Origin of the sequence: Cobetia sp. 10Alg 146, from assembly GCF_029846385.1 — a bacterium.
Lineage (GTDB): Bacteria > Pseudomonadota > Gammaproteobacteria > Pseudomonadales > Halomonadaceae > Cobetia > Cobetia marina.
In genome coordinates, this window is the sequence record NZ_JARWKT010000002.1 from 575,925 (window position 1) to 633,595 (window position 57,671).

Here is a 57,671-nt window from a genome sequence, read left to right on the forward strand (position 1 = left end):
AGAGGAAGAATGACGCCGCCGCACCCCGTCTGACATCCCCCGCCCGCCGGCTTTCTGCCACTTTTTCCGCGCTGATTGCCCTATCGATAAGAAACAGTGTTTTCTTTTGTCGACGCGCCCCCCTGCGCCAATGGTAGAATCAACGCTGTCCTTCATGTCGACAGGGGAAGCCGACAGATGAGCAAGACGTCACGCAAACTCAAGCCAAGACTTGATCGCCTGTCACAGGCACTGGAAAGTGGCGAGCTGGATCAGGCAAGGCGCATGCTGAATCGCGGCCTGGCACCGGTGGACGTGGCCCACTTGCTGGAATCCTCCCCCCCCAAGGAGCGCAACCTGCTCTGGGAGCTGGTCGACGCCGAACTTCAGGGCGATGTGCTCCAATACCTTGGCGAGGATATCCAGAGCGACTTCCTCAAGGACATGGATGCCGAGGACGTCCTGGCCGCCACCGAGAATCTGGAACCGGATGATGTCGCCGACATCCTCCAGCGGCTTCCGAATGCCGTGATTCTCGAAGTCCTCGACTCCATGGAGGCGCAGGAACGCCAGCGGGTCGAGACGGTGCTGTCCTATCCCGAGGACACTGCCGGCGGCTTGATGAACACGGACACCATCACCATCCGTCCGGACATCACCCTGGATGTCGTGTTGCGTTACATCCGCCGTCACGAGCGACTTCCCGATTCCACCGACACCCTGCTGGTCGTCTCGCGCCGCGATGAATTCATCGGCGCCCTGCCCATCAACCGCCTGCTGGTCTCTGACCCCGGTGTCACGGTGCGCGAGGTGATGGATACCGACAGCGTGGTGATTCCGGCATTGATGCCGGAGAGCGAGGTCGCCTCGCTGTTCGAGAAGCATGACCTGATCTCGGCGCCTGTCGTCGGCGGTGATGGCAATCTGCTCGGGCGCATCACCATCGATGACGTGGTCGACGTCATCCGCGGCGATGCCGAGCACCAGGTCATGTCGATGGCGGGGATGGACGAGGATGAAGATACCTTCTCCCCGGTGATGCGCACCTCCTGGCGTCGCGCCATCTGGCTTGGCATCAACCTGCTGACCGCCTTCATGGCGTCCGCCGTGATCGGGATGTTCGAGGGCACCATCCAGAAGATCACCGCGCTGGCGGTCCTGATGCCCATCGTCGCCAGCATGGGCGGCATTGCCGGCTCACAGGCACTGACGGTACTGATTCGCGGCATCGCACTGGGACACGTCAAGAGTGGCAACGTGCGCTGGCTTCTCAAGCGCGAAATCATCGTCGCGGGGCTCAATGGCCTGCTGTGGGCGGTGGTGGTCGCCGGGATCGCCATCGTCTGGTTCGGTGATGTCCAGCTGGGGGCCATCATCGGTGCCGCCATCATGATCAATCTGTTGATCGCGGCCGTGACCGGGACATTGCTGCCGATACTGCTCAAGAAGCTCAATATCGACCCGGCCCTCTCCGGCAGCGTGATCCTGACCACCGTGACCGACGTGATCGGCTTCATGGCCTTCCTGGGCCTGGCGACCTGGCTCTATCTGTAATACGCCTGATGGATTCCAGTGACTGCTCCAGAAAACAACACGGCCGCTCCCAAGGGAGCGGCCGTGTTGTTTTCTGGACTCTCGCGCAGAGACAGAAGCGTCAGCGATCAGCCTTCCACCTCATCGTCTTCACCTTCGGACATGCCGGCAACGGTCATGCCATCGATCAGCCAGCTGCCAGAGTGGATGCTGCCCCGGGTATCGACATCATCACCGACCGCCAGCAGATTGGCGGCCATGTCACGCAGATTGCCGGCGATCGTGAACTCCTCGACCGCGTGCTGGATCTCGCCATTCTCGACCCAGAAGCCCGAAGCGCCACGCGAGTAGTCACCGGTCACGCCGTTGACGCCCTGACCCATCAGCTCGGTCACCAGCACGCCGGTGCCCATCTGCTTGAGCATCTCGTCACGTGAGGTCAGCGGCGCGGTGATGCGCACGTTGCGCGCACCGCCCGCGTTGCCGGTGGTCTGCATGCCCAGACGACGAGCACTGTAGGCGCTCAGCATGTAACTCTGCACCTTGCCGTCGGCAAAGTAGACATTGTCACGCGTGGCGACACCGTCGTTGTCGAAGGCGGCACTCGACATGCCACCCACCTCACGCGGCTTCTCGCCGAGGGTGAACCAGTCAGGGAACAGCGGCTGACCCAGGCTGTCGCACAGGAAGCTGGACTCACGATACAGCGAACCACCCGCGATGGCGGACAGATAGTGCCCTACCAGGCCTGCCGACATCTGCGGGTCGAACATGACCGGCATGCGCCCCGTCGCCACCTTGCGCGCGTTGAGGCGTGCCAGCGTGCGGCGTGCAGCCTCACGCCCCACATCCTCCGGGGAGCGCAGGTCGGCCGGGTTGCGCACGCTGGTGTAGTCATAATCACGCTGCATGCCCTGTTCATCCCTGGCGATCAACATGCAGGACATCGAGTGTCGGCTGCCGCACTGACTGGCCAGGAAACCGTGGCTGTTGCCGTAGACCTGCACACCTTCCCCACTGGAGAAGCTGGCACCTTCGGATTGCGCGATGCCTTCCACTTCCAGTCCGGCACGCTCACACGCCAGCGCCAGATCCGTCGCGTCATCGACGCTGATCGCCCAGGGGTGATGCGCCTGAAGGTCCGGGAAATCGGTGGCCATCAGTTCGGCCGGCGCCAATCCGGCAAAGCTGTCCTCGCCGGTGTAATGAGCGATGGAGACCGCTTTCTCGACCGCGGCACGAATCGAGTCGCTACCGGCGTCGGAAGAGGTCGCGCTGCCCTTGCGATTGCCCAGATACACGGTCACGCCGATCCCCTGGTCACGCGACAGCTCGACGGTTTCGACTTCTCCGTCACGCACCGAGATGCTGACGCCCTGATCGACGCTGGCGCCCACCTCACAGGCATCGGCTCCCAGACTGCGGGCCAGCTCGAGCGCTTCGCTGACGCGGCGCTCCAGCAGTTGTTGCTGAGCAACGGCATCAAAGGCCTGGCTCATGTTGTTCTCCTTCTGAGGAGACGGGGCGCTGGCAGTGCTATACTGCCGCAAATTTCCCCGACTCGTTGGAATTGGCATGCGTAAAGAAAGACCTGAGGAGCTCGTCGAGCGTCCCAGCAAATCCCAGATGAAGCGTGAAATGATCGAGCTTCAGGCCCTCGGCAAGAAGATCATCGACATGCCGGCCGGTCAGCGCGCCAAGTTCCCGCTCTCCGATGACATGCTGGCCGCCATCGATGAGTGCGGACGCATTCGCAGTCATGAAGGCCTGCGCCGTCACATGCAGTACGTCGGCAAGCTGATGCGCAAGGAAGACCTCGAGGCCATCAACGCCGTCTTCCAGAGCATGGAGCAGCAGAGCATCCGTCGGGATGCCTCCTTCCAGCGCCTGGAGCGCTGGCGCGATCGCCTGATCGAGGACGACGAAGCCTTCGTGATCTTCGTCGAGGACTACCCGGAGGTGGACCGCCAGGCACTGCGTCAGCTGATCCGCAATTCACGCGCCGAGCGTGATGCCGGCAAGCAGCCCAACAGCGCCAAGAAGCTCTTCAGGCTGCTGCGTGCCGAGCTCGATCTGTAATTCTGACACCTCACGCTTCATCGACGCCGCCGCGGCCCTGCCACGGCGGCGTCGTCATATCGCTTCTCTGCTGATCAAGCGCACCGGTTCATGACTGGGTGCCACCGACCGTCAGCTCATCGAGCTTCAGCGTCGGCTGGCCGACCCCGACCGGCACCGACTGACCGTCCTTGCCACAGACCCCGACCCCGGTATCCAGCTCGAGATCATTGCCGATCATCGAGACGCGACCCATGGCTTCCGGGCCGTTGCCGATCAAGGTCGCGCCCTTGACCGGTGTGGTCACTTTGCCGTCCTCGATCAGATAGGCTTCGCTTGCGGAGAACACGAAGCGCCCGGAGGTGATGTCCACCTGGCCACCGCCGAAGCTGACCGCATAGAGGCCGCGCTTGACGCTCTTGATGATCTCCTGCGGGTCACGATCGCCACCCAGCATGTAGGTGTTGGTCATGCGGGGCATCGGCAGGTGCGCAAAGGACTCGCGACGCGCATTGCCCGTCGGCGCCATGCCCATCAGGCGGGCATTCAGCTTGTCCTGCATGTAACCGGTGAGGATGCCATCCTCGATCAGCGGCGTGTACTGACCCGGCGTGCCTTCATCGTCCACCGACAGCGAGCCACGGCGGTCCGCCAGCGTCGCATCGTCGACCACGGTGACGCCGCGCGCCGCGACCTGTTCGCCCATGCGCCCCGCGAAGGCGGAGCTGCCCTTGCGGTTGAAATCCCCTTCCAGACCATGACCGACCGCTTCGTGCAGCAGCACGCCCGGCCAGCCATTGCCCAGCACCACCGGCATCTGCCCGGCGGGCGCATCGACGGCCTCGAGATTGACCAGTGCCTGACGCACGGCTTCCCGCGCGTAGCGCTCGGCGACGTTGTCGTCACGCAGACGGGTCAGCGGGAAGCGTCCGCCGCCACCGGCACTGCCACGCTCACGACGGCCATTGCGCACCGCGATCACGCTGATGTTGAAGCGCACCAGCGGACGCAGGTCCGCGGCCAGGGTGCCATCACTGGCACGCACCATCACCACCTCGTAAAGCGCCGACAGCGAGGCCGAGACCTGACTGATGGAAGGGTCAAGGCCGCGGGCGATGCGGTCCGCTTCCTTGAGCAACGCGACCTTGTCCTCGGCACTCAGGCCATTGAGCGGGTCGATGCCGGAATAGAAGGACGGTGCCTCGGTGATGATCGAACGGGCGACCGTGCCATTGCTGCCACTGCGTGAGATGCCGGCGGCAGTGCGACCGGTGTCGGCAAGCGCGGCGGCATCGATCTGATTGGAATAGGCGAAGCCTGTCTTCTCTCCCGCCAGTGAGCGCACGCCGACGCCACCATCGATGTTATAGCTGGCGTCCTTGACGACACCATCTTCCAGCACCCAGCTCTCCTGCCAGATACGCTGGAAGTAGAGGTCGGCATAGTCGGTACCCGGACCCATGGCATGTGCCAGGCCGGCATCCAGATCATCCAGGCTGAGTCCGCCCGGGGTCAGCAACAGGGCCGCGGCATCGTCGAGCACGCGACCGGAACTCGCATTTTGCGTCATTCGGCACTTTCCAGAGTAATGTTCGGGTCGCCCCAGGGGCCTGATACCCGATAGTGAATTTGCGTCACCTTGTCGATGAAGCGACCGAAGATCTTGTCGGCCACGAACAGCGCACCGCCCACGGCGGGGGCGCCTGCCAGCACGGCGGCCAACGGCAGGTTCTGACTGACCGGCACCGTGATGGCCATGTGTTGATCAAGGGTACCGCGAAGCAGGTCAACCTGCCCGTTGAGCGTCACGGTGGTGGACGGCGCCTCGATACGCAAGGGGCCATCGCTTTCCAGACGCCCCGCAAAGAGAGTCGCGGCACCCCGCACCTTGTCGAAGGCCGTGCCCTTGTCGGTCACATCCGAGAAATCCAGCGACAGACGACGCAGCAGATTGTCGACGTTGACCAACCCCAATAGCCGCGCGGACGCCGAGCCGAGATTCAGGAAACGTCCGTCGTCCAGCTTGACCTCGAGCCGCCCGTTGGAGCGCGACAGCGCAAAGTCCTGCGGCGCCCCTGGCCAGGCCAGCTTGGCCTCGGCGCGTGCGCGCTCGGCCTCGATGCCGCGTGGCTGGGACAACCGCTCCAGCAGCCCGCCCAGATCGCTGCCATCCGCGGAAAGACGAGCGCGCGTCAGACTGTTGGCACCGGCATCTTCCCAGGTGATGTTGCCCTGGGCCGTCATGTCGCCCACGGTAATGGCGAGGGGGGACACCACCAGCCGCTGTTGATCCGACTGCCACTCTGCACTGATGGGCCCCAGCTGCTGCTCGCGCCAGATGAGACGTGCCAGGCGCAGGCTGCCTGCCGGCAGCTCGGCCAGCGCCGCTGGGTAGGGAGTCGGCTCGACCCCGGTGGCCACGGCCTCGGTGAAGTTGCTTGGCGCAGGCTCGGGGGTTTCCCGGGTCTGTGGCGGCCACAGCGCGTCGAGATCAAGATGATCGAGATCCAGAATCAACGGCCGCGCGGCTCCGGACTGCCAGACGAGCTCCCCACTGGCGAGCCTGCCCTCCAGAGTGGCCGCCAGCCCCAGCGCTTGCTGTTGAGAGCTCTGACGAGGCGCTGCCTCAAGCGTCATCGGGCCGGTACACCGATCCTGGATCATCAGACAATCGGTGGCAACGCGCAGCCGCGACAGCTTGCTGAGTGCATCGCCACCGCTGCCACTGGCTCCATCATCGCCACTCGCGCCGGATAGCGCCCCGCCCCATGATGACCAGAGCTCAGGTGCCAGCGTCGGCGTCCGCCAGGCGATATCCCACCCCGTACGGGACGGCCATTGCGGGTCGCTCGGCCAACGTTCCAGCCACAGCTGGCCGGTCATCGGCACCTTGCTGCCATCATCACGCGTATTGCCGCCTTGCCAGCGAGCGCGGGCACGATTGGCGAGCACGACATCGCCACCGCCCTCGGCGAGCCCGACCTCCACCGACAACGCCGCGGCTTCGTCACGCGCCTTGCCGAAGGGGGCCGGCAGATTGATGGCCGCGCCCTTGAGATCACTCGACAGCTGCAGGCTGGCTCCCTCCTCGGGCAGCATCAGACGCGCCTGATAATCGAACGTGCCGCCCAGCGCACGCGGGCTATCTCCCTGATTCAGTGCGGCACGGCTATCCTGCGCCGCATCACCGAGCAGCGTCTCGGGAGTCCCCAGCCAGCTCAGCACCGGTGCCAGCGGCGCCTGGCCACTGAAGGTCACCGCCCCCTTGCTGGCCGAATCCGCCTGACCGATATTGAGTGCCGCCTTGACCGCGCCACCGAACAGCTGCCCTGACAGGTCGCCGGTCAATTGCTCGCGCTGTCCTTCAGGACGCGTGGGGTCATGCACGAATGCCAGCGGGCCGCGAATGCCGGCGATCTCGATGCCCGGCCCGGGGAAGGCCAGGCTTGCCGCCTGCTTCTCACCGACCTTACCCGTCACCTCCACCCGCGCCTGCTCGGCATCTTCAAGCGGTACGCGAATCTTCATGGCCGCCGCCACGGAGCCCTTGCCCTGCCACTCGGCCAAAAGCTCCGCGGTGTCCTCGAGCGGTGCATGCGAGAGCAGATCGAACAGCGCCTCGACACTGCCCGTGACATCCCCCTGGATATCCAGGGTGTCATCGTGCATGTCGACCTTGGCCTGATCCACCGACAGACGCTGCGCGCTACCCAGCGCGACCGGCCGTGAGTACGCCGACTCGACGCTGGCCGTGAGATCATTGTCATGCAGCTCGAGATTGCCCTTCACGCCGTCAAGCGCGGGCCAGCCCTCGACATAGCCGAGCCGCCCGTTCTCGATGGCAAGCTCGAGATCCATCGCGTCCCCGGGGCCGTAGCCATTCTCGCCATTGTCCTCATCCCAGACCTGCTCCAGATGCAGAGAACCCTCTGGCACGACACCTGCCACATCACGCGTCAGCCATTCACGCAGGGAGGGGTCCAGTACCTTGAGCGGCAACCAGTCCGCCAGCGGGATGCTGCGAGCATCCACATCCTGCATGTCCAGATCCAGCTGGAAGCGGTCCGCATCATCCGTGGGAATCTGCAACCCGAAGCGTCCCGTCACCCTGGCGCCATGACGCGAGATATCCAGATCACGCCCGCTGATCTGGCTGCCGGCATCATCCACCTGCCAGTCCACCACCCCCTGCGCGGACTCCAGTGACCAGCTGTCACCGAAGACTTCCGGGAAATGGAATCGCATGCCGGGGGCTCCCTGGAAGGTGACACTGCCCTGCATGCCCCCTTCATCACGACTCCGCGCCGTGACCCACGCCGCCAGCGGCCCGAGCCCCGGAGCGCCCTCCCAGGGTTCCACCTCGGTATCCGTCAGGCCAAGCGCCAGCGTCATGCTCAGCGGGGCTTCAAGGCCGATATTGGCCAGTGACAGGGACAGTCCGGTGGCGGTGCCACGCGGATCGAGTGACTCAAGTATCTCGCCCAGCTCGCCCAGCTCCAGCACATTGCGCCAGCGCGCCACCCGCGCCAGATCGAAGCGACCGGTCACAAGCGAGACACTGCCATCGGCGAGATCCCCCGACAGGGAGATACGCTCAGGGAGGCTGGCAAGCGCGGCCTGCAATCGAGCAGGCGGCTCCTGTGAAGCGGAATCTGAATCCGATGGAGCATCCGAGCGCTGGGCCGCCTGTGCCTCACCGTCACTCACGACGGCGTCATCGAGCTGCGAAGCCCCCACCGAGAGCTGATTGAGCCACGCCTGCCAGCGATCCCCGCCCGACAGATCCCGCAGCCACTGCCCCCGCGCATGGATGTCCTTGAGGGCCAGCATGGCGCCATCGTGATCCAGCGTCAGACGATTGAGATCGAGACGCAGGCGAGCATCTTCCAGCCGTGCCTCTCGCCAGCGCGCCCACAGCGTGGCGTTGCCATCAGCGTCACGCAGCATCAGGCTGTCGCGCTCACCGATCAGGCGCCCGACACTGGCCAGTGCACCGGCATCCAGCTCCACCTGCAGCTGCGCGGAATAATCGGCGAGCCCCGCGTCGCCGGGCAGTACTTCCAGCACGGCACTCACGCCGGCCTGGGGCGACTCCCCTACGCGCAGCTGCCCCTCCAGATGAGCGCGTTCACCATCACCGGCCAGCAACAATTCGGCCGCGTTCAGATTGAGCGTATCGTTGCGTCCATGCAGCACGAGACGCACATCCTCGAGCCTCACGCGCTGACGCGCCAGCAGTGCCAGGCCCTGCTCGAGCTGTTCCAGGCTCATCTGCCCCTTGGGCTCGAGGGCTTCAGGCGGGCGCGGCGGCCCCGGCCAGCCCCAGCTGCCATCGTCATGCTGATAGAGGTGAACGATGACGCCAGTGGCGGTCGCACGGTCAAACACGGGCGCCAGATGGCGCAGGGAGGACAGCACATCAAGCCGCGATTCGAGATGCTCCACGCTCAACAGCGGGGCCGCCTCCATCTCGTCGGGCCGAAAGAGGTTCAGACCGGAGAGCTTGATGGCCGGGTCGAGATAGTCCATTCGCCCGTCAAGCGATGACATCCCGACATTGGAATGGGTCTGGGTAGCGATGAAGTCGCTGATCGCGTCACGGCGAGATTCCAGCGTCGTCAGCCACCAGCGCAGGCCACCGATCACGATCGCCAGCACCGCCAGCAGCACCGCCAGCGCCATCAAGAGCCTTCGACCCCAGCGCCGCCGCCGTGAAGGCGAAGGGACGGGAGACGAGGCTTGATGAGAGGACGGAGCATCACCGGCCGTGGCGGCCGACTCCGTCGGTCCATCCCCCGCTGTCAGCCTGTCTGACTCAGCGGGCGGCACTTGCGGCTCATCCGAGGAAGAGGTCACACGCGGATCTCCGAGCAAACATGATGACACGCTACCTCACGCCTATGCAGGAGGGAGGCACCCGACCTCGAGGGCCATGCATCGCCCTGCTGTGTCAGCAGGGGGAACGAGTGTATCAATGCACCGATGGCGAGACTCCACCGGCGGGAACACAGATGGCGGGCACCTTACATGAGAACGATGTCATATTGCTCCTGAGTATAATGCGCCTCGACCTGGAAACGGATGGTCTTGCCGATGAAACTCTCGAGGTCCGCCACCGAGGCCGACTCTTCATCCAGCAGACGGTCCACCACATTCTGGGAGGCCAGCACCATGTAGGTATCCGGACTGTAGGCACGCTCTTCGCGCATGATCTCACGGAAGATCTCGTAGCAGACCGTCTCCGGCGTCTTGAGGGTGCCGCGCCCCTGGCAGGTCGGACAGGCTTCGCACAGCACCTGCTCCAGACTCTCGCGGGTGCGCTTGCGGGTCAGCTGCACCAGCCCCAGTTCGGTCACGCCGGTCATCTTGTTCTTGGCGTGGTCCCGCTCCAGCGACTTCTCGAGCACTCTGAGCACCTGACGCTGATGCTCGGCCTCTTCCATGTCGATGAAGTCGATGATGATGATGCCACCCAGATTGCGCAGACGCAGCTGGCGGGCTATCGCCGTGGCCGCCTCGAGATTGGTCTTGAAGATGGTCTCTTCAAGATTGCGATGCCCGACGAAGCCACCGGTATTGACGTCGATGGTGGTCATCGCCTCGGTCTGGTCGATCACCAGATAGCCGCCGCTCTTGAGCTGGACCTTGCGCCCCATCGCCTTGTGAAGCTCATCCTCGACGCTGAACAGATCGAAGATCGGCCGCTCGCCGGGGTAATATTCGATGCGCCCTTCCATGTCCGGCATGAATTCGCTGGAGAACTCCTTCAAGCGCAGATAGTTCTCGCGGGAATCGATGCGCACACGCTCGATCTCGTCTCGCATCACGTCACGCAGGGTACGCATGAACAGTGGCAGATCGTCATAGATCACGCTGGGCACGGCGGCAGTCAGACGCCGCTCGCTGACCTTGCGCCACAGCCGCAGCAGGAAATGCATGTCCTGCTTGAGCTCGGCCTCGCTGATGCCCTCGGCGGCCGTGCGCAGGATGAAGCCCCCCGGAGCGTCCGGATCAAGCTCGGTCAGGCAGCGCTCGGTCATCTCCTTGAGCCGCTCACGCTCGACATCGCTCTCGATACGCTGCGACACCCCGGTGTGGGGGGAGTCGGGCATGTAAACCAGATAGCGGGACGGTACCGACAGATGTGTGGTCAGACGCGCGCCCTTGGTGCCGATGGGGTCCTTGGTGACCTGCACCACCAGCGGCTGACCTTCGCTGAGCAGCTCGCGGATCGACAGCTGCTCATCATGCGGGGTATGCGCGGGCATCACCTCCTGCGCATGGATGAAGGCGGCACGTTCGAGACCGATGTCCACGAATGCCGCTTGCATGCCGGGCAACACGCGCACCACCTTGCCGCGATAGATATTGCCGACGATACCGCGCCGACCGCTGCGTTCGATGAACGCTTCCTGCAGAACACCGTTCTCGACGACCGCAACGCGGGTCTCCATCGGTGTCAGGTTGATCAATACCTCGCCACTCATAGCGCAAGTCCTTGTAAAGTCGTTGCTTGCGATTATGACATAGCAAGGCAGCCCCCGGCTGTGGTCTATCGACTAACGATGTCACCGGCGGCTGATTTTCCACAATCCCCTCGGCGGCCCCCTACCCGCCCGCCCACCGTCACGACTGCCAGCAGGCAATGCCCCTGGCCATGAGCAAGCGGGACGTCTCGTGCAATGGCAGCCCGACCACCGCGCTGTAACTGCCTTCAAGATGGCTGACGAAGATGGCGCCCAGCCCCTGGATCGCGTAGCCGCCGGCCTTGTCCGCGGGTTCTCCCGTGGCCCAGTACCGCGCGGCCTCCTCACGATGGATGGCGCGAAATGTCACGCGGCTCTCGACCAGCTCGCTCTCGCAGCACAGGGATGGTGACGGCTCGTTCGAGGCGGACGCCTGCTGACGATGGCAGAGCGTCACCGCGCTCAGGACCTGATGACGACGACCGGAAAGCGCCATCAGCATCTCGCGGGCATCCGCTTCATCGCGAGGCTTGCCCAGAATCCGGCCATCCAGCGCCAGGGCGGTATCGGCTCCGAGCACCACCGCCTCAGCCTCCCCCTTGTCCAATCGCCTGAATCCGGCCTGTGCCTTCTCACGCGCCATGCGCATGACGTAGTGCTCCGGCGACTCATCGGGACGAGGTGTTTCATCGATGTCGACCGGGGCCACCTCACACTTGACACCGATACTGGCCAGCAGCTCACGCCGACGCGGCGAGCCGGACGCCAGGACGAGACGTGGCGAACGTCCGGGAATCTCGGGCGCTGCGGGGGTTGCGACAATGGACGACGACGCTGACATGTCTCCCTCCTGGGCGGGTTTCTTGATCATGAGACAGCAGAAAGCCGCCCGAAGGGGCGGCTCTCAAGCGTACGACATGCCACAGGCTCACGCCGTCAGTCGACGACGCAGCATCTGCAGCAGGGTGTAGAGCCAGGGCCACAGTGCACCACCGATCACCGCCGACAGCAGGAAGGACAGACTCACTGGCCCGGCACCGAAGATGCTGCGCAACCACTGGTCCACCAGCTGCGCGATGCCCAGCACCACGATCACCAGCAAGGCCTGCTGCAGCAGTGAGTAGGCGCGGATGCGCTGGTAGAGCAACACGCCCATGAAGGCGGTCAGCGAGAGCACCAGCGCATTGTGCCCCAGCGGTGCCCCCTGCAGGACATCCAGCGCCAGGCCGAACAGGAAGCCATGGAAGACACCGACACTCTGCGGCGAGACGATGCACCAGTAGACCAGCATCAGGCCGAGCCACTGTGGACGCCAGATCAACCACACATCCGGCAATGGCATGACCTGAAGACACAGGGCCAGCAGCAACGAGAACCAGCACAGCAAGGTGGTCTGGGGACGAAAGGCCATCAGTTGTTCTCCCCTGGCGCATTGGCGCTCTGCTGCGCCTCGGCATCCGCCGCGTCCTCGTCACCCGCGTCCGAAGCGGGCGCGGCGAGGTTGTCCTTGGGCAGCTCGTCAAGACTGTCATCCACGTAGAGGCTCTCCACGTCGACGGCGGGTGGCATCTGGATCAGGAAGTTGCGCGAACGCTCAAGCTGGGCAATGGGTTCGGCACTGACGCGAGCGAAGGGCTTGCCGGGGTCATGATAAACCTCGGTGACACGTGCCACCGGCAGGCCACGCGGAAAGCGCAGTGCGAGCCCGGAGGTCACCAGCAGGTCCCCGACACGGATATCCGCGGTATCCGGCACGTGCAGCACATCCACCTGATCGATCTTGCCGCTGCCCTGGGCAATGAAGCGCAGGCCATTGCGATTGACCTCCACCGGCACGGCATGACTGGCATCACTGATCATCAGCACGCGACTGTTGTAGGCCGACGTGGAGATGACCTGACCGACCAGCCCGTAGGCATCCAGTACCGGCAGGCCGATGCGCACGCCGTCCTGCTCACCGCGATCCACCACCATGCGGTGGGAGAACGGATCAGCATCAAGCGTCAGCAACTGGGACGTGATGTAGGGGATATCGCTGCGCTGACCGGCATTGAGCAATTCGCGCAGACGGGAATTCTCGGCAGACAAACTCGCCATGCGTTGCACACGGCTGGACAGATTGAGCAGCTGCTCACGCAGTGCCCGGTTTTCATCGGCGAGCTTCTGCTGGTCGGCAAACACCAGTGCGCCCCAGCTGAGGCCCTCTGTAGGCAGACTGACCACCCATTGCACAGGGGAAACCAGTGTCGCCATGCTGGCACGCACGTCGACCATCCAGCTGAAGCGATCTTCGGCAAACATCAGCGCGAAGGACAGCACCGCACACAACAGCATGCGATAGCCGGGCACGGGGCCACGCGTGAACAGGGGTTTGATAGCACTTCCTCCGACAGGCCGGGACCAGCCGTACAGCACACAGCATGCCCGGCCCCGGACGAGGTCAATCGCTCGACAGCAGCTCGAAGGTGTGCTGATCGATCATTTCCAGCGCCTTGCCACCGCCACGCGCCACGCAGGTCAGCGGGTCTTCGGCGATGATCACCGGCAGGCCCGTCTCTTCCGCGATCAACTTGTCGATGTCACGCAGCAGCGCACCACCGCCGGTCAGCACCAGACCGCGCTCGGCGATGTCGGATGCCAGCTCCGGTGGAGACTGCTCGAGCGCGCTCTTGACCACCGAGACGATGGCCGCCAGCGGCTCCTGCAGCGCATCGAGAATCTCGTGGGAGTTGAGCGTGAAGGAGCGTGGAATGCCTTCGGCCAGATTGCGACCGCGCACGTCGATCTCGCGCAGCTCGCCGCCCGGGTAGGCACAGCCGATCTCTTCCTTGATGCGCTCGGCCGTCGCTTCGCCGATCAGGCTGCCGTAATGGCGACGCACGTAGGAGGTGATGGCTTCGTCGAAACGGTCGCCGCCGATGCGTACCGACTCGGAGTAGACCACGCCGTTGAGCGAGATGATGGCGATCTCGGTAGTACCACCACCGATGTCGACCACCATGGAGCCCATGGCTTCCTCGACGGGAAGACCAGCACCGATCGCGGCCGCCATGGGCTCCTCGATCAGGTAGACCTCACGCGCACCGGCCCCTTCGGCCGATTCCTTGATGGCGCGGCGTTCGACCTGGGTCGACATGCACGGCACGCACACCAGAACGCGAGGACTGGGCGTCAGGAAGGTGCTCTGATGCACCTTGCGGATGAAATGCTGGAGCATCTGTTCGGTGACGGTGAAGTCGGCGATGACGCCGTCCTTCATCGGGCGGATGGCCGTGATATTGCCGGGGGTACGCCCCAGCATGCGCTTGGCATCGGCACCGACAGCCGCGACGCTACGGGCATTCCCGGATTGGCGAATGGCAACGACGGAGGGCTCGTCGAGCACGATACCGCGACCGCGCACATAAATGAGCGTGTTGGCGGTACCCAGATCGATCGACAGATCGCTCGAGAACAGCCCACGTAAACGTTTAAACATGGAAGTTGATCACCTAGTCCAGACCGGAACCCTGTGCAGACGCGAACGGTACCATTGCCACCCCATGGCGGCAAGCTGACACGCCTGCCAGCGCGCCGCAGATGTGGTACATTTCACGCCGAATCACACTGTGACAGCGCAACGGGCGAGCAGTTGCCTCACCGCTGGCCAACGCCAGGTCACCGAGCAGACTGCACTCGCCGTTACCTCAAGCCTCACGAAGCCAAGACAGGGAAACTTCCATGGCCCTTGAACATTCAGATGTGCTGCGTGCCGCTCACCTCGCACGCCTGGGTCTTGCCTCGCAGGATGCCGAAGCCTATGTCGCGGATCTTGATCGGATTCTCGCCATGGTCGACCAGCTGCAACAGGTCGACACCGACGGCGTCGCTCCCCTGGCGCACCCGCTGGAAGCCACGCAACGCCTGCGTGCCGACGAAGTCACCGAGTCAAATCAGCGCGAGCGTTTTCAGCAGGTGGCTCCGGCCACAGAACAGGGGCTGTATCTGGTACCGCGCGTCGTCGAGTGATCACGCCTGGCCGATCCCTCACGTGAGGTGAGAGACCGCCAGACCTGATACCACGCCACGCGGCACGTCCCGTCCGCCCCCGGAATTTCCGCGTGCGATGCCCTTTGCATCGTGTGCACAGATGGAATCGAACATGTCATCGTCCATTGCACTACATGACAAGACGCTCAGTGAGCTGGCGCAAGGCCTCGAGGCCGGCGAGTACACCAGTCGCGAGCTGACGGAAGCCTTCCTGGCCCGTATCGAACGCCTCGACGGCGAGCTCAACAGCTACATCACCCTGTGCCGTGAAGAGGCGCTGCGCGAGGCCGATGCCGCGGACGCCAGGCGTGCCGCCGGCAATGCCGCACCGCTGACCGGCGTGCCGATGGCCATCAAGGACATCTTCTGCACAGAGGGTGTGCGCACCAGCTGCGGCTCGAAGATGCTCGACAACTTCATCTCCCCCTACGACGCCACCGTGATCGAGAAGCTCAAGGCGGAAGGCGTGGTGATGCTGGGCAAGACCAACCTCGATGAGTTCGCGATGGGCTCCTCGAACGAGAACAGTTACTACGGTCCGGTCAAGAACCCGTGGGACCTGTCCGCCGTCCCGGGTGGCAGCTCCGGCGGCAGCGCCGCTGCCGTCGCCGCAGGCCTCGCCCCGGCGGCACTGGGCACCGATACCGGTGGCTCCATCCGCCAGCCGGCTGCCTTCTGTGGCATCACCGGCCTCAAGCCGACCTACGGCCGCGTCTCCCGCTACGGCATGATCGCCTACGCCTCCAGTCTCGATCAGGGTGGCCCGATGGCACGCTCCGCCGAGGACTGCGCGCGCCTGATGAACGTGATCGCCGGCGCCGACCCGCGTGACTCCACCAGCGTGGTACGTGGCGTGCCGGACTACGTCGAAGGCCTGGACTATGACCTCAAGGGCCTGAAGATCGGCCTGCCGAAGGAATACTTCGGCGACGGCCTGTCAGCGGAGGTCGAAGCCTCCGTGCGTGCCGCGATCAAGGTCTTCGAGGATGCCGGTGCCAGCGTGCAGGAAATCTCCCTGCCGCATACCCACCTGGCCATCCCGACCTACTACGTGATCGCACCGGCCGAGGCCTCCTCCAACCTGTCGCGTTACGACGGCGTGCGTTTCGGCCACCGCTGCGCGGACCCGCAGGACCTGGAAGACCTCTACAAGCGCACTCGCGAGGAAGGCTTCGGCGACGAAGTGAAGCGCCGCATCCTGATCGGCACGCACACCCTGTCCGAAGGCTTCTTCGATGCCTACTACATCAAGGCCCAGAAGGTGCGTCGCCTGATCCGTCAGGACTTCCTCGATGCCTTCGACCAGGTCGATGTGCTGATGGGGCCGGCGGCACCGACCCCGGCGTTCGATCTCGGCGCGCACAAGGACCCGCTGTCCATGTACCTGCAGGATCTCTACACCATCGCCATCAACCTGGCGGGCATTCCGGGCATCAGCGTGCCGGCCGGTCTGGCTGGCAAGCGCCCGGTGGGTCTGCAGATTCTCGGCCCGCACTTCGGTGAGCAGACCCTGCTGGGCGTCGCGCACCAGTTCCAGCAAATCACCGACTGGCACCGCCAGCGCCCGGAATTCGGACAGGAGCAAGCCTGATGCAATGGGAAGTCGTAATCGGGCTTGAGGTTCACGCTCAGCTCGCCACCCAGTCAAAGATCTTCTCCGGCTCGTCCACCACCTACGGTGCCGAGCCCAACACCCAGGCCAGCGCCGTCGATCTCGGCCTGCCGGGCACCCTGCCGGTGCTCAACGAGCAGGCCGTGGCCATGGCCGTGCGCTTCGGCCTCGCCGTCAATGCCGCCGTGGCCGGCCGTTCGGTGTTCGAGCGCAAGAACTACTTCTACCCGGATCTGCCCAAGGGCTACCAGACCAGCCAGATGGATCAGCCCATCGTCGGGCCGGGTGAACTCGAGATCCTGCTCGAGGATGGCACGCGCAAGTCGATCCGCATCCACCATGCCCATCTCGAGGAAGACGCCGGCAAGTCACTGCACGAAGACTTCCAGGGCATGACCGGCATCGACCTGAACCGTGCCGGCACACCGCTGCTGGAAATCGTCTCCGAGCCGGACATGCGCTCCGCCAAGGAAGCGGTGGCCTACGTCAAGGCGATCCACGCCATCGTGACGTATCTCGGCATCTCCGATGGCAACATGGCCGAAGGTTCCCTGCGTTGCGACGTCAACGTCTCGGTGCGCCCCAAGGGGCAGGAAGCCTTCGGCACCCGCGCGGAGATCAAGAACGTCAACTCCTTCCGCTTCATCGAGCGCGCCATCCACTTCGAGGTGGAGCGTCAGATCGAGCTGATCGAGGACGGCGGCAAGGTCGTGCAGGAAACCCGCCTGTATGATCCGGATGCCGACGAGACGCGCAGCATGCGCACCAAGGAAGAAGCCAACGACTACCGCTACTTCCCGTGCCCGGACCTGCTGCCGGTGGAAGTCGACGACGCCTACATCGAACACCTGCGCCAGACTCTGCCGGAGCTGCCGGCCGAGAAGCGCGCACGCTTCGAAGGCGAACTGGGGCTGTCCGCCTATGATGCCAGCGTGCTGTCCGCCAGCCGTGAGATGGCCGACTTCTTCGAGGAAGTGAAGGATGTCTGCGGCGACGCCAAGCAAGCCGCCAACTGGGTGCAGGGCGAACTGGCCGGGCGTCTCAACAAGGAAAATCTCGACATCACCGTGAGCCCGGTCTCGGCAGCCCAGCTGGGGGGCCTGATCAAGCGTATCGTCGATGAGACCATCAACGGCAAGGCCGCCAAGCAGGTGTTCGCCGCGCTGTGGGATGGCGAAGGCGAGAGCGCCGACGAGATCATCGAGTCACGTGGCCTCAAGCAGGTCACGGACACCGGTGCCATCGAGGCAGTGGTCGACCAGGTGATCGCCGACAATCCGGCTCAGGTGACCCAGTATCAGGAAGCCGAACCGGACAAGCGTGGCAAGATGATCGGCTTCTTCGTCGGTCAGGTGATGAAGGCCTCACGCGGCACCGCCAACCCGCAACAGGTCAACAAGGTGCTCAAGGAAAAGCTGGACAGCCTCAGCTGATCCTGCGCCTCTGAGTCATCCTGTCGCTGCATGCAACGGCCAGTCACGGACATCCCGAGGCTGGCCGTTGTCGCTCCAGGACTCAAGGCATTTCCAGTCAATCGTCGCTTCGCGAAGGAAGTTCTGATGGCAGATGATGTCGGTGCGCGCCTGCGGGCGCTGCGTACGCTGCGGGGCATCTCGCAACGCGAGCTGGCCAAGCGCTGTGGGGTGACCCATTCCAGCCTGTCACTGATCGAACAGGGCAAGGTCAGCCCCTCGGTCAGCTCACTGTCCAAGATTCTCGCCGCCATTCCCATGAGCATCGGTGATTTCTTTACCATGGAACTCGAGAACACCGCCAAGGTGTTCTATGGCGAAGAGGAGCTGACGAACGTGGGCAGCGGGGAGGTGGTCTTCAAGCTGGTCGGGGCCAAGCGTCAGGATCGCAATCTGTCGTTCATGATCGAGACCTATCCGCCCGTCAGTGACACCGGCCGCGAGATGATCACCCATCAGGGAGAGGAAGCCGGTGTGGTCATCGAAGGCGAGATCGAGATCACCATCGGCAGCGACACTCGGGTATTGAAAGCCGGTGAAGCCTACTACTTCGATACCAATGTGCCGCATCGCTTTCGCAACATCGGCGAAGTCGAGTGCCGTCTGGTCAGCTGTGCGACGCCGGCGCGCATGTTCTAGACCTTGCGGCAAACACTTGCGGCAGATGACAACAGAAAAGAGGCCACGCGATCGCGTGGCCTCTTTTCGTGCTGCACGGTGTTTCCGCCAACGCGTGACAGCCCGGTTCGGCCCGGTTTCAGTTCAGCCCAGCCCAGTTCAGCCCAGCCCAGTTCAGCCCAGCCCAGCCCAGCCCAGTTCAGCCTAGCTCAGCCCAGCGCGATCCAGACACTCTTGAGCTGGGTATATTCCGCCAGCGAGTGATGCGACTTGTCGCGCCCGTTGCCGGACTGCTTCACGCCGCCGAAGGGCATGCTCTGATCGCCCCCCGCCCAGTTGTTGACGAAGACCTGGCCGGATTCGAGACGATGGGTCATGCGCATGATGCGGCCGATGTCCTGGCTCCAGAGCCCCGCCGCCAGTCCGAAATCACTGTCATTGGCCAGCGCCAGCGCCTCCTCTTCGGTCTCGAAACCGAAGACCGACAGCACCGGCCCGAAGATTTCCTCACGGCCGATCACCATCTCGGGCGTGACGCCATCGAAGACCACCGGACGGATGAACAGCCCCGGCCCGGCAACGTCTTCGCCGCCGGCACGCAGCACCGCCCCCTCCTCGATCCCCTTGCGGATGTAGCCCATCACGCGCTCATGCTGGGTGCTGTCGACCATCGCCCCCATGAAGCTTGTCGGGTCCAGTGGGTCGCCCGGCTGCATGCGCTCGGCAGCCGCCACCACCTTGGCGACGAAGGCGTCGCGGATCGAGTTTTCCACCAGCAGGCGAGAACCGGCGATGCAGACCTCGCCCTGGTTGTAGAAGATGGCGGCAGCGGCACTCTCCGCCACGCGATCCAGATCCGCGCAATCGGCGAACACGATGTTGGGGCTCTTGCCACCGCACTCCAGGAAGACACGCTTCAGGTTCGACTGTCCGGCATACTGCATCAGCTGCTTGCCGACGGTGGTGGAACCGGTGAAGGCCAGACACTCGACGTCCATCGACAGGGCCAGCGCACGCCCGACGGTATGCCCGAAGCCCGGCAACACCTGGAAGACGCCACTCGGGAGACCTGCCTCACGTGCGAGTGCCGCCAGACGCAGCGCTGACAGTGGTGACTTCTCCGACGGCTTGAGGATGACACTGTTGCCCGCGGCCAGCGCCGGCGCGACCTTCCAGGCCGTCATCATCAGCGGGAAGTTCCACGGCACGATGGAGGCCACCACCCCCAGCGGCTCGCGCAGCACCAGCCCCAGCACCTGCTCGCCGGTCGGCGCGACCTCGCCGTACAGCTTGTCGATGGACTCGGCCTGATGGCGGATCGAGCCGATCGCTCCCGCCACATCATCCAGCGCGCTGGTGATCGGCTTGCCCATGTCGAGGGTATCCAGCAGCGCCAGCTCATCCTGGTGTCTCTCCATCAGGTCCGCCAGCCTGAGCAGCACGCCCTTGCGCTCGACAGGCGCCATGCGCGACCAGCCCCCCCTCTTGAAGGCGGCGCGCGCATGCCGGACGGCGATCTCGGCATCGGCGCCGTCACAGCTGGCCACCTTCGCCAATCGTTCCCCAGTGGCCGGATTGAGGCACTCGAAGGTCTCGCCGCTGACCGCCGGCACGAAGTCATCATTGATGAAGGCATTGCCTTGCAGTTGCGGCGTCAGACGGGCGGCGAGCGCCTGCCAATCGGTCAATGTCCGGGGACGGCTCATGATCAGGATTCCGAAGTCAGGTAAGAGGGGGCAGGTCACACGAGAACGCAGGAGAGGCAGCCAGCGCCGTGTCATCCTGCAGCGTCTGCAGGCGCGCGGGACGCGGCTTCGTCGTCATCTTCACGACGGCTGACGAGGTGTCTCCTGAACGGATGATGCTTGCCTGGACCTGTCCCGACAGGCCGCGGCAAATCCTTCCAGAATCGCCTGATACAGCGGATGCTGACGTGGCTTCCATTCGGGATGCCATTGCACCGCCAGCGTGAAGGCTCCCGCTGCGATGATCGAGATCGCCTCCACCAGACCATCCGGAGCGACCGCTTCGACACGCAGCCCTTCGCCCAGCCGCGCGATCCCCTGCTGATGCACGGAATTGACCCGCGCCTCAGGCGCGGCGTACAACTCGGCCAGCCGTCCGCCCGGCAGGATGCTGATGCCGTGGGAGGGGGCGAACTGCACGTCGAGATCGCCCTCGGGCTCACGATGATCCCTCAAGCCGGGCACGTTCTGCACCGCCTGATGCAAACTGCCACCGAAGGCGACGTTCAGCTCCTGAAAGCCGCGACAGATACCCAGCAACGGCAGTTGCAACTCGAGCGCCAGCGGTACCCAGGCCATGGCTGACGCATCTCGTGCCGTGTCTTCATAGGTATTCTCCGGCGCGATGGCCTCGCCATACCGCGCCGGATGCACGTTGGAATAGCTGCCCGTCAGCAGCAACCCATCCAGTCGCGCCAGCAGTGCTCTGGCCGAGTCAGCCATGACGTCTTCCCATACCGGGATCACCAGTGGCTCCAGTCCGAATTCGCGCAGGGCACTGACGTACTTGTCAGTCACCATGTGCGCCGGATGGCCTTCAATCGTGCGACGGCAGGCGATCACACCCACCAGAGGGCGAGACGTCATGGGTTCTCCTTCAGGGGCCGCTCATGCACCCCGGTCATTTGGTATGTTTTATTCAACATCGATTGAACTGACATCCTTGCCAATCAGGCACGAAGGCAATCTCAAGCAAGGAGAAACCACGGGACAGAGATCGAAAGAAAGCGCCTCAGCTGATGATACTGCCTCGAGGGTGCAGCGGGTAAGCGCTGTGAATTATTTGACAACACGGGATGGCGTGGCGATATATGATGTGCCACCACCCGCTCACAGGACCCCCCATGAACAGCCTTCACGTCGATGAGGCCAGAGAGTTTCTGGACCGCCATCCGGAAATCGAGAGCATCGACCTGCTGATCAGTGATATCAGCGGCATCCAGCGCGGCAAGCGTATCCCGCGCGAGAATCTGGAAAAGGCCTACGAGCAGGGCATCAACCTGCCAGGCTCCGTCTTCGCGATCGATATCGCCGGCAACACCATCGAAGAGACCGGTCTGGGCCTGGAGACCGGGGATGGGGATCAGGTCTGCCGCCCGATCCCCGGCACCTTGATGCCAGCCCCCTGGCTGCGCGGCGGCAAGCAAGGCCAACTGTTGATGAACATGCGCGATGACAGGGACGGCCCCTTCTTCGCGGACCCCCGCAATCAGCTGCAGAAACAGGTCGATATTCTGGCCGGGATGGGGCTGACCGCCGTCGTCGCGCTGGAACTGGAGTTCTATCTCGTGGATCGTGAGCGCGATGACCTGGGCATGGTGCAGCCGCCCTGCTCTCCGCTCACGGGTGAGCGCGCCACGGAAAGCCAGCTCTACTCCATCGGAGAGCTGGATGAATATGCCGACTTTCTGGAAGAGATCCAGGATGCCGTACGCATCCAACAGCTGCCGCTGGATACCGCGCTCAAGGAGTGCGCCCCGGGTCAGTTCGAGATCAACCTGATTCATCTCGACGACGTCATGAAGGCCTGTGACAGCGCCGTCCTGCTCAAACGCCTGATCAAGGGTGTCGCCCTGCGTCATGGCTTCGACGCGACCTTCATGGCCAAGCCGTACGGTGATGAAGCCGGCAATGGCATGCATGCGCACCTGAGCCTGGTGGACCGCGATGGACACAATGTCTTCGCAGACCCCGGCGAAAATCCTCTGGGCACCGAGACCCTGCGTCACGCCATCGGCGGCCTGCTGGAACTCATGCCCGCCTCCATGGCGCTGTTTGCCCCCAACCTGAATTCCTACCGCCGTTTCCAGCAGGGCCTGTACGTACCGATGGCGCCCACCTGGGGATTCGACAACCGCTCGGTCGCCATCCGCATTCCCTCCGGCCCCAATGAGGCGCGTCGGCTGGAGCATCGGGTCGCCGGGGCTGACGTCAATCCCTACCTGCTGCTGGCGACGCTGCTGGCCTCCATCATCCATGGCATCACCCATCGGATCTCCCCGGGTGAGCCGGTGACCGGCAATGCCTATGATCAGTTCGAGCCCAGCCTGACCAACAGCTGGCCCGAGGCCCTGACGCTGCTGGAGGAAAGCGCTCCCCTCACGGCCGCTTTCAGCGAGCGCTTCCTGAATGTCTTCATTGCCGGTCGCCGGGCGGAGCGCGAGGCCGCGATGCAGATCATCAGCCGTCTGGAATACGACTGGTACCTGCGCAGCATCTGAGGCGCCTCACCCCGGACACGCTTGCGCAGTGGGAATTACGGCCGGAGCGCGCTTGCCGGCCCTGCCTTCCACTTCGAGTGCGTCAGAGGCCGAGCCTGTCGCGTGTCTGGTAGTACCAGGCTCCCACGGCAGACAGCGGCACTCGCAACAGTCGTCCCCCGGGGAACGGCAGATGCGGCAGGTTCGCGAAGGCATCGAAGCGACCCTCACGCCCCCTCATCACCTCGCTGATCAGTCGTCCGGCGAGGTGACTGCAGGTCACGCCATGCCCGGAATACCCCTGGGCGTAATAGACATTGTCATTGAGCACGCCGAACTGCGGCAGTCGATTGAGCGTCATCAGGAAGGTTCCGCTCCAGGCGTAGTCGATCCTGACACTGGCCAGCTGCGGGAAGACCTTGAGCAGCTTGGGCCGAATCAGGGACTCGATATCGGCGGGGTCTTCACCGCCGTAGTTGACACCGCCCCCGAAGAGAAGACGGTTGTCGCGAGTCAGGCGGTAGTAATCCAGCAGATAGTTGCAGTCCTCCACCGCCATGCCATTGGGCAGCAGCCCGCGCGCCACGTCATCCGCCAACGGCTCGGTGGCGATGATCTGCGTGCCGCAGGGCATCGACTTGCCCTCGAGCTCCGGCAGCACGCCGTGAAGATAGGCATTGCCCGCCATCACCACACGCTCGGCCCGGATGGCGCCAGCGGCCGTCCTGAGCACGACCGGACTGCCATGCTCGAGACTCACCAACGGGCTATGTTGGAAGATCACCCCGCCGAGGGACTCGAAGGCCGCGGCCTCGCCCAGCACCAGATTGAGCGGGTGGAGATGGCCGCCGGAGTGGTCGACCAGGGCGCCCGTATACCCTTCGGCGCTCACTTCACGCTGATAGGCATCCCCTTCCAGCAATTCGAGACTGGTATTGCCATAGCGCTCCCAGAGGGCCTTGTGCTCCTTGAGTCCCTTGAGCTGACGCGCGTTGCAGGCGGCAAAGAGGTTGCCGTCGCGCAGATCGCAGTCGATGGCATAGTCAGCGATGCGGTCCCGAATGATGCGATTGCCCTCAAAGGCCATGTCGCCCAATGCCTGCGCCGTCCGTGCGCCGAAGCGCGCCTCGATCACGTCCATGTCGCGACTGTAACTGTTGACGATCTGCCCGCCATTGCGACCCGAGGCCCCATACCCCACGCAGGCGGCCTCCAGCACCATCACCTTGAGCCCCTGCTCGGCCAGGTGCAGTGCCGCCGAGATTCCCGTGAAGCCAGCGCCGACCACGCAGACATCGCAGCTGACCTCACCGGACAACGGCGGGCGCTCGGGGGCGGCATTGGCGGAAGCGGCATACCAGGAGGCGGCAGGCTCCAGGGGGGTAGTGGCACTCATGACAGCATCCTTGTGGTAGACCAGATCAACCTGCGAACAAGACATCTTGCAGATACACACCATGAGCGCCGGACTGACGCGTCATGCCCCTCACTGACGACGACCCTTCTTCCGCCCGCCTCTTCCCCTGAACCTCGGGAGGCCACGACGGATGTCGTGGCCTCCCGGTATCCGTTGGCGTACCGCAGGGGGTCTAGACACGCAGCAGCAGGTGCTCACGCTCCCAGGAGCTGATGACCTGGAAGTATTCCCCATGCTCGGCACGCTTGACGGCCAGATAACTCTTCACGAAGCGCTCGCCGAGGATGTTGGCCAACGGCGTACAGGCATGCAGAGCATCGAGTGCCGGGCCGATATCGTCCGGCAGGGTATTGCCGCCCTCCCAGGCCGAGCCGACCACCGGAGGGCGCGGCTCGATCCGCTCCATCATTCCCAGATAACCACACGCCAGCGAAGCCGCCATCACCAGATAGGGATTGGCATCGGCGCCCGCCAGACGATTCTCGACCCGCGTACCTGCCGCGTCCGACACCGGCACCCGCAGGCCCACGGTGCGGTTGTCCAGGCCCCACTCGACATTGATGGGTGCGGAGCCGCTGGTGTCATTGCGCATCAGACGCCGATAGGAATTGACGTTGGGGGCGAAGAACGGCATCGCGGCGGGCAGATAGGTCTGCAGGCCCCCGATGAAGTGACGGAACAGCGTGCTCGGCTGACCCGACGCATCGGCAAACAGGTTATTGCCTGACTCGACATCCACCAGGCTCTGGTGAATATGCATCGAACTGCCCGGCTGATAGGCCATCGGCTTGGCCATGAAGGTCCCGTACATGCCATGTCGCAGCGCCGTCTCCCGCAGGGTGCGCTTGAACATCACCACCTGGTCGGCGAGAGAAAGAGCATCCCCATGCTCGAAATTGACCTCCATCTGCCCCGCTCCCTCTTCATGGATCAGGGTGTCGAGATCCAGCCCCATCGCCTCGCAGTAGTCATACATCTCCTCGAACAGCGGATCGAATTCATTGACCGCATCGATGGAGAAGGACTGACGGCTGCTCTCCTGCCGACCGCTGCGGCCGATGGGCGGTTCCAGCGGATAATCGGAGTCGGTGTTGGTCTTGACCAGATAGAACTCGGCCTCCGGCGCCACCACCGGCTGCCAGCCCTGTTCGGCATACAATGCCAGTATCCGTTTGAGCACATAGCGTGGCGACAGCTCAACCGGCTCACCATTCAGGTAATAGCAATCGTGGATGACCTGTGCGGTGGGATCTTCCGCCCACGGCACCAGATAGAGCGCGTTCACGTCCGGAATCAGCTGCATGTCCTGTTCGGCCGGATTCCAGAAGCGGCTGTCTTCATCATCCGGATAGCCTCCCGTGACGGTCTGGATGAACAGCGAATCCGGCAGGCGTGGCCGCCCGCCATTGAGGTACTTGCGCGCAGGCATGATCTTGCCCTTGAGAATGCCGGTCAGATCCGTGACCAGACATTCCACCTCGGTGATACCGTGAGCGGCGAACCATTCCTGCAGGATCGCGTCATCATCTTCATGACCCGGCTGCTCGTGACCCACGTGATTGACACTCATAACACCTTCCTTGAACACTGCAGGCAGCGCCTGCGGTCAATGACGAGATGCCCGCGATCGACGAGACGCCGACTCAACGGGCCTGCACTTCCGACCATAACTGCTGGAAGATCTGCAACTGCTCACCGGAGAGACTCGGCGAGAAATGCAGACGCGCCATGTCATCCTCAGAGGGCTGGATCGGTGGCTGGGTCAGCACCTCATCCAGATACGGCCTGGCGGCGGCATTGGGGCTGGCGTAGTAGTTGTAGTTGGACAACTGCGCACCGACCTTGGCGTCCAGAAGGAAGTTGATGAAGGCGTGTGCCAGCTCAGGGTGCGGCGCCTTGGCGGGAATCATCATCGAATCGACCCACTTCTCGGCACCTTCATCCGGAATCATGTACTTGATATCGGCGAAGGACTCCGGATTCTCGTCCAGATAGAACAGATAGTCGCCGTTGTAGGACAGCGCACCATGCGTGACCTTGCGTGCCAGCTGTTGCAGGGCCGGCGTGCCATCGGAGAAGCCGCTGAAGTTGTCGCGATGCTTGGTCTCGATCAGCAATCTGGCCGCCTCACGCCAGGCATCCATGCCGGTACAGTCATAGCCATGACCAAGATAGGCACAGGCCGCCCCCATGCTGACCTGGCCATCGCCCATCAGGCTGAACGGATATGAGGCATTGACGGCAGGATCAAACAGCAGTGACCAGCTCTTGGGGGCATCCTTGAACGTGCTGGCGTTGTAGACCAGCCCGGTGACTCCCCACTGATACGGGACGGTGTAATTGGCTCCCGGGTCAAAGCTCGGGTCCTTGAACTGCGCATCGACATTGGCCAGGTTGGGCACTTTCGCCTTGTCGATCTTCTGGACCAGGCCGGTGTTGATCAGGCGCGGCACGTAGTAATTGGACGGCACGATGATGTCGTATTGGGACACCCCGCCGGCATTCAGCTTGGCCAGCATTTCCGGCAGGGAGTTGTAATAATTCTCGACCACCTCGACATCGAAGGCCTCTTCAAAGGCGGTGATGATCTCCGGGTCCATGTACTGGGTCCAGTTGAAGAGATACAGCTTCTTGTCTTCAGCCTGGGCGGCGCCTGCCAGCAGCAGACTGCCGATGGCGACCGCGAGACGCAGCGTGTGAGTTGTCATTGTGATGCTCCGTTCAGTCGATGAGAGAGGTGGTGAATGCCCGCCCCCGATACTGGCATGTCTGCCTGGTCAGGGGCGGGGTACGACGAGTGACCCTCCAGCGAAATCATGAAGCGCTGCGCCGGCGTGCCAGCGCAAGACTCACGATCGCCGCCAGGGCGACCACCGCCATCATCAGGGTGGCGATGGCATTGATCTCCGGTGTCACGCCCTTGCGTATCGCGCTCCAGATGTAGATCGGCAAGGTGGCGCTCTCCGGACCTGACGTGAAGAAGCTGATCACGAAGTCATCCAGCGACAGCGTGAAGGACAGCAGGAAGCCCGAGATCAACGCCGGCTTCAGGGTCGGCAACATGAAGAACTGCACGCGCTGGCGCGGCGTGGCATAGAGGTCCTTGGCCGCCTCGAACAATGTCGGATCCAGACCGACGAAGCGTGAATAGACGATCAGCGCCACGAAGGGAATCTGGAAGGTGACATGCGCGATGATCATGGTGCCCAGCCCCGGTGACAGCAGCCCCGTCAGCGCGTGGAGCTTGACGAAGAAGGTCATTTCCGAGATCCCGAACACGATGTCCGGCAACACGATGGGCAGATAGATCAACACGATCAGCCACCCCAGCTTGCGGTGACGATGGCGATACATGCCATAGCCGATCAGCGTGCCGATCATCAGCGCCAGCAGTGACGAGACCACCGCCAGCCACAGCGAATTGCCCAGCGCCGAGAGGATCGCGTCATTGCCCAGCAGGCGCCGATACCAGCGCAGTGACACGCCGGTGAAGCTGGCGGCACTGTTGGAGGCATTGAAGGAGAACAGCATCACCACGATCAGCGGCAGATACAGAAAACCGAGCGTCAGCCACCAGAAGCCCCGCAATCCCTTGTGAAGTCCGCCGCGCGTCATATCACCACCTCTTCACCGCCACCCAGGCGCTTGCCGATGCGACGCATGGCATAGAGTCCGATGAAGGTCGCGATCAACATCAGGATCGCCCCCGCCGCCCCCAGTGGCCAGTTGGCACTGCCGGAGAACTGATTGGCGACCAGATTGCCCAGCATCATGCCCTTGCCACCGCCGAGCAGTTCCGGAATCACGTACATGCCGAACGCCGGGATCGCCACCAGCACCACCCCCGCCAGCAGCCCCGGCAACGTCTGGGGGAATACCGCATGCCAGAAAGCCTTGAGCGGCGAGGCGTAGAGATCCTGCGCCGCTTCCACCAGCGAGAGATTGAGCTTCTCGAAAGCGGCATACAGCGGCAGCACCATGAAGGGCAGGAAGTTGTAGACCAGCCCCAGCGTGACCGCGAAATTGGACGGATAGAGCCCCATGTTGGGCGCGATCATGCCCATGGCCTCGGCCAGCTCCGCCATCGGCGTGCCCGGCGCCAGCAGGTTCATCCAGCCAAAGGTGCGGATGACCTGATTGGTCCAGGACGGCACGACTACCGCCAGCAGCATGATCGGCCGCCAGCGCTGGTCTGCCTGCGATATGTGATAGGCGATCGGATACGCCACCAGCACCACCAGCACGGTGGAAAGCACGGTCTGCCACAGCGATCGCCCCAGCGTCATGAGGTTGCCCGGGCTCCAGCCGAGAAAGCCCTGACCCGCCAGCTGCGTAAACGAGGTCAGCGACAAGGGCATCTCCGGCAAGCCATAGGGGCCATTGCTCATGAAGGCCACGCTCATCAGATAGAGACTGGGCAGCACCAGGAAGATGATGATCCACAGCGCGCCGGGGGCGACCGTCAACAGCAGGTGGCGTGACTCGGCCACCACCGCGCGACTGCGTGCCGTGGGCAAGCTCCCGTGATAGGCCATCGTCATGCCTCCAGCGTGATCAGGTCTTGCGCGGCCACCACCACATCGACGTGGTCTCCCACGTCCGGCAACTGGCCGCCCCGATTGTTGACCACCACCTGCAAGGTGACACCCGCCACCTCCACGCGATATTCGGCATGGCTACCGCGGTACAGTCGCTCCTGTACTCGGCCCGGCAGATGATTTTCCAGCACGTCGTAGCGTTCGAATTCGCTGGCGGGACGCCGGCGCAGAACCAGCGTCTCGGGGCGCAGCAGCAGCAACCCGCCGCTGCCCGGTGCCTGCGCCGTCAGCATGCCCAGCGGCGTGGTCAGCCGGACGGCGTCATCGCGGCTGTCATCGCGAGCCGTGATCTCGAACAGATTGGCATGCCCCATGAAACGCGCCACGAAGGCATTGACCGGGCATTCATAGATCTCGCGCGGCGTCCCCACCTGCTGGATGCTGCCGCTGTCGAGCACCGCGATGCGGTCCGACATCACCATCGCTTCCTGCTGATCATGGGTGACGAACACGAAGGTCATGCCAAGGCGCTTCTGCAGACGCAGCAGCTCGATCTGGATCTGACTGCGCAGCCCGGCATCCAGCGCCGACAGCGGTTCATCCAGCAGCAGCACATCCGGCTCGCAGACCAGCGCCCGCGCCAGCGCCAGCGCGATACGTTGGCGCTGACCACCTGAGAGCTGGTCGACCCGGCGATCGACCAGACTCCCCAGCTTGATGAACTCGGCCATCTCGGCGACCTTTGCCTCGCGCTCGCCACTCGGCATGCCCTGCATGCGCAGACCGAAGGCGAGGTTGTCACGCACGCTGAGATGCGGGAACAACGCATAGGACTGGAAGACCGTATTGACGCTGCGCTGATGCGGCGGCACGTCGGTGACATCGCGCCCGCCGATCACCACCTGCCCCGCATCCAATGCCTCCAGCCCCGCCAGAATGCGCAGAAGCGTCGTCTTGCCACACCCGGAAGGCCCCAATAGCGTGAAGAACTCGCCGGGCTGAATGGCGAGATCCACACCATCAAGCGCCGCCACCTCGTTGCCGAAGCGCTTGTGCAGCCCCTTGAGCTGAATGGATGACGCGGCACGGCACTGGAACCGGGGCTGGCCAGCCTCCGACGACTCTCTCGTGTCTCGCTCAGGCGCCATACCCTCGTTGCTGTCCACTGCGCTCATCGCGCCTCCCTTGCGATTACTCACCAGTCGTGTCCCGCTCATGGGCTGTCGGGATGATCAACGATGTCAAATGTGCAGCACCTTCATCATGGCTTCGGCCTAGAGCCGATCACGCAGCGTGTAGAAGCTGGTCGCCAGGACCAGCAGAGGAGTTCGCAACCAGTGTCCACCCGGGAAGGCGCGGTGGGGCATGGCGGCAAAGACATCGAAACGTTCCGCCTGGCCGGCAATCGTCTCGGCGATCAATTTGCCCGCCAGCCCTGCAAGCGACATGCCATGTCCCGAGTACCCCTGGGCGTAATAGACATTCGGGACAAGACGCCCGAAGTCCGGTGCCCGATTCATGGTGATGGCCACGTCACCGCCCCAGCGGTAATCGATCCCCACCCCGTCAAGCGCCGGAAACAGACGGCGAATCTTGCCGTCCATGCGCGTCTTGAGGTGGCGCGGCTCTCGTCCGGTATAGCTCACCTCCCCCCCGTAGAGCAGGCGCCTGTCAGCAGAGAGACGGTAGTAATCGAGCACGAAGTTGGCATCGGAAAGGGCATCATTGCCCGGCAACACCTGCGCGACCTGTGCTTCGCTGAGCGGTTCGGTGGCCACGATATAATTGGCGACGCGCATGATGCGCTCATCCAGCCGCGGGACCAGGCCATCGAGATAGGCGTTGGTCGCCACCACCACGAACTCGGCACTCACGCTGCCCTGCGCGGTATGCACACGCGCACGCCCTGCCTGCCCACCGGAGCCATTGGCGACGATGCCACTGCCACTTCGGCCATGCTCGAGCTTGAGCACAGGACTCTGTTCACAGATCGTGACCCCTGCCCGCTGAGCAGCACGCGCAAGGCCGAGGGTGTAATTCAGCGGATGCAGATGGCCACCCTCTCCATCATGCAGCGCCCCGGGATAGGCATCGGTGACGACTCGCGCTCGCAGGGCATCCCCCTGCAACCACTGCAATGCATGGTAGTCATGATCGCGTGCCATGCGCGCCTGAAATTCCTGCAATTCGCGCACATGTCGCGGCTTGACGGCAGCATGCAGATAGCCGCGGGTATAATCACAGGGGATCCGGTGCTTCTCGATCAGTGCGGTGGTGAGACGAACCGACTCGCGACTCATCTCCCAGATGGCATGCGCCTGCTCACGGCCGAGAGCCTTCTCGACCGTGGCGATGTCGGTGCCAAGTCCCGGCAGGATCTGACCGCCACTGCGTCCCGAAGCCCCGAAGCCGATGCCGCGCGCCTCCAGCAGGATGACCGAATAGCCACGCTCAGCGAGATGCAGAGCCGCTGAGCAGCCGGTGATACCGCCGCCGATCACGCAGACATCAGCGCGCCGTTCCCCGGCCACCGGTGGACAGGGTGCAAGCGTCACACGCTGACTGGCCCGGTAGTAGGAGCGGATGTCATCACGCCCACGCTGCGCTTCCTGGCGGTCTCGCCGCGGCTCGTCTGTCGCGCCTGATCTGCAACCGACCATGCCCCTCCTTACCCGCCACTGTTGAGTTTATTCACCGACCCGGGGAATATTTGCGTTATTTACCACACGTCAACGGCAAATACTGCATATTGATTGCCCCGCGAGGTATAAATTTTCAACACGTACCGCCTTACCCCCCTTTGACGCCCCACAATGGCGCACGCCCCTGAGGTCATCAGCGTCAGGCTTTTGAGATCAGAAAAGCAAAAGCCCCGCAGCCTGAGAGGCTGCGGGGCTTGGTGACAGACCCTCCACGCATTGGCGAAAAGGGTGCTCGGGGAGTGCTCCACTCATGTCATGTCGAGCGACGACATACCGGACAGGCGGGGTCACGCTTGAGCCCCATGCGTCGCCACTCACCGGTCAGGCCATCGAAGGTGGCGAGCCCTCGATGCACATGCCCGGCACCACTGATCAGCTTGAGCGCTTCCAGCGCCTGGAAGGCCCCGATGATGCCGACCAACGGCGCGATGACCCCGCTCTCGGCACAGGTCAGCTCTTCATCGCCCTGCTCTTCCGGCGAATACAGGCAGCCGTAACACGGCGCATCTGCCTCACGGCGATCAAACACCGCCAGCTGACCGGAGAAACGAATCGCGGCACCTGACACCAGCGGCGTGCCTGCCGCCACGCAGGCGGCGTTGATCGGGAAGCGCGAACTGAAACGGTCAGTACAATCGAGCACCACGTCCGCGGCGGCGACCTGCTCGGCCAGCGCCTCGCCCTGAAGACGTTCGGACAGGGCGATCACCTCGGTGTCGGGATTGATCGCCGACACCGAGCTGGCGAGCGAGCGCGCCTTGGGCTGGTCGATGTCCGCCTCTCCGTGGGCGATCTGACGTTGCAGATTGGAGAGCTCGACATGGTCATCATCGGCCAGCACCAGCGTGCCGACACCGGCTGCCGCCAGATAGAGCGCCGCCGGGCACCCCAGGCCGCCAGCCCCGATCACCAGCACCCGCGCGGCCAGCAATCGTTGCTGACCCGCGATATCGACCTGAGGGAGCAATATCTGACGCGAATAGCGCAGCAGTTGCGAATCTTGCATGGAAGGTGAGCCGTCTGTCTGTGAATGAAGTGAGTGCTTTGGCCGGCCGCCGGGACTGAGCTCTAAACCCTGAGCCCTGCCGCTGGCATCAGGGGCTCGTCACTTGGCGTCGAGATCCTCGATGTCCGGCACATGCAGCGAGAACTGCTCCTTGACCTCTTCCATCACCACATAGCTCTTGGATTCCTTGACCCCGGGCAGCGTCAGCACCACATCCCCGAGCAACTGCCGATAGGCGGACATTTCCGGAATCCGGCACTTGAGGATGTAATCGAACTGCCCCGAGACCAGATGACACTCCTGGATCTGCGGCAGCTTGGAGACGGCACGGCGGAATTCATCGAAGACGGAGGGTGACTGGGTCTCGAGGCTGATCTCGACGAAGACCAGCAGGTTGGCCTTGAGCGCCTTGGGGTCCAGCACGGCCTTGTAGCCGCGGATGATGCCGGCACGCTCGAGGCGTTTGACTCGCTCCAGACAGGGAGTGGTGGAGAGTCCCACCTCGGAGGCGAGGTCGACATAGGAAATGCGCGCATTTTCTTGCAGGCAGCGCAGGATCTTGAGGTCAATGCGGTCCAGAGAACGTGATTTCGCTTTCATTATAATAGTTTTCCCAGCAGGGTGACTTGCAGCAGGATCATCCTTACTCCTGTCTTTCGTGCAGTCAGGCAACCCGAGAACGCGGGGGTAATCAGGCGACCTTTCCAGTCATGCATCGCTTATTACTACCATACCCGCCCGACAGGAGATACGCCCGCACAGGCAGGCCTGCGACGAGGATTCCACGCAGGCTCCACTGAAAGCAGGGGTTTCCTCTGGCAAGTCCGGGCCGGCCTGCATTCCCGCCCGCCGGGGAGGCGTCAGCCAATGCGCCCCAGCGTGATGCGCTCTCGCCCACCGAGGTCTTCCAGCGTTTCCACTTCCAGAAAACCACCGGCGCGCAGCGCCTCGCGCACTTCCTTGCCCTGGGCCAGGCCATGCTCGAGCATGAGATGACCGCCCGCGGCCAGATGGCGGGGCGCAGCCTCGATCAGATGCAGGAAGTCTGCCAGCCCCTGCTGGCGCGCCACCAGTGCCGAGCGCGGCTCGAAACGCACGTCACCCAGTGCCAGGTGCGGGTCATCATCGGCCAGGTAAGGCGGATTGGCGGTCACCAGCGCAAAGCCGGTCTCGGGAACGGCGGAGAACCAGTCACTGCGCCGGAATTCGACGTTGGGAATCGCGAGATGCTCGGCATTGTCACGCGCAAGCTGCACGGCCTCCTCGATGAGGTCCACCCCCAGCACCTGCCACTGCGGACGATGACGAGCGAAGGCCAGCGCGATGGCGCCGGTGCCGGTGCCGAGATCCAGCAGCGTGCCTTCGGGCGCCTCGGCCAGCTCCAGCGCGCACTCCACCATCACTTCGGTATCCGGGCGCGGAATCAAGGTGGCAGGAGAGCAGCGCAGCATCAGGCCATAGAACTCACGGCGGCCAAGCAGGTGGGCGACGGGGTGTCCTTCGGCTCGGCGTGCCAGCAGCGCCTCGAAGCGTGCCACGCCCTCGGCGCCTGCTTCCGTCTCGAGATCGCGATCCCCCCAGGTATAGAACCAGGTGCGATCGCGCCCCATCACCTCTCCCAGCAGCAGCTCGGCATCCAGACGCGGAGACTCGCTGCCCGACTCACTCAGACGGGCAGCCGCGGCTGCCAACGTGACATCGATTCTCACCTCATTGCTCCTGCAGTGCCGTCAGCTGGTCTGCCTGATATTCGACGACCAGCGGCTCGATCACCTCGTCCAGCTGACCGGCGATCACTTCATTGAGCTTGTAGAGCGTCAGATTGATGCGGTGATCGGTCAGACGCCCCTGGGGGAAGTTGTAGGTGCGGATGCGCTCGGAGCGATCACCGGAGCCCACCAGCTTGCGACGGGCATCGGAAGTCGCCTGTGCCTGGCTGTCCACCGCGGCCTGCTTGAGTCGCGCTGCCAGCAACGACATGGCGCGCGCACGGTTCTTGTGCTGACTGCGCTCGTCCTGGCACTCCACGACCACACCGGTGGGCAGGTGGGTGATGCGAATCGCCGAATCGGTGGTGTTGACGTGCTGCCCCCCGGCCCCGGAACTGCGGTAGGTATCCACTCGCAGGTCGGCCGGATTGATGTCGATGTCCCCGACCTCATCGGCCTCAGGCATCACCGCCACGGTACAGGCGGACGTATGGATGCGGCCCTGGGATTCCGTGGCAGGCACGCGCTGCACGCGGTGCGCACCGGATTCGAACTTGAGGCGCGAGTAGACCCCCTCGCCCTTGACGCGGGCGATGACTTCCTTGAAACCACCATGCTCACCGTGGCTTGCGCTGACGGTCTCGACCTTCCAGCCCTTGAGCTCGGCGTAGCGGGAATACATCTTGAACAGGTCCCCCGCGAACAGCGCCGCCTCGTCACCGCCGGTGCCGGCACGCACTTCGAGGAAGACGTTGGCCCCATCATCCGGGTCCCGCGGGATCAACAGCTGGGTAATCTCTGCCTCCAGCACGTCAAGCGCTGCATCGCTCTCGCGGACTTCCTCACGTGCCATCTCGCGCATCTCGGCGTCGCTGTCATCGCACATGCCGAGGGCGGCCTCGCGATCTTCCTTCAAGGCGCGATGGCGCTGCCATGCCTCGATCAATGGCTCAAGCTCGGCATACTCCCGCGACAGGTCACGGAAGCGGGCCTGATCCCCGATCACTTCAGGCTCCGACAGCAAGGCGGAGATCTCCTCGAAGCGGTCATGGAAGGTGTCGAGCTTGGTGATGAGGCTGTCTTTCATGAAGGGTCCTGTGATGAATCAACCGGCGCGAGCAGCAGCTCCTGCGCCGTCTGAAGAATATCCTGTCGATCGTCGCCTGACGCCTGACGCAGCGCCAGGGTCGGGTGATGCATGAAGCGGTTGGCCAACTGACGGGCCAGTTGCGCCACGACTTCCTGCGGGTCACGGCCCTGATCAAGCTCGGCCAGCGCCTGTGCCTCGCACTCTGCACGCAGTTGCTCGCCGTGGCTACGATAACGCTTGATGACTTCTCCGCCACTGCGCACACGCTTGCGGTGCTGCCAGGCACTGACACCCTGCCGGATCAGCTCTTCGGCCTGGGCAGCCGCCAGCTGGCGATGACGACGGTTCTCCTCGATGACTTCCTGCAGATCATCCACGGTATAAAGGAAGACATCATCGAGATCCCCGACCTGCGGCTCGATATCGCGCGGCACGGCGATATCGACCATGAAGACCGGCTTGTAACGGCGTTTCTTGAGCGCACGCTCCACCATGCCCTTGCCGAGGATCGGCAGCTGAGCGGCGGTGGAGGCTATCACGATATCGGCATTCTCGAGGGCATGCGGAATGCCTTCCAAGCCGATGGCGGTCCCGCCCAGCTCATCGGCCAGCGACTGGGCGCGCGACACGGTACGGTTGGCGATGCACAGGTTGGCGATGCCCGCTTCCTTGAGGTGGCGCGCCACCAGCTCGATGGTGTCTCCCGCCCCGATGAGCAGCGCATTGGCTCGCGAGAAGTCATCGAAGATATGACTCGCCATGCTGACCGCGGCATAGGCCACCGAGACGGGGTTCTCACCGATTCCCGTCTCGGTACGCACCTGCTTGGCGACCTGGAAGATATGCTGGAAGAGCTGCTCCAGTTCCCCCCCGAGACCGACGGTACCGCGGGCGAACTGATAGGCATCCTTGAGCTGACCGAGAATCTGCGGCTCGCCCAGCACCATGGAGTCCAGGCCGACCGCCACGCGAATCAGGTGGCGGACCGCCTCCTCACCGAGATGTTGATAGCTGCAGCGCTCAAGCTCTTCAGCCGGCAGGCCATGGTATCGGCTCAACCATGCGAGAACCGAGCGCGCACCGTCCTCGGTCACACAGTAGAGTTCCGTGCGATTGCAGGTCGAGAGCACCGCCGCCTCGGAAACTTCCGGCAGACGCTTCAGCTCGGCCAGCGCAGCCTCGAGCTGTGTCGGCGTGAAGGCAACGCGCTCGCGGACATCGACGGCGGCGGTGCGATGATTGATGCCAAGGGCAAGAAGGGTCATGGAGTCAGTCAGTCGTCAGGGTCTGGCCGGCAGGGCTCGCATCGAGGACAGGCGGCTGTCGCTTGGAAAACCTCCGCAATGAAGGGGCCGGCACCTGGCCACCTGCTTGCAGATCTCGTTTGTCAAAGCGGCTGAAATCGTAAAATTAGCGTGCTCATTCTATCACAGCGCCTACATCACGCGAGCCTGCAGGGCGCGGCCAGCGATGAGGAATTTCCATGGGCTTGGCAGTCTGATGCTATCACCTCCCGTCCGCCATGTTGATTCAGGAAAACGCCGAGCGGACAGGCGCTGCCCTTGCCTCCATGACAGGCACCGTCGATGCTATCCCCGTCCGCCTTCAGCCGTTATGCTGGAGCGATCAATATCCCCAGGGTGTGCTGCTGAGGCCGAGCGCAGGTCGGGCCGGAATTTCCAGCAGGCACACGCTGCCAGGCCACCTTTTACGGGTTTCATGACGGCGTGGGCGCGACTCCGGCCGGAACGTGCCGACTGGCCGAGATCCTTCCACCGCTGACTGCGAGGTTGCATGCACGTATCGACTGCCGCTGAACACTCCCCTCGCGGGGCAGCCCACGCGAGTCCTTCCGAGCGCCTGACGGGCACGGCACGGCTGGCCGACAGCCGCTGGACACGCTGCCTGCTGGCCAGTGTGCTGCTGGGTCTGGCCGGCTGCCAGTCGCCGGCCACGCAGGCTCCCTTCGCCTCTCAGCCGGACCCGCTGGATACCGCCCCACCCATCACCAGTGGCCTGGATGCCAACAGCCTCAATCAGCTGCTGGGCGCGGAGCTTGCCGGCCAGCGTGGCGACTACCCCAGCGCCGCCGATGGGTATCTGGCCGCCAGCCGCCGCTTCGATGATCCGGAACTGGCCCGGCGCGCCGTGCTGGCCGCTCGCTACGCCGACAATCCTGCCCTGCTGGAGCGTGCCGCCCAGCGCTGGCAACAACTGGATGATTCCGCGACCGAGCCGGGCATCATCCGCGCCCGCCTGGCCGTGGAGCGCGGCGACTGGATGACGGCGCTCGAGCAGCGTCTCGCGGTAGAGACCGCCGGCGGTACCGGCAACGTGACCACCTTGGCGGAGCAGTCCATCGATGCCGGCGCGGATCTGGAATCACTGCTGTCACGGCTGCTGGAGCATGTCGCGCAATATCCCGCGCAACCGGGCCCGCGAATTGCCGCCGCGCTCTATGAAGCGGCGCTTGGAAATGAGTCCGACGCTCGCAGGCGCCTGATGGCGATGGAAGGCGAGTTCCCCGAACTGGCCGAAGTGTGGCTGGCTCGCAGCGAGATAGAGCGCGACGCAGGCCGCCTGAGCGCCTCACGTCAGGCGGCCGAGCGTGGCCTGGCCATCGCCCCGAATGACAGTCGCTTGATCCTGAGCGCCGCCCAGACCGAACTTGCCGGTGGTGACATCGAGGCCGCGCGCCTGCGCATTGATGACCTTGTCAGCCGCCATGCCAACGCACCGCGCCTGCGTCTGGCACTGGCCAGCCTCTATCTGGACGCCGACTCTCCCGAGGACGCTCGTCGTCTGCTGCTGCCGTTGCTTGATGACACGCCGGTCCCGGATGCCGCCTATGCCCTGCTCGGGCTGGCGGCAGAGGCCAGCGGCGAGATCGACAACGCCATCCTCTATTACCGACAGGTACCGGATGGGGAGCGCTACGTCTCAAGTCGCGCGCGCGCCGCGCAGCTGCTGGTGGAGCATGATCGCAGCGAGGAGGCACGCCAGTTCCTTGCCGTCGAGCGCCTGCGTCATCCGCGTCACGCCATGACATTGCTCAGCTTCGAGATCGACCTGCTGGATGCCCAGGAACACTACGCCGCCGCCGACGAGCTGCTCGACGGCAGCATCAAGGCTCGCCAGAAGACACTCACCAGGGCACGCAGCGAAGGTGACGGCGAAAGCGCTGCCGTGACGGAGAACGAACTGGCCAGCCTGCTGTTCCTGCGCGGCATTCGTCGTCTCGATGACGGGCGTCTCGAGGAGATGGAGCAGGACCTGCGTCAGGTCATTGCACTGGAGCCCGAGAATGCCAGCGCCTACAACGCTCTGGGCTACACCCTGCTGGTAGAGGATGCGGACCGCCGCGCCGAAGCGCTCGAACTGGTTCAGCGCGCCCATGCGCTGAAGCCGAACGACCCTGCCATCCTCGACAGCCTCGGCTGGGGGTATTTCCTCACCGGGGATGCCGCCCAGGCATTGCCCCCGCTGGAAGCGGCCTGGGCCCAGCAACAGGATGCCGAGATAGGCGCACACCTCATCGAGGTGCTGTGGTCACTCGAGCAGCAGGATGAAGCACGCAGCCTGGCCATCGAGCTCAGTGAGCGTTTCGAGGAGGCCAGCGAGCTGGAAGCCCTGTTCCAGCGCATCCCGGCTCTGCGACCGGTCGTGGATGCGCCCTGACAGGACAGCCCGGCACTTTCTGTCCATCGGCGAGTCCATTATCCTGACTCGCCGATGGCGCCATCGGTTGCCCATCGACTCTCATTCCGCCATCCGGAAGGCTTTCGCGTCATGACCTCCTCTTCTTTCCCCCTATCATCATTCTCCTCTCCCCGGACACGCCACCTTTCCCTCGCCATGTTGCGCCGTCTGGTGGGGCCAGTCCTGCTGGCCATGACATTGGGCCTGAGCGGCTGTGCCAGTCAGATGGCCAGCGACAACGCCGGTGACCTGACCCGCAATGAAGGTGACTGGCAGCAGCAGAGCGACAGGATCGATTCGCTCACGCACTGGCAACTGGCAGGCAAGGTCGGCATTCGCACGCCGGAGGAAGGTCACAGCGCCAATCTTGACTGGCAGCAGGAGGGCGATGACTACCACATGCTGATCACCGGCCCACTGGGTGCTGGCCGCACGACCCTGGTGCGTGATGCCGAGGGCGTGCGCCTCTCCTCGTCCGACGGCGACTTCCAGGCACCGGACGCCGAAAGCCTGATGCTCTCGCAGCTGGGCTGGTCCTTGCCGCTGGGGGCCCTGGATGACTGGGTCCGCGGAGTGGCAGCCAAGGGCGAGCACGACCTGAAGAGTGACACCCTCGGCTTCCCCGATACCCTTTATCAGGATGGCTGGGAGGTGGACTATCAGGATTGGACCCGCGCCGAAGGACTGTGGCTGCCGCGCAAGATGAAACTCTACTACGGCGATCTGACCGCCACCCTGATCGTCAACCAGTGGCAGGCACTCTAAGCGTGCCCCCGACGCTCTCTTCTTTCTCCACGGCCAGCATTCCGGCCAGCTCATCCATGACGGACACGATGACCGCGACACTTTCTCTGCCGGCACCGGCCAAGCTCAACCGCATGCTGCATATCACCGGTCAGCGCGCCGATGGCTATCATGAACTGCAGACACTGTTCCAGTTTCTGGATCACGGTGACCGACTGGACTTCACGCTGCGTGATGACGCTGCCATTCACCTCGCCCCGGCCATCGAAGGCGTGCCCGCGGAGTCCAACCTGATCATGCGTGCCGCTCGCCTGCTGAGAGAAGCGGCCGTCGCACGCGGCCAGGTCGCGAGCTCGAATGACTTGCCCGGTGTCGATATCCGGCTGAAGAAGGTGCTGCCGATGGGCGGTGGCCTGGGCGGTGGCAGCAGTGATGCGGCCACCACGCTGCTGGCGCTGGACCACCTCTGGAAACTTGAGCTCGACCTGGACACCCTGGCCGAGCTCGGACTGGCTCTGGGGGCCGATGTACCGGTCTTCGTTCGCGGCTTTTCGGCCTGGGCCGAAGGCATCGGTGAGCGACTGGAACCTGCCCCGCTGGACACCCCGTGGTTCGTGGTGATCCACCCGGGCATCGAGGTCGCGACCCCCGCCGTGTTTGGCCACCCGCAATTGACACGTTCCAGTCCCGCGATTAGTATGGCGCGCGCACTGCAGGGGGGCCGCAACGACTGCGAAGTCGTGGTGCGCACTTTGTACCCGGCAGTCGCCGACGCCCTGGACTGGCTGGACCAGTTCGGCACCGCCAGACTGACGGGCACCGGCGCCTGTGTGTTCTGTGCGTTCGATGACGCACGACAGGCCAGCAAGGTGCTGGGCCGACTCGACTCCGAGCGCCCGACGTGGCACGCCTTCATGGCACGTGGTTGCAATCTCTCCCCTCTTCATGCCGCTCTGGCTTCGGCCTGAGCACAGCAACTGGTTGAAGTGAACGTTGCTGGGGTATCGCCAAGTGGTAAGGCACCGGTTTCTGGTACCGACATTCCCAGGTTCGAATCCTGGTACCCCAGCCAATCCTGGCCGTTCCCGGTCAACCCGGAATTCTCCACTCCCGAGATCCCACAAGACTCCAAAGGTGGCTGCGCGTGTCAAAACTGATGGTATTCGCGGGGAATGCCAATCCCGCTCTCGCCCGCAAGGTAGCTGAAGCCCTCGATACCCGCCTGGGCCACGCAACCGTCGGTCAGTTCAGCGATGGCGAGATTGCGGTAGAAATCAACGAAAACGTCCGCGGCAAGGACGTCTTCATCATGCAGTCCACCTGCGCACCGACCAACGACAACCTGATGGAGCTGATCCTGATGGTGGATGCGTTGCGTCGTGCGTCAGCGGCGCGCATCACGGCGGTCGTGCCGTACTTCGGCTACGCCCGTCAGGACCGCCGCGTGCGCTCTGCTCGCGTGCCGATCTCGGCGAAGGTGGTCGCGGACATGATGGTCAAGGCTGGCGTGAATCGCGTCATGACCATGGACCTGCATGCCGACCAGATCCAGGGCTTCTTCGATGTGCCGGTGGACAACGTCTACGGCTCACCGATCCTGCTCGATGACATCGAACGTCAGAACTATGACAACCTGATCGTCGTCTCCCCGGATGTGGGCGGCGTGGTACGTGCCCGTGCCATCGCCAAGCAGCTCAACTGCGAGCTGGCCATCATCGACAAGCGTCGTCCCCAGGCCAACCAGGCCCAGGTGATGAACATCATCGGTGATATCAAGGACCGCACCTGCGTGCTGGTCGATGACATGATCGACACCGCCGGCACCCTGTGCAAGGCGGGCGAGGCACTCAAGGATCATGGCGCCAACCGCGTCGTGGCCTATGCGTCCCACGCGATCCTGTCCGGCCCGGCGGTCGACAACATCACCAACTCCGTCCTCGACGAAGTGGTGGTGGCCGACACCATCCCGCTGTCCGACACCGCACGTCGTTCCGGCAAGATCCGCCAGCTGACAGTCGCTGGCCTGATCGCCGAGGCGATCCGTCGCGTCAGCAATGAAGAATCCGTCAGCGCCATGTTCCACTGAGTCCTGTCGGCGGGCCCTGCTCGCCGCTGCTCGGGGAAGAGGCACTGACACCGGCAGATGATCCGTCATCTGCCGACAAGCGGCCGGCCCGGAAATCTCCGGGCCGGCCTCATGGATCCGGTAGCGCTCTGGTCGCGGGGGCTGCCGGATTCTCATTAGACCCTTGAGGTATCTGCAAAATGAAACTGTTCAAACTGAATGCTGAAGTTCGTGAAGACCTGGGGAAAGGTGCGAGCCGCCGCCTGCGTCGTACGAACGACTTCGTGCCGGGAATCGTCTACGGCGCCGACAAGGCCCCGACTCCGGTCATGGTCGACAAGCCGAGCCTGTACAAGGCGGTTGACGATGAGGCGTTCTACTCCTCCATCATCACCCTGAATGTTGCTGGCAAGGCCGAGAAAGTCGTCATCCGTGACCTGCAGCGTCACCCGTTCAAGCCGCTGCTGACTCACATCGACTTCCTGCGCATCGACCCGACCCACAAACTGACCATGAACGTGCCGCTGCACATCACTGGTCAGGAAGCCTGTGTCGGCGTCAAGGATCAGGACGGCGTCCTGCACATCCTGGCAACTGACGTCGAAATCAGCTGCCTGCCGGAAGCCCTGCCGGAATACCTGGAGCTGGACGTGTCCAAGCTGGAAGTTGGCCACACCCTGCACCTGTCCGACATCGCTCTGCCGGAAGGCGCCGAGTCCGTTGCCCTGTCTCACGGTGCCGATCACGACACCGCTGTGGTCAACGTCACTCGTCCGAACATCTCTGCTGACGCAGAAGATACTGCTGAAGGCGAAGAAGCCGCTGCAGAATAACGCAGCCTTCTGATCAGGGAGCCAGACACGCATGTCACGAGTGAAAGCGATCATCGGCCTCGGTAATCCGGGGAGCGAATACGAAGACACCCGTCACAACGCCGGCGTCTGGCTCCTTGACGCTCTTGCGCGCCACGGTCACACCACGTTGCGTCCGGAACGCAAGTTCCATGGCCAGTACGCGAAGATCGTCTTCGCCGGTCAGGATCTGCATCTGCTGTTCCCATCGACGTTCATGAATCGCAGCGGTCAGGCCGTGGCCGCATTGTGCAACTTCTACAAGCTCGCCCCGGATGAACTGCTCGTCGCCCACGACGAACTGGACATCGACCCCGGCACCGCCCGCTACAAGCAGGGTGGCGGCCACGGGGGGCACAACGGGCTTCGCGACATCATCAGCGCACTGGGCAACGACAAGTCGTTCCATCGTGCCCGTATCGGCATCGGCCACCCCGGCAATGCCAAGCTGGTGACCAACTTCGTGCTCGGGCGTCCCGGCAAGGCTGAACGCCTGGCCATCGATGACGCCATCGACGAAGTGGTCATGACCCTCCCGGATGCCCTCAGCGGCGAATGGGCACGGGCCATGAATCGCCTGCACTCCTTCAAGCACTGAACCTCTGCATCACCCGGCATCACTCCTCTCCGAATTTCGGTGATTCGCTCAGCGCATCACCTCGCTTGTGCGCGCGCGTCTCGCCAAGCGATCAGCAGCAAAAGGCATCATTTGTCGCGCGACATGCGCCCAATGGATGACCTCGGCGGCATGAGGCCTTACACTTCCCGCCTGACTTCACACCGTGCCTGTCCCCTCGTCTCCTCGCATGGCCCGTGCCCTCGCACTCCGGGCCTGCCGGTCGAGACGGTCATCAGTGCCACGCCCCATTCGACACGTCACACCAGGATCTAGCGCCATGGGTTTCAATTGCGGCATCGTCGGCCTGCCGAACGTCGGCAAGTCCACTCTCTTCAATGCACTGACCAAGTCGGGCATTGACGCCGAGAACTTCCCCTTCTGCACCATCGAGCCGAACACCGGTATCGTGCCGATGCCTGACCCTCGCCTGAATGCGCTGGCCGAGATCGTCAAGCCGGAGAAGGTGATTCCGACCACCATGGAATTCGTCGACATCGCAGGTCTGGTCGCCGGCGCCTCCAAGGGCGAAGGCCTGGGCAACAAGTTCCTGGCCAACATCCGCGAGACCGATGCCATTGCCCACGTGGTGCGCTGCTTCGAGGATGACAACGTCATCCACGTCGCCAATCACGTTGACCCGGCCGCCGATATCGAGACCATCAACATCGAGCTGGCCCTGGCCGACCTCGACAGCGTCGAGCGCAGCATCCAGCGCCTGGCCCGTGTCGCCAAGGGCGGCGACAAGGAAGCCATCGCCACCAAGGCGGTGCTGGAGCGTATCCAGCCGCACCTGGCCGAAGGCCAGCCGCTGCGCAGCTTCGGTCTCAGCGATGACGACCTCAAGATCCTGCGTGGCTTCGGCTTCCTGACCCTCAAGCCGACCATGTACATCGCCAACGTCAGCGAGGAAGGCTTCGAGAACAACCCCTACCTCGACATCGTGCGTGGCATCGCCGCCAATGAAGGTGCCAGCGTGGTGCCGGTGTGCAACAAGATCGAAGCCGAGATCGCCGAGCTGGAGGAAGAGGAGCGCGAGATGTTCCTCGACGAGCTGGGCATGGAAGAGCCGGGCCTGGATCGCGTGATCCGCGCCGGTTATGAACTGCTGGGCCTGCAGACCTACTTCACCGCTGGCGTGAAGGAAGTGCGTGCCTGGACCGTCAAGATCGGCGCTACCGCTCCGGAAGGCGCTGGCGTCATCCACACCGACTTCCAGAAGGGCTTCATCCGCGCCGAAGTCATCTCCTATGACGACTTCATCGCCTACAAGGGCGAGCAAGGCGCCAAGGATGCCGGCAAGTGGCGCCTGGAAGGCAAGGACTACATCCTCAAGGATGGCGACGTGGTGCACTACCGCTTCAATGTCTGAGGCCTCGGGCGCAGTCAGTACCTGGTGAGCCAGCCTGAAAGCGCCTGATGCTGCAGGGAACGCCCCTGATCTCCCACGAGGTCAGGGGCGTTCTGCATCATGGGTCATGCCCCATCATCAAGAGCACAGCCCTGCAGCCATTGTGCCGCCAGCGTCGCCAACTGGTCCGCCAGTGACTGCGCCAGACGCCCCCTCCCCGCCTCTCGACGCCACACGGCACTCAGCATCAGCTCGCCGGCCTGGGGCAATGTCCGCGCGTCCAGGCCACGCTCCCGACAGGCGGTATGCGCCGTCAAGGCATCGACCACGGCCAGCCCCTCCCCTGCCTGCACCAGTGCCGCTGCCAGCGGATAGGTCTGTACGCGCGTCACGATGCGAGGAGATGACGGTGCTTTCGAGTTACCTGATTCAGACGGTGACGGCATCTCGCTCGCCAGCAGGCCATCGAGACGTCGCGCCAGCGGATCATGCGCCCCCAGCGCGATCAGACGCTGACCGGCAAGCTCCGCCACCGTCATCGGTGCCTGCTGACACTCCTGTGCCCAGTGCCCTGCGGGCGCCAATACCTTCAGGGGCATGCGGGCCAGTGCGCGAGTCATCAGTGCCGGATGCGTCGGCGCACTCAAGGTGAAGGCGATATCGACTTCATGCAGCAGCAGGGCATCGATGATCTCGCGGGTGTGCTGGGTGGCCAGCTCGCAATTGACTCGAGCATGTCGCCGGCGCCATTGCCCCAGCGCCTGCGGCAACAGCTGCTGGGCGATCGCCGGCGTCGCCACCACCTTGAGAGACTGCGCCTCACCTGAACGCAAGCCTTCTACCAGCCGCTTGACGTCATCCAGCTGCCCCAGCATCCCCTGGCTTGCCGCCTCCAGCTTGCGCGCCTCCTCCGTGGGCACCAGCTGTCCGGCGCTACGGGTGAACAGCGCGATCCCCCACTGCCGCTCCACCTGCTGCAACGCCTTGCTCGCGGCCGGCTGGGAAACATGCAACAGCCGAGCGGCGCCGGTCACGCTGCCGGCCTGCAACACCGCATGAAAGACCTCCAGATCCCTGAGCCGCATGCAAGATCTCCACATTCTGTCGTGTTGTCTCAACGTCCAGCCGACAGCCTACCCCATAACCGAGGGTTATGACGTAGCGAGGATCTTTCATTCGCCGCTCGGCCCCGGGACAGGCATGCTCATCTGCCTCCCCCATACCGTCAGGAGCCTGCCATGCAACGTCATGTGACCATCATCGGAGGCGGCGTGATCGGCCTGAGCAGCGCTCATGCACTGGTCCGAGCGGGACACTGCGTGACCCTGATCGATGCCCATGTCGAGGTCGCCCGCGAGACCAGCCACGCCAATGGCGGCCAGTTGAGCTACCGCTATGTGGCGCCACTGGCTGACAGCGGCGTGCCCCTCCAGGCCATCAAGTGGTTGCTGGCAGGCAATGAGGCACCGCTGCGGCTGCGCCCGCGGCTTGCCCCCTCGCAATGGCGCTGGATGACGCAGTTTCTGGCCGCCTGCAATCAGCGCACGCATCGAGCAAGCGCAGCGCAGATGCTCGCCCTGGCACTGCACAGCCAACAGATCATGACTCAGTGGCGAGTTCAGAATGCACTCGAGGAGTTCGCCTGGCAGCAACGCGGCAAGCTGGTGATCCATCGCGACTCCGCAGCGCTCGACAAGGCCGCCGCCGCACGCGTCGCGCCTCAGGACCAACAGGTGCTCGATGCACGTCAATGCATCGCACTGGAGCCCTCACTTATCCACCAGCAGCCTCATCTGTCGGGCGGAATCTTCAGCGCCTCGGACGAGACGGCGGATTGCCATGCCTTCTGTCAGGCGCTGGAGCGCAAGCTGCAGGCCTCTGATCGCTATACACGCCTCGCCAGCACCCGCGTCGCTCCACTGAGCGCGCATGACGGGCGCATCGCGCACCTCGAACTCACCCGCGCCGATGGCCGCCGCGAACGCCACGCCGTCGATACGCTGATCATCGCGGCCGGCAATCACGCCACCGAACTGGTCCGCCCGCTGGGCATCCGCCTGCCTCTGCAACCGCTCAAGGGCTACAGCCTCACGCTGCCACTGCCAGCTGACACCCCAAAGACAGCGGCCCCGCGCATCAGCGTGACGGATGCCGCGCGCAAGGTGGTCTACGCCGATCTGGATACACGCAAGTCCCGACAGCTGCGCGTCGCGGCCATGGTGGATATCGGCCACCGCGAATCTGACAGCTTCCATCCTGCGCTGGACGAGAAGCGCATTGCCGCCCTGCGTCAGCTGGCCAGTGAGACCTTCCCCGACGCCGGCGATTTCTCGCAAGCCACTCCGTGGGCCGGGCTGCGCCCCAGCACGCCGAAGGGCCCTCCGATCCTGGGCCGCCCCCAGCAAGCGGGCAGACCGGACAACCTGTGGCTGAACGTCGGACATGGCAGCCTGGGCTTCACGCTGGCCTGCGCCAGTGGCGACCTCATCGCACGCGCCATCTCGCAAGAGACCCGTCCCGGCACGCTCCTCGATACCCTCCCCGACCACCTCGCAGAGCAGCTCGGCTGCTAGCCTGATGAATTCCCTGCCACTTTTTCAGGCTGATGCGTTGACAACATCACGGATAATCCGTAATATTCGCCTCCGTTGGACGGCTACATAGCTCAGCTGGTTAGAGCACATCACTCATAATGATGGGGTCCCCTGTTCAAATCAGGGTGTAGCCACCAACCAAGATTCGAAAGGCCTGACTGCTTGCAGTCAGGCCTTTTTTGTTGCGTCGGATTCACATTCCCTCGCATCGCCTGCGCTCATGCTCGTGATTCCCGCCGACAATCGACACCGGAACCGGAACCGGAACCGAAACCGGAACCGGAACCGGAACCGAAAGAGGCAGCCCGCAGGCCGCCTCTTTCAATGTTTCAATTTTTCAATGTTTCACCGTGCTTGTCAGTTCAACTCTGCTCAGTCCAGACGCTCGCGATTGCAGAATGCCACCAGCACCTTGATCAGCATCGCCACATCGGCACTGCCGGACGTCTCACGAATCGAGTGCATGCCCCACTGCGGCAGCCCGACATCCAAGGTCGGCACCCCCACTTCACTGGCGGTGATCGGCCCGATGGTGCTGCCGCAACCCATGTCGGCACGGCTGACGAACGTCTGAACCGGCACCTCCTGCTCCCGGCACAGCTCACGGAACAGACCCGCCGTGGTGCTGTTGGTGGCATAACGCTGATTGGCGTTGACCTTGATCACCGGCCCCGCATTCAGTTTCGGGCCATGACCCGCATCATGCTTGTCCGGGAAGTTGGGGTGGACGGCATGCGCATTGTCACAGGAGATCATCAAGGAGCGCTGCACGAGGCACTGATAACCTTCTTCGTTGACCAAGCCCACATAGTGATTGATGCGCTTGAGCACATCCGCCAGGAAAGGCCCCTGGGCACCGCAGGCGCTGGCACTGCCGACTTCCTCGTGATCCGTGGCGACGAACAGCGCGCCCTGGCTGCCATCGGCCCCCAGCAACGCTTCCAGGCCGACGAAGCAGGACAGCAGATTGTCCAGGCGTGCACTGGCGACCAGCTCGCCCTTGAGCCCGGCCTGGGCCGCCGGCTGCAGATCATGCAGCCCGAGTTCGAAGTCGATGACCTCCGCGACACGCACGCCGTGCTGCTCTTCCAGCAGCTCGATCAACAGCGCATGGAAGGCCTCAGCCGGGGTGCCAGCCTCCTCGCCCAGCTGCATGACCACGGCGGACATCTGCGTCTGGGCATTGATGGCGCGCCCATTGTTGACGTCACGATCCAGGTGAATCGCCAGGCTCGGAACACAGGCCACCGGCCGCATCACCGTCAGCAGCAGACTCTCGCGACGGCCATCCTGGTGACGCACCTGAACACGGCCTGCAAGCCCGAGATCGCGATCGAACCAGGTATTCAGCAGCACGCCACCGTAGGTTTCGATCCCCAGGGTCAACCAGCCCTGACTGAGCTGGGCTGGATTGGGCTTCAGGCGCAGGCAAGGAGAATCCGTGTGCGCGCCGATCATCCGTATTGCCTCGAGCTGCGTATTACCCCGAGGAAGCTGAAAGGCGATCAGCGAGGAATCATTGCGCGTCACGAAAGCCCGTTCACCGGGCGACAACTTCCAGCTTTCGGTCTCCTCGAGTCGGCGATAGCCTTCGCGCTCCAGGCGAGCCGCCATGGTCGCCGTGGCATGCCAGGGAGTCGGAGAGACATTCAGGAATTCAAGCAGTGCTGGAACGCGGGAATCCGCAATCGCGTAAGTCATGATAGCGTCAAGTCCTCGAAGATGAATGCAAGGCACTGTATAAGAAGAAACATGATGGATAGAGCGAAACGACTCCTCCCTTGCGGTGGTGATCGACCCGCCAGCTCTCGTCAGCCGCGCAGGTCCCGCAGGACCGATCACGCCAGGCAGCGCTGACACGCCATACCGCAAGCCCCGCCGATCAACGACAGGCAACTGTCGCGGACGCGGGAGGCTGCTACAATGCCCGCTCGACCTCTCCGCGGAGAGGTCGCTCAGGGAGCAGAGTGTACATGAATCGGGAGTGCTTCATTGATGAGCCTGTTTGCAAACGTCCGGCGCACGGCATGCCTTGCCTTGTGTCTCGCCATGGCCGGCCCCGCCAGCGCCGCGGTCACCCCTACTGACGCCGATGCACAGGCTGCTCGCGAAGTTGCCGAATCATTGCGTTACGGGCATTACGAAGATGTCACGCTGGATGACCAATGGGCTACCCAGGCATTCACGCAATATCTCAAGACACTCGACCCCCAGAAAGCCTATCTGCTGGACTCGGATATCACCGAGTTCAGTGATCTTCGCCACGCCTTCGATGACGCCATGCTCGACGGTGATCTCGAGCGCCTCTATGCCCTGCATGCCCGCTACCAGCAGCGCCTCACCTCACGCCTCGAATGGCTGGTGAAGACGCTGGACGGCAAGCCGAGCTTCGATTTCACCCGCGATGATCGACTCGCACTCGATCGTGCGGAAAGCCCCTGGGCCGACAGCGAGCAGGAGCTTGATGAGCTGTGGCGCAAGCGACTCAAGAACGCCTGGCTGTCGATGTCGCTGTCCGACAAGAGCGACGAGGACATCGCCAAGACGCTCAGCGAGCGCTATGCCAACCAGCTCAAGCGCATCGAGCAGACCAACGACGAAGACATCCTGACCCTGATCATGCACGCCGTCACCGGCAGCATCGATCCGCACAGCGAATACTTCTCCCCACGCCAGGGCGAATCCTTCGACATCCAGATGAAGCTGTCACTCGATGGCATCGGTGCCCTGCTTCAATCCGAAGGCGAGTACGTCAAGGTCTCAAGCCTGGTACCGGGCGGCCCGGCCGAGAAGGACGGGGAGCTCAAGCCGGCGGACCGCATCGTGGCCGTTGGTCAGGGGGATGGCGAATGGACCAACGTGGTCGGCATGCGCCTTGACGATGTCGTGGACCTGATCCGCGGCCCCAAGGGCTCCGTCGTGCGCCTTGAAGTCATCCCGGCCCAGTCCCTGGATGTCACCAAGACACGGGAAGTGGACATCACCCGCGACACCGTCAAGCTGGAAGACCAGGCTGCCAACGCCAAGGTCGTCGACGTCAAGCGCAATGATGGCGTGCACAGGATCGGCGTGATTCACGTCCCTGCCTTCTATGTCGACTTCGATGCCTGGCAGGCCGGCGAAGATGACTATCGCAGCACCACACGTGACGTGGCGCGCCTCATCGATGAGCTGAAGGCCAAGCAGGTGGAAGGCATCATTCTGGATCTGCGCAACAATGGCGGCGGCGCCCTGCAGGAGGCCAATTCGATGATCGGCCTGTTCATCGACCGCGGCCCCACCGTGCAGGTACGTGATGCCCGCGGACGCATCAGCCTGTATGGCGATACCGATGCCGGCACCCACTACGATGGTCCGCTGGCCGTCCTGGTCAACCGCCTTTCGGCCTCGGCCTCCGAGATCTTTGCCGGCGCCATCCAGGATTATGGCCGCGGCCCGGTCATCGGCAGCCAGACCTTCGGCAAGGGCACCGTGCAGACGATCTCCTCGCTGACACAAGGTGAAATCAAGCTGACCCGCGCCAAGTTCTATCGCATCTCCGGTGACTCCACCCAGAACAAGGGCGTCAAGCCGGACATCGCCTTCCCCAGCATCATCGACCCGAAGGAAATCGGCGAATCGAGCCTCGACTACGCCCTGCCATGGGACCAGGTTCGCCCGGTGAAGTATCGTCGCTATGGGGAACCGGCTCGCTACCTGGCAGCCCTGCGTGCCCGCCACGAGAGCCGTGTCGAACAGGAGCCCAACTTCGTCTACCTGCAGAGCGAAGTCGCGCTGTCAAAGGCACTGCGCGCCCAGCAGACCAGCATCAGCCTCAATCGTGAGCAACGCAAGCGCGAGATGGATGCCCAGGAAGCCGAGCAACTGGCACTGGAAAACAAGCGCCGCCGAGCACTGGGCATGGAGCCGCTGTCGAGCTTCGCCGAACTTGATGCCGCCAGCGATCACATCGCATCGGCAGAAAGTGACCTGCAGCAGGAGATCGAGACGCAGGACAGCACCGACGAGCCAGCCGAGGATCCCATCGATCAGGCTCAGCTACAGGAAAGCGCCGAGATCCTGCTCGATTACGCCCATCTCAATGGCGATCGCTGAACTCTCTCGTCGTCGCTGACGCGCCGGCACATCGCGGTTGCAAGGCCCCTGCCCTCATGTCAGATCCGAGTGCAGGGGCTTTTTCATGCCTGATGCAGGCGTCATCGACACGCACGGGCGAGTCGACGCACCGGCGCTCGGCACGCGGGGGCAAGCTGAAACGAATAGCAGAAAGAGATCGACCAGCAAGGAAGCGGGCGGACACAGGAAAGCAGGCAGACACAGAAAAGCGGCAGCGAAGGCTGCAGGAGTAAGACACCATCAGCGCAGAATCACGTCATTCTGACGAGAGGCAGGTGGGATCTCGAACGATCGACTGGCAAGAGAGGGAGATACGGGATGTGATATTGGCTCCTCGAACAGGACTCGAACCTGTGACCCAATGATTAACAGTCATTTGCTCTACCAACTGAGCTATCGAGGAACAACGAAATATCGATCGATATCAGGGCGATATCGAAGCTGACGATGAGATGCTCATCTACCAGCGTCATTTCCGGCATTGGCAGGAAGCCTGGGATTGGCTCCTCGAACAGGACTCGAACCTGTGACCCAATGATTAACAGTCATTTGCTCTACCAACTGAGCTATCGAGGAACGACCGGAAATCCATCTGCCAGCGACATCATCATGGATGCTGTCAGACTGACATTTCAAGCATGCTGCGTGTGCTATTGGCTCCTCGAACAGGACTCGAACCTGTGACCCAATGATTAACAGTCATTTGCTCTACCAACTGAGCTATCGAGGAACAACCTTGAACACGCGACGAATTATACGGAAATACTCAATGGCGTCAACCACCTTCGGGCATTCAACCTACCGCAGAACTCGCTCGATTCCTTCTGCCGAATCCACCTCCGAAAGCGCACATGGCGACATCCAGATGTGACAAGGCCCGCACGGATGCAGGCCTTGGAATCACTGGTGGCTACACCCTGATTTGAACAGGGGACCCCATCATTATGAGTGATGTGCTCTAACCAGCTGAGCTATGTAGCCACACGACGAGGCGTATATTGCAGGTCAGGCTGCTGAATTGCAAGCACTTTTTTTGCAATTGCCCGTCAAAGTGAGTCAGCGGGATGCTCAGATGCCCAGCGAGGCCTTGACGGCAGGCAGGCCAGGTTCTCCCTGGGTGGTCTCGACACCTTCAAGCCATGCCTCCAGCACGCTGGGGTTCTGCTTGAGCCAGTCTGCTGCTGCCTCATCCGGATCGGCACCCTCATCCATGATCTCGCCCATGATCTGATTTTCCATCTCCAGGCTGAACTCGAGATTGGCCAGCAGCGCACCGACATTGGAACACGCCTCACTATATCCCGCGCGGGTATTGGTGTAGACCGTCGCTCCGCCCAGGTTCGGCCCGAAGTAGTCATCCGCGCCTTCCAGATATCCCATCTCGAAGCGAGTGTTCATGGGGTGCGGCTCCCAGCCGAGGAAGACGACCCACTCCTTGGCCGCGATCTTCGACTTCACTTCCGCCAGCATGCCGGCTTCGGAAGAATCGATCATCTCGAAGGCGCCCAGACCGAAGGCATCGTCATCGATCATGTCGGCGATGATCATGTTGCCATCATTGCCTGCCTCGATGCCGTAGATGCGCCCATCGAACTTCTCGAGGTTGTCGGCAAGATCCGCCACCGAGGTCACGCCGGCATCCAGCACGTACTGGGGCACCGCCAGGGTGTACTTGGCCCCTTGCAGATTCGCACGCGGTCGCTCTACCTGCCCCTTGTCGATATAGGGGTCACTGATGGAAGCCATCGACGGCATCCAGTTCCCCAGGAAGACATCGAAGTCATTGTTCTTCATGCCGGCATAGGCGATCGGCACGGAGATCGTATCGGAGGTCGTCTCGTACCCCAAACCTTCCAGGACACTGCGCGTCAGCGCCGTGGTGGCAGTGATGTCCGTCCATCCCACCTCAGCGAAGCGCACCGTACTGCACTCCTCTGATACCTCGGCGTGCGCCTGGGGTGCCAGCAGCATCCCCATGGCCAGTCCCAGCGGCAATGCGGCAAAACCTGATGATGATTTCATGCTTGTCCCTTCTCTTTGTTATATGAGCAGTACATGTCCGTCAGTCACACGTGTCATTGATCCCCACCCGGCCCGGCGACAAGTGACAGCCCGCGGGAGGCGCCACTCATGACACGCTCTCATCACGACAAGCTCCCATGCCGTCGTTGAGAAGCTGCCTGTCTCTGACGAGCTGCCGGGCCAGACGTACGAGGCACCTCGTGGGCACCTTCACAGCCCTTGCTAGGACGCCTTGTGCCCTCTGGCGTTCTCTATAGTTCTACCAAGCCTGGCTTTCAATAACCACGAATTATGCAACTTGACGCATCACCTTTCTGTCTCTACACTTTTTATTAATTGAACGTTCAATAAAACTCGAGTCACGACAAGATCGAGCCGAATCCCGATTGAACGCCGGATTCAGCAATGCGGTGACAACCGCGTATCCTTGGCGTCTACCAGTACCAAGATTACGCGAGTTTCACCGATACGCCACCTGACGGGAGAGCAAGCTGATGCCGAAAGTGGGAATGGAGCCCATTCGTCGCCGCCAATTGATTCTGGCCACCATGCAAGCCATCGATGAGGCAGGACTGGCCGACGCCACCGTTGCACGGATCGCACGGCATGCGGGCGTCTCCGCCGGCATCATCAGTCACTACTTCGGCGGCAAGGATGGCCTGATGGAGGCCACGATGCGCCAGATCCTCACCGACCTGCGCAGAGCCGTCAGTGAGCGACGCGCCGAGATCGCCTCGAACGACGTCCGCAGTCACCTGCACGCCGTGATCGATGGCAACTTCGATCGCAGCCAGGTCAGTCAGAGCGTCTCCAAGACCTGGTTGGCCTTCTGGGCCTCCAGCATGCACCGCACACCGCTGGAGCGCCTGCAGAAGGTCAATGACCGTCGTCTGGTCTCCAATCTGTCGGCCATCTTCCGTCGCGTGATGCCGCTGGTGGAGGCACGCGATGCGGCGGCAGGACTCGCCGCCTTGATCGACGGCCTGTGGTTGCGTGGCACGCTGGACCCCGAGGGACTGGACGTCGAGCGAGCCCGGCGTCTGGCCTATGAATATGTGGAATACCAGCTGGCGCAACACGCCGCTGACGTCTCCACGCCAGCAGCAGATGCACAAGCGTCTGACATGACGCACCCGGTGCCTGCCGAGCATGCCTGAGCGCAACAGCCTCCCCCGCTCGGACGCTTGAACCCACAGGTACTCTACGACTCTCCCCTTTTCTGATCCCTGACAGGAGCGCAAGCATGGCCAACAGCAACGCAAGCTTCCCGACCCAGACCCTGTACATCAATGGTCGTCGCGTTGACGCGACCTCTGGCGAAACCTTCGAGACCGTCAACCCGGCCACCGGCGACGTCATCGCCCAGGTACAGCAGGCCAGTGGCGCGGACGTGGATGCCGCCGTCGAAAGCGCCCTGCAGGGCCAGAAGGTGTGGGCCGCGATGAGCGGCATGGAGCGTTCGCGTATCCTGCGTCGCGCCGTCGACCTGCTGCGCGAGCGCAATGACGAGCTGGCACTGCTCGAGACATTGGACACCGGCAAGCCGCTATCCGAGACCGAAGTGGTCGACATCGTCACCGGTGCCGATGCACTGGAATACTATGCAGGCCTCGCGCCGGCCATCGAAGGCACCCAGGTGCCTCTGCGCCAGGAAGCCTTCGTCTATACCCGCAAGGAACCGCTGGGTGTCATCGGTGCCATCGGTGCCTGGAACTACCCGATCCAGATCGCCTGCTGGAAATCTGCCCCGGCACTCGCCGCCGGCAACGCCATGGTCTTCAAGCCCAGCGAAGTCACGCCGCTGAGCGCACTGAAGCTTGCCGAGATCTTCACCGAAGCCGGCCTGCCGGACGGCGTGTTCAACGTCGTGCAGGGCGATGCCCGCGTCGGCGTGATGCTCACCGAGCACCCGGATATCGCCAAGATCTCCTTCACCGGCGAAGCCGGCACCGGCAAGAAGGTCATGTCCGCGTCCGCCTCTTCCAGCCTCAAGGAAGTCACCATGGAGCTGGGCGGCAAGTCCCCGCTGCTGGTGTTCGCGGATTCCGACCTCGACCGTGCTGCCGACGGCGCCATGATGGCCAACTTCTACAGCTCCGGTCAGGTGTGCACCAACGGCACCCGCGTCTTCGTCGAAGCCAGCGTCAAGGACGCCTTCGAGGCCAAGATCGTCGAGCGCGTCGCACGCATCAAGGCCGGTGATCCGCAGGATCACGCCACCACCTTCGGTCCGCTGGTCAGCTTCGAGCACCTGGAAAAGGTCGTCTCCTACCTGGAGATCGCCAAGCAGGACGGCGCACGTCTGCTGGTTGGCGGCGAGCGCATGAGCGAAGGCGACTTCGCCAAGGGCGCCTGGGTCGCGCCGACCGTCTACACCGACTGCAGCGATGACATGCGCATCGTGCAGGAAGAGATCTTCGGTCCGGTGATGTCCATCCTGTCCTTCGACAGCGAAGAGGAAGTCATCCGCCGCGCCAACGACACCACCTATGGCCTGGCGGCTGGCCTGTTCACCGAGAACCTGAACCGCGCGCACCGCGTGATCCACCAGCTCGAAGCCGGTATCTGCTGGGTCAACACCTGGGGCGAGTCCCCGTCCGAGATGCCGGTCGGCGGCTACAAGCAGTCAGGCATCGGTCGCGAGAATGGTGTCGAGACGCTGTCCCACTACACTCAGACCAAGTCCGTGCTGATCGAGATGGGGCCGTTCGAGTCCGCCTTCTGAGCCACCAGAGGCCATGAGGCCTGAATCGACGACAGCAGCATCGTCTGGCGCAGGATGCGGGATCAGGACACTTGATCCACTGATCCGCTGCAGTGAGTTGATGCACGGAAGATAGCGCCAGATGCCCCACCCGCCGGCATGACGACCCCTCGTCGTGCCGGCCAGCACGCCACGCCACTCATGACTTCGGCGCTGGCAGTGCACGAATCCCGACGAGTCGCTGACAGTGATGGCATACCACTTGCCATGCGCTGCCCCGACGGCTCCTCACAGACACATCACCGTATCCATCCGCCCGGCAGTGGCCACCCCTCGTCGTCGACGGGGCGTCCTGCGCCCGCATGTGGCATCTGATACGAAAGGAGATTTCATGAGCCAATTCGAGCGTGAATACGACTACGTCATCATCGGTGCCGGCAGCGCCGGCAACGTGCTGGCCACTCGCCTCAGCGAAGACGCTGACGTCAGTGTCCTGCTGCTGGAAGCGGGCGGCCGTGACCACCGTTTCGATTTCCGTACCCAGATGCCTGCCGCACTGGCGTATCCCCTGCAGGGCCAGCGCTACAACTGGGACTTCAAGACCGACCCCGAGCCGCACATGAACAATCGCCGCATGGAATGTGGCCGCGGCAAGGGACTGGGAGGCTCCTCGTTGATCAATGGCATGTGCTACATCCGTGGCAATGCGCTGGATTACGACAACTGGGCCAAGGATCCCATCCTGGCTGACTGGAACTATCGTGAGTGCCTGCCCTACTTCCGCAAGTGCGAGACGCGCGATATCGGCCCCAACGACTACCACGGCGGCGATGGGCCGGTCTCGGTCACGACTCCCAAGGAAGGCAACAACGAGCTCTATCACGCCTTCATCGCGGCAGGCATCGAGGCGGGCTATCCGGCCACCGAAGACGTCAACGGCTATCAGCAGGAAGGCTTCGGCCCGATGGACCGCTTCGTGACCAAGGAAGGCCGTCGCGCCTCCACCGCCCGCGGCTATCTGGATACCGCCAAGAAGCGCGCCAACGTGACCATCGAGACGCGTGCCACCACCGATGTCATCCTGTTCGAGGGCAAGACAGCGGTCGGCGTGAAATATGAGCGCAAGGGGCAGGACCACCGCGTACGTGCACGCAAGGAAGTGCTGCTGTGTGCTGGCGCCATCGCCTCGCCGCAGATCCTTCAGCGCTCCGGCGTCGGCAATCGTGAGCACCTCGAGCCGCTGGGCGTGAAGATGGTGCACCACCTGCCGGGTGTGGGGGAGAACCTGCAGGATCACCTCGAGCTCTACATCCAGTACGAGTGCACCAAGCCGATCTCGCTCTACCCGTCCCTCAAGTGGTACAACCAGCCGCCCATCGGCCTGGAGTGGATGCTCAAGGGGACCGGTGTGGGTGCCAGCAACCAGTTCGAGGCTGCCGGCTTCATTCGCAGCGA

45 protein-coding genes and 6 tRNA genes (2 of these 51 cut by a window edge) are annotated in these 57,671 nt (G+C 63.3%); 22 read left to right on the forward strand and 29 right to left on the reverse strand.

Annotated elements, in window-relative coordinates:
• Positions 1-13 carry the 3' end of an HPr family phosphocarrier protein gene (locus QD172_RS05480; RefSeq protein ID WP_077371575.1) on the forward strand. 257 nt of this gene lie to the left of the window's left edge, so the window shows 13 of its 270 coding nt (coding positions 258-270); its start codon lies beyond the left edge, outside the window; the stop codon is at positions 11-13.
• A gap of 164 nt (positions 14-177) precedes the next feature.
• Positions 178-1,533, forward strand: a complete 1,356-nt coding sequence (gene mgtE, locus QD172_RS05485) for a magnesium transporter (RefSeq protein ID WP_077371573.1) — start codon at positions 178-180, stop codon at positions 1,531-1,533.
• A gap of 107 nt (positions 1,534-1,640) precedes the next feature.
• On the opposite strand, the gene pmbA is transcribed toward mgtE, so the two are convergent.
• Positions 1,641-3,011 carry a metalloprotease PmbA gene (pmbA, locus tag QD172_RS05490; protein WP_176492880.1) on the reverse strand — a complete coding sequence of 457 codons (1,371 nt, stop codon included), beginning with the start codon at positions 3,009-3,011 and terminating at the stop codon, positions 1,641-1,643.
• A 76-nt stretch (positions 3,012-3,087) separates the two neighbouring features.
• Between pmbA and yjgA the strand changes: the two genes are divergently transcribed.
• Positions 3,088-3,591 (forward strand): ribosome biogenesis factor YjgA, encoded by a 504-nt coding sequence (yjgA, locus tag QD172_RS05495; RefSeq protein ID WP_077371567.1) that lies wholly within the window; start codon positions 3,088-3,090, stop codon positions 3,589-3,591.
• An 88-nt stretch (positions 3,592-3,679) separates the two neighbouring features.
• Here the strand turns inward: yjgA and tldD are convergent, their stop codons facing one another.
• From tldD to QD172_RS05530, 7 genes are all read right to left on the reverse strand, one after another.
• Complete coding sequence (gene tldD / locus QD172_RS05500) at positions 3,680-5,140, reverse strand: metalloprotease TldD (protein WP_176502835.1); 1,461 nt, start codon at positions 5,138-5,140, stop codon at positions 3,680-3,682.
• A complete protein-coding gene (locus tag QD172_RS05505) occupies positions 5,137-9,252 on the reverse strand; it encodes an AsmA-like C-terminal region-containing protein (RefSeq protein ID WP_279855191.1) in 4,116 nt (1,371 codons plus the stop codon). Before QD172_RS05505 ends, tldD begins: the two co-directional genes overlap by 4 nt.
• Positions 9,253-9,593: 341 nt before the next feature.
• Positions 9,594-11,057 carry a ribonuclease G gene (gene rng / locus QD172_RS05510; RefSeq protein ID WP_077371558.1) on the reverse strand — a complete coding sequence of 488 codons (1,464 nt, stop codon included), beginning with the start codon at positions 11,055-11,057 and terminating at the stop codon, positions 9,594-9,596.
• Between the two features lie 139 nt (positions 11,058-11,196).
• Positions 11,197-11,877 (reverse strand): Maf family protein, encoded by a 681-nt coding sequence (locus QD172_RS05515; protein ID WP_176492876.1) that lies wholly within the window; start codon positions 11,875-11,877, stop codon positions 11,197-11,199.
• 87 nt (positions 11,878-11,964) lie between these two features.
• Positions 11,965-12,447, reverse strand: a complete 483-nt coding sequence (gene mreD / locus QD172_RS05520) for a rod shape-determining protein MreD (protein WP_077371553.1) — start codon at positions 12,445-12,447, stop codon at positions 11,965-11,967.
• Positions 12,447-13,412 carry a rod shape-determining protein MreC gene (mreC, locus tag QD172_RS05525; RefSeq protein ID WP_255304420.1) on the reverse strand — a complete coding sequence of 322 codons (966 nt, stop codon included), beginning with the start codon at positions 13,410-13,412 and terminating at the stop codon, positions 12,447-12,449. Before mreC ends, mreD begins: the two co-directional genes overlap by 1 nt.
• A 64-nt stretch (positions 13,413-13,476) precedes the next feature.
• Positions 13,477-14,514 carry a rod shape-determining protein gene (locus QD172_RS05530; RefSeq protein ID WP_043332576.1) on the reverse strand — a complete coding sequence of 346 codons (1,038 nt, stop codon included), beginning with the start codon at positions 14,512-14,514 and terminating at the stop codon, positions 13,477-13,479.
• Positions 14,515-14,756: 242 nt separating this feature from the next.
• Between QD172_RS05530 and gatC the strand changes: the two genes are divergently transcribed.
• The 4 genes from gatC (at position 14,757) to QD172_RS05550 (ending at position 18,788) form a co-directional block, all read left to right on the forward strand.
• The gene (gene gatC / locus QD172_RS05535; protein WP_077371550.1) at positions 14,757-15,044 is read left to right on the forward strand and encodes an Asp-tRNA(Asn)/Glu-tRNA(Gln) amidotransferase subunit GatC; all 288 of its coding nucleotides are present in this window, start codon (positions 14,757-14,759) and stop codon (positions 15,042-15,044) included.
• A 133-nt stretch (positions 15,045-15,177) separates the two neighbouring features.
• A complete protein-coding gene (gatA, locus tag QD172_RS05540) occupies positions 15,178-16,656 on the forward strand; it encodes an Asp-tRNA(Asn)/Glu-tRNA(Gln) amidotransferase subunit GatA (protein ID WP_077371547.1) in 1,479 nt (492 codons plus the stop codon).
• Complete coding sequence (gene gatB / locus QD172_RS05545; RefSeq protein ID WP_077371544.1) at positions 16,656-18,110, forward strand: Asp-tRNA(Asn)/Glu-tRNA(Gln) amidotransferase subunit GatB; 1,455 nt, start codon at positions 16,656-16,658, stop codon at positions 18,108-18,110. Before gatA ends, gatB begins: the two co-directional genes overlap by 1 nt.
• Positions 18,111-18,236: 126 nt before the next feature.
• Positions 18,237-18,788 (forward strand): cupin domain-containing protein, encoded by a 552-nt coding sequence (locus QD172_RS05550; RefSeq protein ID WP_084209232.1) that lies wholly within the window; start codon positions 18,237-18,239, stop codon positions 18,786-18,788.
• A gap of 188 nt (positions 18,789-18,976) precedes the next feature.
• Here the strand turns inward: QD172_RS05550 and QD172_RS05555 are convergent, their stop codons facing one another.
• Positions 18,977-20,473, reverse strand: coding sequence for an aldehyde dehydrogenase (locus tag QD172_RS05555; RefSeq protein WP_279855193.1), 1,497 nt, complete (start codon positions 20,471-20,473; stop codon positions 18,977-18,979).
• Positions 20,474-20,593: 120 nt separating this feature from the next.
• The gene (locus tag QD172_RS05560) at positions 20,594-21,379 is read right to left on the reverse strand and encodes a gamma-glutamyl-gamma-aminobutyrate hydrolase family protein (RefSeq protein WP_084209234.1); all 786 of its coding nucleotides are present in this window, start codon (positions 21,377-21,379) and stop codon (positions 20,594-20,596) included.
• A 257-nt stretch (positions 21,380-21,636) separates the two neighbouring features.
• Here QD172_RS05560 and QD172_RS05565 point away from each other — a divergent pair, with 257 nt between their 5' ends.
• Positions 21,637-23,013, forward strand: a complete 1,377-nt coding sequence (locus tag QD172_RS05565) for a glutamine synthetase family protein (RefSeq protein WP_279855194.1) — start codon at positions 21,637-21,639, stop codon at positions 23,011-23,013.
• Positions 23,014-23,095: 82 nt separating this feature from the next.
• Here QD172_RS05565 and QD172_RS05570 read toward each other — a convergent pair whose 3' ends face one another.
• The 12 genes from QD172_RS05570 to hemA all read right to left on the reverse strand — a co-directional run bounded on the left by QD172_RS05570 (position 23,096) and on the right by hemA (position 36,719).
• Positions 23,096-24,388, reverse strand: a complete 1,293-nt coding sequence (locus QD172_RS05570) for an FAD-binding oxidoreductase (RefSeq protein ID WP_279855195.1) — start codon at positions 24,386-24,388, stop codon at positions 23,096-23,098.
• Between the two features lie 193 nt (positions 24,389-24,581).
• On the reverse strand, positions 24,582-25,979 hold the full coding sequence (locus QD172_RS05575; RefSeq protein ID WP_077371526.1) for a glutamine synthetase family protein: 1,398 nt from the start codon (positions 25,977-25,979) through the stop codon (positions 24,582-24,584).
• Between the two features lie 73 nt (positions 25,980-26,052).
• Positions 26,053-27,117 (reverse strand): spermidine/putrescine ABC transporter substrate-binding protein, encoded by a 1,065-nt coding sequence (locus QD172_RS05580; protein WP_279855196.1) that lies wholly within the window; start codon positions 27,115-27,117, stop codon positions 26,053-26,055.
• A gap of 106 nt (positions 27,118-27,223) precedes the next feature.
• The gene (locus QD172_RS05585; protein ID WP_279855197.1) at positions 27,224-28,024 is read right to left on the reverse strand and encodes an ABC transporter permease; all 801 of its coding nucleotides are present in this window, start codon (positions 28,022-28,024) and stop codon (positions 27,224-27,226) included.
• A complete protein-coding gene (locus tag QD172_RS05590) occupies positions 28,021-28,944 on the reverse strand; it encodes an ABC transporter permease (RefSeq protein WP_279855198.1) in 924 nt (307 codons plus the stop codon). The genes QD172_RS05585 and QD172_RS05590 overlap by 4 nt, the downstream gene beginning before the upstream one ends.
• 2 nt (positions 28,945-28,946) lie before the next feature.
• Positions 28,947-30,122: an ABC transporter ATP-binding protein gene (locus tag QD172_RS05595; protein WP_279855199.1), complete on the reverse strand. Its 1,176-nt coding sequence runs from the start codon at positions 30,120-30,122 to the stop codon at positions 28,947-28,949.
• 99 nt (positions 30,123-30,221) lie between these two features.
• A complete protein-coding gene (locus QD172_RS05600; RefSeq protein WP_279855200.1) occupies positions 30,222-31,607 on the reverse strand; it encodes an FAD-binding oxidoreductase in 1,386 nt (461 codons plus the stop codon).
• A 295-nt stretch (positions 31,608-31,902) separates the two neighbouring features.
• The gene (moeB, locus tag QD172_RS05605; RefSeq protein WP_176492871.1) at positions 31,903-32,655 is read right to left on the reverse strand and encodes a molybdopterin-synthase adenylyltransferase MoeB; all 753 of its coding nucleotides are present in this window, start codon (positions 32,653-32,655) and stop codon (positions 31,903-31,905) included.
• Between the two features lie 99 nt (positions 32,656-32,754).
• Positions 32,755-33,255 carry an Lrp/AsnC ligand binding domain-containing protein gene (locus QD172_RS05610; RefSeq protein ID WP_077371505.1) on the reverse strand — a complete coding sequence of 167 codons (501 nt, stop codon included), beginning with the start codon at positions 33,253-33,255 and terminating at the stop codon, positions 32,755-32,757.
• Positions 33,256-33,515: 260 nt separating this feature from the next.
• Positions 33,516-34,364, reverse strand: coding sequence for a peptide chain release factor N(5)-glutamine methyltransferase (gene prmC, locus QD172_RS05615; RefSeq protein WP_084209243.1), 849 nt, complete (start codon positions 34,362-34,364; stop codon positions 33,516-33,518).
• 1 nt (position 34,365) lies between these two features.
• On the reverse strand, positions 34,366-35,451 hold the full coding sequence (prfA, locus tag QD172_RS05620; RefSeq protein ID WP_077371499.1) for a peptide chain release factor 1: 1,086 nt from the start codon (positions 35,449-35,451) through the stop codon (positions 34,366-34,368).
• Positions 35,448-36,719: a glutamyl-tRNA reductase gene (hemA, locus tag QD172_RS05625; protein WP_084209244.1), complete on the reverse strand. Its 1,272-nt coding sequence runs from the start codon at positions 36,717-36,719 to the stop codon at positions 35,448-35,450. The genes prfA and hemA overlap by 4 nt, the downstream gene beginning before the upstream one ends.
• 529 nt (positions 36,720-37,248) lie before the next feature.
• Here hemA and QD172_RS05630 point away from each other — a divergent pair.
• From QD172_RS05630 to ychF, 8 genes are all read left to right on the forward strand, one after another.
• Positions 37,249-39,132: a tetratricopeptide repeat protein gene (locus QD172_RS05630; RefSeq protein WP_077371493.1), complete on the forward strand. Its 1,884-nt coding sequence runs from the start codon at positions 37,249-37,251 to the stop codon at positions 39,130-39,132.
• A 111-nt stretch (positions 39,133-39,243) separates the two neighbouring features.
• Positions 39,244-39,918, forward strand: coding sequence for a lipoprotein insertase outer membrane protein LolB (gene lolB / locus QD172_RS05635; protein ID WP_279855201.1), 675 nt, complete (start codon positions 39,244-39,246; stop codon positions 39,916-39,918).
• A gap of 68 nt (positions 39,919-39,986) precedes the next feature.
• Positions 39,987-40,865 (forward strand): 4-(cytidine 5'-diphospho)-2-C-methyl-D-erythritol kinase, encoded by an 879-nt coding sequence (gene ispE, locus QD172_RS05640; protein ID WP_103751362.1) that lies wholly within the window; start codon positions 39,987-39,989, stop codon positions 40,863-40,865.
• A 29-nt stretch (positions 40,866-40,894) separates the two neighbouring features.
• A tRNA-Gln gene (locus QD172_RS05645) sits at positions 40,895-40,969 on the forward strand.
• 84 nt (positions 40,970-41,053) lie between these two features.
• Positions 41,054-41,983, forward strand: coding sequence for a ribose-phosphate pyrophosphokinase (locus QD172_RS05650; protein WP_077371487.1), 930 nt, complete (start codon positions 41,054-41,056; stop codon positions 41,981-41,983).
• Positions 41,984-42,162: 179 nt separating this feature from the next.
• Positions 42,163-42,795: a 50S ribosomal protein L25/general stress protein Ctc gene (locus QD172_RS05655; protein ID WP_077371484.1), complete on the forward strand. Its 633-nt coding sequence runs from the start codon at positions 42,163-42,165 to the stop codon at positions 42,793-42,795.
• A 31-nt stretch (positions 42,796-42,826) separates the two neighbouring features.
• Positions 42,827-43,411, forward strand: a complete 585-nt coding sequence (gene pth / locus QD172_RS05660; RefSeq protein WP_279855202.1) for an aminoacyl-tRNA hydrolase — start codon at positions 42,827-42,829, stop codon at positions 43,409-43,411.
• 298 nt (positions 43,412-43,709) lie between these two features.
• The gene (gene ychF, locus QD172_RS05665) at positions 43,710-44,801 is read left to right on the forward strand and encodes a redox-regulated ATPase YchF (RefSeq protein ID WP_077371478.1); all 1,092 of its coding nucleotides are present in this window, start codon (positions 43,710-43,712) and stop codon (positions 44,799-44,801) included.
• Positions 44,802-44,905: 104 nt separating this feature from the next.
• Here the strand turns inward: ychF and QD172_RS05670 are convergent, their stop codons facing one another.
• Positions 44,906-45,865 (reverse strand): LysR substrate-binding domain-containing protein, encoded by a 960-nt coding sequence (locus QD172_RS05670; RefSeq protein WP_279855203.1) that lies wholly within the window; start codon positions 45,863-45,865, stop codon positions 44,906-44,908.
• Between the two features lie 153 nt (positions 45,866-46,018).
• Between QD172_RS05670 and QD172_RS05675 the strand changes: the two genes are divergently transcribed.
• Positions 46,019-47,353 (forward strand): D-amino acid dehydrogenase, encoded by a 1,335-nt coding sequence (locus tag QD172_RS05675; protein WP_279855204.1) that lies wholly within the window; start codon positions 46,019-46,021, stop codon positions 47,351-47,353.
• An 81-nt stretch (positions 47,354-47,434) separates the two neighbouring features.
• Positions 47,435-47,511, forward strand: a tRNA-Met gene (locus QD172_RS05680).
• A 235-nt stretch (positions 47,512-47,746) separates the two neighbouring features.
• On the opposite strand, the gene QD172_RS05685 is transcribed toward QD172_RS05680, so the two are convergent.
• Positions 47,747-49,075 (reverse strand): M18 family aminopeptidase, encoded by a 1,329-nt coding sequence (locus QD172_RS05685; protein ID WP_279855205.1) that lies wholly within the window; start codon positions 49,073-49,075, stop codon positions 47,747-47,749.
• A gap of 294 nt (positions 49,076-49,369) precedes the next feature.
• Here QD172_RS05685 and QD172_RS05690 point away from each other — a divergent pair, with 294 nt between their 5' ends.
• Entirely contained in the window at positions 49,370-51,469 is a 2,100-nt protein-coding gene (locus QD172_RS05690) for a carboxy terminal-processing peptidase (protein ID WP_084209250.1), read from the forward strand.
• Positions 51,470-51,817: 348 nt separating this feature from the next.
• Here the strand turns inward: QD172_RS05690 and QD172_RS05695 are convergent.
• The 5 genes from QD172_RS05695 to QD172_RS05715 form a co-directional block, all read right to left on the reverse strand.
• A tRNA-Asn gene (locus QD172_RS05695) sits at positions 51,818-51,893 on the reverse strand.
• Between the two features lie 97 nt (positions 51,894-51,990).
• A tRNA-Asn gene (locus QD172_RS05700) sits at positions 51,991-52,066 on the reverse strand.
• Between the two features lie 78 nt (positions 52,067-52,144).
• A tRNA-Asn gene (locus tag QD172_RS05705) sits at positions 52,145-52,220 on the reverse strand.
• A 174-nt stretch (positions 52,221-52,394) separates the two neighbouring features.
• A tRNA-Met gene (locus tag QD172_RS05710) sits at positions 52,395-52,471 on the reverse strand.
• An 87-nt stretch (positions 52,472-52,558) separates the two neighbouring features.
• Complete coding sequence (locus QD172_RS05715; protein WP_279855239.1) at positions 52,559-53,467, reverse strand: choline ABC transporter substrate-binding protein; 909 nt, start codon at positions 53,465-53,467, stop codon at positions 52,559-52,561.
• Between the two features lie 539 nt (positions 53,468-54,006).
• Here QD172_RS05715 and betI point away from each other — a divergent pair.
• The 3 genes from betI to betA all read left to right on the forward strand — a co-directional run.
• Positions 54,007-54,669, forward strand: a complete 663-nt coding sequence (gene betI / locus QD172_RS05720) for a transcriptional regulator BetI (protein ID WP_279855206.1) — start codon at positions 54,007-54,009, stop codon at positions 54,667-54,669.
• 86 nt (positions 54,670-54,755) lie between these two features.
• The gene (gene betB, locus QD172_RS05725; RefSeq protein WP_077371457.1) at positions 54,756-56,237 is read left to right on the forward strand and encodes a betaine-aldehyde dehydrogenase; all 1,482 of its coding nucleotides are present in this window, start codon (positions 54,756-54,758) and stop codon (positions 56,235-56,237) included.
• A 370-nt stretch (positions 56,238-56,607) separates the two neighbouring features.
• On the forward strand, positions 56,608-57,671 hold the 5' portion of the coding sequence (betA, locus tag QD172_RS05730) for a choline dehydrogenase (RefSeq protein WP_279855207.1). The gene runs 652 nt beyond the window's last position; the window shows 1,064 of its 1,716 coding nt (coding positions 1-1,064); its start codon is at positions 56,608-56,610; the stop codon falls past the right edge of the window.

Bases quoted from the DNA above. Each gene is read 5' to 3' on its own strand.
- mgtE (WP_077371573.1), top strand. From the start codon at position 178: ATGAGCAAGACGTCACGCAAACTCAAGCCAAGACTTGATCGCCTGTCA.
- pmbA (WP_176492880.1), bottom strand. From the start codon at position 3,011: ATGAGCCAGGCCTTTGATGCCGTTGCTCAGCAACAACTGCTGGAGCGC.
- yjgA (WP_077371567.1), top strand. From the start codon at position 3,088: ATGCGTAAAGAAAGACCTGAGGAGCTCGTCGAGCGTCCCAGCAAATCC.
- tldD (WP_176502835.1), bottom strand. From the start codon at position 5,140: ATGACGCAAAATGCGAGTTCCGGTCGCGTGCTCGACGATGCCGCGGCC.
- QD172_RS05505 (WP_279855191.1), bottom strand. From the start codon at position 9,252: ATGGCGCTGGCGGTGCTGCTGGCGGTGCTGGCGATCGTGATCGGTGGC.
- rng (WP_077371558.1), bottom strand. From the start codon at position 11,057: ATGAGTGGCGAGGTATTGATCAACCTGACACCGATGGAGACCCGCGTT.
- QD172_RS05515 (WP_176492876.1), bottom strand. From the start codon at position 11,877: ATGTCAGCGTCGTCGTCCATTGTCGCAACCCCCGCAGCGCCCGAGATT.
- mreD (WP_077371553.1), bottom strand. From the start codon at position 12,447: ATGGCCTTTCGTCCCCAGACCACCTTGCTGTGCTGGTTCTCGTTGCTG.
- QD172_RS05530 (WP_043332576.1), bottom strand. From the start codon at position 14,514: ATGTTTAAACGTTTACGTGGGCTGTTCTCGAGCGATCTGTCGATCGAT.
- gatC (WP_077371550.1), top strand. From the start codon at position 14,757: ATGGCCCTTGAACATTCAGATGTGCTGCGTGCCGCTCACCTCGCACGC.
- gatA (WP_077371547.1), top strand. From the start codon at position 15,178: ATGTCATCGTCCATTGCACTACATGACAAGACGCTCAGTGAGCTGGCG.
- gatB (WP_077371544.1), top strand. From the start codon at position 16,656: ATGCAATGGGAAGTCGTAATCGGGCTTGAGGTTCACGCTCAGCTCGCC.
- QD172_RS05550 (WP_084209232.1), top strand. From the start codon at position 18,237: ATGGCAGATGATGTCGGTGCGCGCCTGCGGGCGCTGCGTACGCTGCGG.
- QD172_RS05555 (WP_279855193.1), bottom strand. From the start codon at position 20,473: ATGAGCCGTCCCCGGACATTGACCGATTGGCAGGCGCTCGCCGCCCGT.
- QD172_RS05560 (WP_084209234.1), bottom strand. From the start codon at position 21,379: ATGACGTCTCGCCCTCTGGTGGGTGTGATCGCCTGCCGTCGCACGATT.
- QD172_RS05565 (WP_279855194.1), top strand. From the start codon at position 21,637: ATGAACAGCCTTCACGTCGATGAGGCCAGAGAGTTTCTGGACCGCCAT.
- QD172_RS05570 (WP_279855195.1), bottom strand. From the start codon at position 24,388: ATGAGTGCCACTACCCCCCTGGAGCCTGCCGCCTCCTGGTATGCCGCT.
- QD172_RS05575 (WP_077371526.1), bottom strand. From the start codon at position 25,979: ATGAGTGTCAATCACGTGGGTCACGAGCAGCCGGGTCATGAAGATGAT.
- QD172_RS05580 (WP_279855196.1), bottom strand. From the start codon at position 27,117: ATGACAACTCACACGCTGCGTCTCGCGGTCGCCATCGGCAGTCTGCTG.
- QD172_RS05585 (WP_279855197.1), bottom strand. From the start codon at position 28,024: ATGACGCGCGGCGGACTTCACAAGGGATTGCGGGGCTTCTGGTGGCTG.
- QD172_RS05590 (WP_279855198.1), bottom strand. From the start codon at position 28,944: ATGGCCTATCACGGGAGCTTGCCCACGGCACGCAGTCGCGCGGTGGTG.
- QD172_RS05595 (WP_279855199.1), bottom strand. From the start codon at position 30,122: ATGAGCGCAGTGGACAGCAACGAGGGTATGGCGCCTGAGCGAGACACG.
- QD172_RS05600 (WP_279855200.1), bottom strand. From the start codon at position 31,607: ATGGTCGGTTGCAGATCAGGCGCGACAGACGAGCCGCGGCGAGACCGC.
- moeB (WP_176492871.1), bottom strand. From the start codon at position 32,655: ATGCAAGATTCGCAACTGCTGCGCTATTCGCGTCAGATATTGCTCCCT.
- QD172_RS05610 (WP_077371505.1), bottom strand. From the start codon at position 33,255: ATGAAAGCGAAATCACGTTCTCTGGACCGCATTGACCTCAAGATCCTG.
- prfA (WP_077371499.1), bottom strand. From the start codon at position 35,451: ATGAAAGACAGCCTCATCACCAAGCTCGACACCTTCCATGACCGCTTC.
- hemA (WP_084209244.1), bottom strand. From the start codon at position 36,719: ATGACCCTTCTTGCCCTTGGCATCAATCATCGCACCGCCGCCGTCGAT.
- QD172_RS05630 (WP_077371493.1), top strand. From the start codon at position 37,249: ATGCACGTATCGACTGCCGCTGAACACTCCCCTCGCGGGGCAGCCCAC.
- lolB (WP_279855201.1), top strand. From the start codon at position 39,244: ATGACCTCCTCTTCTTTCCCCCTATCATCATTCTCCTCTCCCCGGACA.
- ispE (WP_103751362.1), top strand. From the start codon at position 39,987: ATGACCGCGACACTTTCTCTGCCGGCACCGGCCAAGCTCAACCGCATG.
- QD172_RS05650 (WP_077371487.1), top strand. From the start codon at position 41,054: ATGGTATTCGCGGGGAATGCCAATCCCGCTCTCGCCCGCAAGGTAGCT.
- QD172_RS05655 (WP_077371484.1), top strand. From the start codon at position 42,163: ATGAAACTGTTCAAACTGAATGCTGAAGTTCGTGAAGACCTGGGGAAA.
- pth (WP_279855202.1), top strand. From the start codon at position 42,827: ATGTCACGAGTGAAAGCGATCATCGGCCTCGGTAATCCGGGGAGCGAA.
- ychF (WP_077371478.1), top strand. From the start codon at position 43,710: ATGGGTTTCAATTGCGGCATCGTCGGCCTGCCGAACGTCGGCAAGTCC.
- QD172_RS05670 (WP_279855203.1), bottom strand. From the start codon at position 45,865: ATGCGGCTCAGGGATCTGGAGGTCTTTCATGCGGTGTTGCAGGCCGGC.
- QD172_RS05675 (WP_279855204.1), top strand. From the start codon at position 46,019: ATGCAACGTCATGTGACCATCATCGGAGGCGGCGTGATCGGCCTGAGC.
- QD172_RS05685 (WP_279855205.1), bottom strand. From the start codon at position 49,075: ATGACTTACGCGATTGCGGATTCCCGCGTTCCAGCACTGCTTGAATTC.
- QD172_RS05690 (WP_084209250.1), top strand. From the start codon at position 49,370: ATGAGCCTGTTTGCAAACGTCCGGCGCACGGCATGCCTTGCCTTGTGT.
- QD172_RS05715 (WP_279855239.1), bottom strand. From the start codon at position 53,467: ATGGGGATGCTGCTGGCACCCCAGGCGCACGCCGAGGTATCAGAGGAG.
- betI (WP_279855206.1), top strand. From the start codon at position 54,007: ATGCCGAAAGTGGGAATGGAGCCCATTCGTCGCCGCCAATTGATTCTG.
- betB (WP_077371457.1), top strand. From the start codon at position 54,756: ATGGCCAACAGCAACGCAAGCTTCCCGACCCAGACCCTGTACATCAAT.